Raw genomic sequence first — 57,671 nt, 5'->3', positions numbered from 1 at the left:
TGTGGTCGGAAACAATTAGTGAAATTACATAATGGTGACTTTGATAAATGGCTTGAAGATTATAAAAGAGTACGTGGAAACAGTGACTTGCATTTTATTTGGCCGAAACATAAATTACCAACAATTAACACCCAGCGTTACGTTGCCTATTTAGATAGGATTGATTGTTTACTGTATGACTTAAAATTATATTTTGAACAACCAAAATTAAAGACACTAATGTCTCCAGCTTATCAACAAGAATTTACAAAACTTTGGTTACAACAGTTTAAGGATTTCAAAGATTTTGTTCAAAAAATGAAGTTTGATGATTTTGTAGACGAGAACTATGAAGTTTATGATTTAGAATTAAGTGATGGTACAGTCATTCGTGATATTAAATCAATTCAGGATATTCGACCTTTGATTAATCGATACCTGAGAAATATGCTTGATAAGCATGGAGGATAATATCAATTTACTATCATCAGTTTTTACTTTGTTTATAATCGATTTTTCGGTAAAATAGTAGAAAATTGTAAAAGGAGTAACTACATGGGCTTATTTTCAGGTTTAATGGGTAATGCTTCCCAAAAAGATAATGATAAAATCGAACGTCAACTAGAGGATATTTTGATTCCAGGGGAACAGGTCACTTTAGCTTTTGCCTTGGTTCGTGATTTGATTGTCTTTACAGAAAAACGCTTGATTTTAGTGGATAAGCAGGGGATGACAGGAAAGAAAACCTCCTATAAGTCTATTCCCTATCGCTCGATTTCACGCTTTACGGTAGAAACATCTGGACATTTTGATTTGGATGCGGAACTAAAGATTTGGATTTCATCCGCTCAAGAACCGGCGGAAGTTTTACAATTCAATAGTGACCGAAATGTTGTTGAGATTCAACAAGCTTTAGCCGAGGCAGTTTTAAGACTATAATGACGAAGGGCAACCTTCGTTTTTGTATGAAAACGTGTTTATAGGATTTACGAAGGTCTTTCCTATCTTTTTAGCAACGAATGTGATACAATAGATGGGTTGTAAATCTTTGCGACACACTGTGTAGAATTGGTCTACACTGAATAAGCCATATAAGGTGGCTTCGCACCACCTTTTAGAAAAGAGAAATCATTGAAATTTACAGAACTTAATCTATCTGCTGATATTTTATCAGCTATCGTTGCCGCAGGCTTTGAGACACCGTCTCCTATTCAGGAATTAACCATTCCGCTTGCTCTTGAGGGGAAAGATGTCATCGGTCAAGCACAGACGGGGACAGGAAAAACAGCGGCTTTTGGATTGCCGACCTTAAATAAAATCAGAACAGCTGAAAATACTATTCAAGCACTGGTTATTGCGCCGACACGTGAGCTAGCAGTGCAGTCTCAGGAAGAACTCTTCCGTTTTGGACGTGATAAAGGGGTTAAGGTGCGCTCCGTTTACGGTGGTTCATCGATTGAAAAGCAAATTAAAGCCCTTAAGTCAGGTGCTCACATCGTTGTTGGGACACCAGGTCGTCTTCTTGATTTGATTAAACGCAAGGCCCTCAAACTTCAGGATGTTGAAACCTTGATTTTGGATGAAGCTGATGAAATGTTAAACATGGGATTCCTTGAAGATATTGAAGCGATCATCAGTCAAGTTCCTGAAGAGCGTCAAACCCTTCTTTTCTCAGCGACTATGCCAGATGCCATCAAACGTATTGGTGTTCAGTTCATGAAGGCGCCTGAACATGTGAAAATCAAGGCAAAAGAGTTGACCAATGTCAATGTTGAACAGTTTTATATTCGCGTCAAGGAACAAGAAAAATTTGATACCATGACGCGTCTTATGGATGTGGATCAGCCTGAATTGTCCATTGTTTTTGGTCGTACCAAACGTCGTGTGGATGAGTTGACGCGTGGTCTGAAGCTTCGAGGCTTCCGTGCAGAAGGGATTCACGGAGACCTTGATCAGAACAAGCGCCTTCGTGTCATCCGCGATTTCAAAAATGATCAAATTGATATTTTGGTGGCAACAGATGTTGCTGCGCGTGGTCTTGATATCTCAGGTGTGACTCACGTTTACAACTACGATATCCCCCAAGACCCAGAAAGCTATGTGCACCGTATCGGTCGTACAGGCCGTGCTGGTAAGTCTGGTCAATCGATTACTTTTGTCTCGCCAAATGAGATGGGCTATTTAGCTATTATTGAAAACCTCACTAAAAAACGCATGACAGGGCTCAAACCACCGACTGCCGAAGAAGCGTTTCAGGCTAAGAAAAAGGTTGCTCTTAAGAAAATTGAGCGTGACTTTGCGGATGAAACCATCCGTGCCAACTTTGAAAAGTTCAAAGGAGATGCTCTTAAATTATCTCAAGAATTTAGTCCTGAAGAACTGGCGCTGTACATTCTTAGCTTAACGGTTCAAGACCCAGATACCTTGCCAGAAGTTGAGATTGCTCGTGAAAAACCATTGCCATTTAAGTATGTCGGCGGTGGACATGGCAGCAAAAATTCTGGGAAAAACGCTCGTGGAAACCGTGACCGTAATCGCTCAGGACGGGATGGTGACCGTAGACGCCGTGATGATCGAGATAGCGACCGCCGTGGTGGCAAACGTCGTGATTATCGCGATATCCATGACGGATCAGGTAACCGTGATTTCAAGCTCAAGTCAAAACGTCATCAAGACCATAAAAAATCTGATAAATCAAGTAATGCTGGTAGCGGATTTACCATCCGTCACAAAGGCGAATAAACCATGTGATTGCACCCCTACGAGGGTGCTTTTACCATTACTGCAAAAAGGAAACTATCGTGTCTTATTTTGAAAACCTAGAAAAATTGTTATCCGATGACCGTCAAAAACGGTATGAGGTGATTGTTTACCTATCACATCATGTTCAGAATCCTGCTATTATCAAGCCTTATGCTTGGGTGCTGAAACCCTATGAACGATTGAATGACTATGAACTCAGGGAAAACTCCTATAGGACTCACAGGTATCGAAAAGTCGCCAAAGCCTTACAATTTTACCAAGATGCCAAAGGTTGCGCCTGTCAATTATTTGATGAAGTGGACAATCCTAAAGATTTTATTGAAATGGGTCTCTTAAAGAAATTATCCGCTGAGCCAGGTCCAGATGACAGTGTCTATGGTCAGGTATGTGTAGAATGCTTGCGGTGTGGCACCTTTTATCAGGTCTATATGAGGGAATACCATTATATTTGGTGGGAATGGGTGAAGAAAGTGACTGTCTAACTATCTTGTTAGGCAGTTTTGTGTTACAATAGTCTTCATATTTAAACAGTTGAGGATAGCTTATGAAAATACCATTTATCACTGCCGAAGAATTGGATAAGATAACAGCACAGTTTCCCACTCCTTTTCATCTTTATGATGAAAAAGGGATTCGCGAAAAAGCACGAGCTTTAAATAAGGCTTTTGCTTGGAATAAGGGATTTAAGGAATACTTTGCTGTTAAAGCGACACCAACACCAGCCATTTTAAAGATTTTACAAGAGGAAAATTGTGGTGTGGATTGTGCGACAGGAGTTGAGCTTCTTATGAGTCATAAGTTAGGGTTTACAGACATTATGTTCTCCTCAAACAATACTCCTGAAAGCGAGTATGCTTATGCCAAGGAAATTGGGGCGACTATCAACCTAGATGCCTATGAGATGATTGATTTTGTAAAAAATACTGTAGGTCTGCCTGAAACAGTGTCCCTACGTTATAACCCAGGTGGTGTGTTTGCTCTGGGCACAGACATTATGGATCATCCAGAAGAATCTAAATTTGGCATGACCAAAGTACAGCTTATTCAGGGGTTTAAAGAGTTAAAAGCAGAAGGTGTAAAAGTATTTGGGATTCATTCTTTCTTGGCTTCAAATACAGTAACCAATGCTTACTATCCAGAACTTGCTCGTCAGCTCTTTGAATTAGCTGTTGAGATAAAAGAGCTTTTAGGCATCGAGCTTAGCTTTATCAATCTTTCTGGTGGCATCGGTGTTAATTATTATCCGGATCAGGAACCTAACGATATCGCTCTGATAGGTCAAGGGGTACGTCAGGTCTATGAGGAAGTGCTAACACCAGCAGGACTTGACAATATCAAGATTTTTACAGAACTTGGCCGTTTCATGTTAGCCCCTCATGGTCTCTTGGTGACAACAGTTGCTCACCGCAAAGAAACCTACAGAAAATATGTTGGTGTTGATGCTTCGGCGGTTAATTTGCTGCGTCCTGCTATGTATGGCTCTTATCACCACATTACTAATATGACCAACCCCAATGGGGACATCGAAGTTGTTGATGTGGTCGGCTCTCTCTGTGAAAACAATGATAAATTTGCCAAAGAACGTGAACTTGCAGAGGCTCGTATTGGAGATACTCTTGTCATTCACGACACGGGTGCACATGGCTTCTCAATGGGTTACCAGTATAATGCAAGACTTCGTTCAGCAGAAATCCTCTACCAAGAAGATGGTGGTGCACGTATGATTCGCCGCGCAGAAACGCCAGAAGATTACTTCGCGACCATTACTGGTTTTGACTTTTAATCTTGTAGCATCGCTTTGCGATGCTTTTTTGCATTGTCAATTAAGCTGAAAAATGCTATAATAACGAAGTAAAAATATTTAGAGAGAATAGGACACAACATGAATACATTTCTTTGGATTTTATTAGTATTTGCAGCTTTTATTGGTGGTTTGTTTGCAGGAGCATTTATTTTACGCAAACAAGTTGAAAAGGACTTTGCTGATAACCCGCGTTTGGATGTCAATGCTGTTCGTGAAATGATGAGCCAAATGGGGCAAAAACCAAGTGAAGCGAAAGTTCAACAAGCTTATCGCAACATTATCAAACACTCAAAAGCAGCAGCTTCAAAGAAAAAATAATAGATAGAGGGAGTGGGAGTTGATTCCCGTTCCCTTTCTTTAGGTTTAGAGATTGGCAACTGAATGGGTGTCAAACATGACAAAAGCTGACGTTAGGGATAAAGAGTATGGATAATCGACCGATTGGTTTTTTAGATTCTGGGGTAGGTGGTTTGACTGTGGTGCGAGAGCTCATGCGTCAGTTACCTCACGAGGAAATCGTCTATATAGGAGATTCTGCTAGAGCGCCTTATGGGCCTCGCCCTGCCGAGCAAATCAGGGAATATACTTGGGAATTAGTTAACTTTCTCTTGACCAAAGACGTCAAGATGATTGTTTTTGCTTGCAACACGGCGACTGCAGTAGCCTGGGAAGAAGTGAAAGCTGCTCTTGAGATTCCTGTTATAGGGGTTATTTTGCCTGGAGCAAGTGCCGCCATCAAATCAACCTCCAGTGGCAGAATAGGAATTATCGGGACACCGATGACAGTCAAATCAGACATTTATCGTGAAAAAATCACTCAACTAGCACCGCAGTTATTGGTAGAAAGTCTAGCTTGTCCAAAATTTGTACCGATCGTGGAGTCAAATGAAGCACAGTCCAGTCTAGCTAAAAAAGTGGTTTATGAAACCTTGGCACCTTTGGTTGGTAAGGTTGATACCTTGGTCTTGGGGTGCACTCACTATCCAATTTTACGACCGATTATCCAAAATGTCATGGGAAGTGGGGTTAAGTTGATTGATAGTGGAGCTGAATGTGTCCGTGATATATCGGTTTTGCTTAATTATTTTCAACTCAATCGCAGTCGCGACATGACGACTCAGGAGAACCGCTTTTTTACCACTGCAGGCGTTGCTAGCTTTCAGGAGATTGCTGAAAACTGGCTTGGACAAAAGATTCATGTGGAGCATGTAAGATTATGACAGATAAGATTTTTGACTATAAAGATGACCAGAATTGGTTTATTGGGAAGTGGGAGTCTTTTAACTATATGACTTGCTTTGGTGATGATGAGGCCTACGAGGAAGCCCATCGCCATTTTCAAGCATTGACAGAAGGGCTTAACATTGAAGGTTTGCAAGTCCATATCGCTCGACTAAGCTCACCCTTTCATTTTCTAAATTTCATGATTGACATCGTGAATGCTGTTAGCAATCGTTCGATCGCATTGACTCAGCATGGTGGGGCCTTATTAGTTTCTGAAGATGATCGCCTACTCTTTGTTCACCTGCCACAAGAAGGTGTCCCTTTGGCGGATTTCTTTGGCAATAGCGGAGCTGATTTTGGAGAGACATTACTGATAGCCACAAAAAATGAAGGGAAGACTAAAGAATTTCGTAACCTTTTTGAAAAAATGGGGATAAGGGTTCAAAACCTGAACGATTATCCAGAGCTTCCAGATGTGGAAGAGACAGGCATGACCTTTGAAGAAAATGCCCGCCTTAAAGCTGAAACCATTGCTCAATTGACGGGTAAGATGGTCTTGGCAGATGATTCGGGTCTAAAAGTAGATGCTTTAGGTGGTCTTCCAGGGGTCTGGTCTGCTCGTTTTTCTGGACCAGATGCCACTGATGAGAAAAACAATCTTAAATTGCTGCATGAATTGGGAATGGTTTTTGAGCAAGAACGCCGTTCAGCTCAGTTTCATTGCTGCTTAGTGGTTGCCCATCCTGAAAAAGAAAGTCTCGTTGTTGAAGCAGAATGGCCTGGTTATATCGGTTTTGAGGCAAAAGGAGACCATGGCTTTGGCTATGATCCACTTTTCTTAGTTGGAGAGACAGGACGTACCTCAGCTCAACTCTTACCTGAAGAAAAAAATAGCATTTCCCACCGCGGTCAGGCGGTCAAAAAACTCATGGAGGTCTTTCCATCATGGCTGAATACACAGTGATAGTGATGAGTGATTCCCACGGTGACCGAGAGGTTGTTGAGGACATCAAGGCACATTATGAAGGCAAAGTTGATGCTATTTTTCATAATGGAGATTCAGAGTTAAAAGCCAATGATCCGATTTGGTCTGGAATCTCAGTGGTTGGTGGCAACTGTGATTTTGACAGCGACTATGAAGAAACTTGCATTAGCCATTTTCCGGGATTAACCATTGCTCAAACACATGGGCATTTGCATCAGATCAATTTTATGTGGGACCGCTTGGATTTGTTTGCTCAGGAGGCTGATGCGGACATCTGTTTATATGGGCATTTACATCGGGCAGAAGCTTGGCAAAATGGTAAAACCGTTTTTATCAACCCAGGATCCGTCCGTCAACCGCGCGGCCCTATCATGGAAAAGCTCTATGCGAAGGTGACGGTGACAGAAAAGCTGATTTTGGTTGATTTTTACCGGATGGATCACTCACCCTACCTAGAATTATCAAAGGAATTTACACGATGATTGCAAAAGAATTTGAATTGTTTTTAAAAGGGCATGTCGATACCTACTTGACGCCAGCTGAACAGGTAGCGATTTTTGTCGATACTCATAATGCTGACCATGTCCTTTTATTACTAGCAAGTAATGGCTATTCACGCGTACCAATTATCACTAAAGACAAAAAGTATGTTGGAACAATTTCTATTTCTGATATCCTGGCTTATCAATCTGAAAAAGGTTTGCAGGATTGGGAGATGGCCCAAACAGATATTGCTCACATGACCAATAGCAAGATTCCGACAGTTTCCATTGATGCGGATGTGACAGAAGTGCTTCATAAATTGGTCGAGTTTCCTTTTTTACCTGTTGTTGATGTTCAGCAAACCTTTGTCGGCATCATCACACGTAAGTCCATTTTAAAAGCTATCAACAGCTTACTCCACAATTTCACAAAGGATTATACCATTTCTCCAAATGATTGATTACACTTCACAGATTTCCCCTTTTTTGATGGGGAAAAAGCTGTCGCTTAATTCGCAAAAATCTTACCAATATGATCTGGAACAGTTCTGTCAGCAGGTGGGCAGAAAGATTGATGACCATAGCTTGCGCCTTTATCAGGAGAGCTTGATGAGCTTAAAAGCTACTGCTCAAAAACGTAAAGAATCCAGTGTCAATCAATTTCTTTATTTTTTGTATGAGCAGGGAGTTTTAGACCATTTTTATAAATTAAAACCCGTCAAAAGACCCGTCGTCAAAGAGCAGACTGAATCAGTCTTAGAGTTAGAATCGCTCTATCAAGAGATGCAATACCCCTTAGGTCAACTGATTGCCCTCCTCATTTTGGAACTAGGTCTGACGCCTAGTCAAATAGCGGCATTAAAGACGGCACAGATTGATAAAAATTTTCAAGTGCTGACAGTGAAAACATCAAGGACTGTTCGAATTTTACCCCTATCAGATAGGCTATTACCTTATCTGAAGTGGCAGGAAAATCAAGTCTATCTCTTTGAACGCTTGGGAGTGCCTTATTCAAGGCAATGGTTTTTTACTCAGTTAACAGCCTTTGTGACCAGTTGTGGTTTTCCAGATTTGACGGCTCAAAAGTTGCGCCAGCAATTTATTTTACGAGAATGCCAGAAAGGGACCTCTATTGTTAGTCTGGCTAAGAAATTGGGCTTGAAAAAGACAGCCACACTAGAAAAATACTATAAAGATGGACATTAAATTAAAAGATTTTGAAGGTCCTTTGGACCTTTTGTTACACCTAGTATCAAAGTATGAGATGGATATTTATGATGTCCCCATTGTTGACGTTATCGAGCAGTACTTGACCTATTTAGCCACTCTTCAAGCGATGCGACTGGAGGTGGCTGGGGAGTATATGCTGATGGCAAGTCAGCTCATGTTGATTAAAAGCAGAAAGCTCCTTCCCAAAATCGTTGAAGCAGAGCCAGAAGCTGATGATCCTGAGTTTGATCTCTTGAGTCAGATTGAGGAATACCGTAAGTATAAGCTCCTGAGTCAAGAGTTGGCAACTCAGCATGAAGTCAGGGCGCAACATTTTTCAAAGCCCAAGCAAGAGCTCATTTATGACGATATTACCCTTAATCATGATAGGACTACTGTGGATCTCTTTTTAGCATTTTCACAGATTATGGCTAAAAAACAAGAGGCTATTCGGCGTAGTCACACGACGATTGCGCGCGATGACTATCGGATTGAGGATATGATGCTTATGGTGGAGCAAGAGTTTGAGACAAGGTCTCAGTTGCCCTTATCAGAGCTCTTTATTAAAGCGCAAAATCAGCAAGAAATGATAACCATCTTTCTAGCGACTCTTGAGCTCATTAAAGTTCATAAAGTTACGGTCAGTCAAAAAGAGAACTTTGGAGAGGTGATTTTGACCAAAGGTGGAGAAGAGCATTGACACCGTCGCGCTTGTTTGATAGACCATTAGAAGGTCCTTTAGACTTTTGTGATGACGGGGAATTTTTTTAAATAGCAGAGCTGGAAATGGTGTTTTGAATGCTGATCTAGCGAGATAGACATTTTTATGAGATGTGTTCAAGGCCTCCTTTGTCTTTTGCTATTTATCCAGATGATTTTTTAAGGAGCACAAAATGAGTCATTTAGCAAAAATTGAAGCCCTGCTTTTTGTAGCAGGAGAAGATGGATTAGACCTTAAGCAATTGGTTGACCTAACCCAACTACCAGCCTCTGCTCTGATGCAGCAATTAGAAAAATTAAGTGCCAAATATCAGGAAGACACGGCATCAGCTCTTTGTCTTTTAGAATCTGGAAAGACTTATAAACTGGTCACAAAAGAAGAACACGCAGACCTATTGCGCCTTTACTCTAGCACTCCAATCAATCAAAGTTTGTCTCGGGCTAGTTTGGAAGTGTTATCTATCATTGCCTATAAACAGCCCATCACCCGTGTCGAGGTTGATGACATTCGCGGGGTCAATTCCAGTGGAGCTATCGCTAAGCTGCAAGCCTTTGATTTGATTAAAGAAGATGGGAAAAAGGAAGTTTTGGGTCGCCCTAATCTCTATGTCACGACAGATTATTTCCTAGACTATATGGGGGTGAATAGTCTAGAAGACCTGCCAGATGTTTCTAATATTCAGCTACAGGATGAAGAAACGACCTTATTTGGGGAATAGTGGAAGATTTTAACCGTTAGTTGCTTCTAGCGGTTTTGATATTTTTCAAATCCATGTTACAATAGAGGGACAAAATGACAGACGTGAGTCAGTAGAAAAGGAGTGGAGAGCGAGGCTTTCCGATAAAGGATGAGAATTAATAAATATATTGCCCATGCAGGTGTTGCGAGCCGTCGTAAGGCGGAAGAGTTGATTAAACAAGGACTGGTTACCATCAATGGTCAAGTGGTTCGTGAATTAGCTACCTTGGTCAAATCAGGTGATAAGGTTGAAGTCGAAGGTAGCCCTATTTACAACGAAGAAAAGGTCTATTATCTGTTAAATAAGCCAAAAGGTGTTATTTCAAGCGTGTCAGATGATAAGGGGCGTCGCACGGTTGTTGATTTGTTGCCTCAGGTTAAGGAACGGATTTATCCTGTTGGTCGTTTGGATTGGGACACTTCAGGTGTTTTGATTTTAACTAATGATGGTGATTTTACAGACAAGATGATTCACCCTAGAAATGAGATTGACAAGGTCTATCTAGCGCGTGTCAAAGGGATTGCAACCAAGGACAATTTGCGCCCGCTGACAAGGGGGGTTGTCATTGACGGCAAAAAAACAAAGCCTGCCCGTTATAATATTATCAAGGTGGAAAATGATAAGAACCGTTCGGTTGTCGAATTGACCATCCATGAAGGGCGCAATCATCAAGTTAAAAAAATGTTTGAAGCTTGTGGCTTGATTGTTGACAAACTTTCTCGAACGCAATTTGGAACCCTTGATTTGACAGGGCTGCGCCCTGGGGAAGCTCGCCGTCTCAATAAAAAAGAAGTCAGTCAGCTTCACAATGCTGCGACGACTAAAGTCAAATGAAAAAAATCTTGATAGGTCTGGTGAGGCTGTATCAAAAGTGGCTGTCACCAATCTTTCCACCTTCTTGTCGTTATCAACCAACTTGCTCCAATTATATGATTGATGCGATTACTAAGCATGGGTTAAAAGGTGTTTTGATGGGGATGGCAAGAATTCTGCGTTGCCATCCTTTCGTAGGCGGAGGAGATGATCCTGTCTCTGACCATTTTACTTTAAAAAAGAATGATAAGACCAAGTAAAGTTGGTCTTTTCTTATAGCTAGAAACTATATCACCACTTAATTATTAACTATTTACAGAGTGGCGACTTTCTATGCTAAAATAGTTGCTATAGAAAGTGAGTAGTATTATGACATTGATTGAAACCTTAAAAGCGGCTCCTATGGCGATTTTAGGAGCTGGTGCTGTTGGTAAAGCTGTTGGCGCAGACTCTGTTCTGGCTGGAAATCGTGTGCGTTTATTTGAGCTAGAAGCCTTTTCAGACACCATCAAAAACTTGGATAAAACAGGCCTAACCATCAAACCAAGTGGTCAAAATAACTTGTATGGTTTTGAGCGCAGTGGCAAGGCTTATTTTGAACTTGTCACCACAAATATGGCTGAGGCTGTCAAAGGGGCAGGGATCATTGTAGTTGCAGTGCCATCCATTGCCCACGATGCTTTTTTTGAGCAATTGGTGCCCTTATTGGAAGACGGGCAGATTATTCACATCATTCCTGATAATTTTGGAAGCCTCAAGCTGCGCAAGAAAATGCGTCAATTAGGCTCGACAAAAAATGTTATCATTGGTGGCTGGAGCTCGGCTCCTTACGGTGCGCGTATTATCCGTGAAGGTGGCGTCATGACACCTGCTATCGAATTCAAATACCGTGCGATTACCTTACGTGGAGCAGCTCTGCCATTAACAGACCAAGAGACGTTTTTAGAAAGTTCAAAAGCAATTGGTAGCTTTGATGCGATCACTCAAGGAGATGGGGTCGTCGGTGGTAAGACGGTACTTGATATTGGGTTTTCAAATGTCAATCCAGTCCTTCATGTGCCAGGAACTTTGCTTGGGGCTAGTGTTATGGAAAACTTTGGTCGTGTTTTTGGTGGCAATGACAAGTACCAGTACTCAATCTATTCGCATGCTTACAGTGAGTCGGTAGCCGAGGTACAATATGCCTTTTACTTAGAACAAATTAAACTGGCAGAGGCGATTGGTGTCGATTTGCAGCGTTATCCTAAGAAAAATTTCTTATCCAGAACGTCTATTTTAGGACCAGAGTATATGGGTGATGATTGTATTGTGCCGTTTGACCAGCAGTTTCCCATGGCTTATGGGACGGGACCTTTTACCATTCAGGACCGGTATGTCACAGAGGATATTCCAGTAGGTTGTCACCTTTACCATGAATTGGGGAAAAAATATGGTGTGGCAACGCCAGTCATTGATGCGATGATTACGATTGGCTCTGTTATGACGGGTCATGATTTCTACCAGACTGGGCTGACGCTTGAAGATTTGGATTTGGCACATTTGACGAAAGAGCAGGTTTTAGACTATTTGACAACTGGCAATTTTACAGAAAAGGACGTATAAGATGCATCACAGAGGGACCTTAGAACAGAGAGAGCATTTGACAGCTTATCATCAGGTAGCTTCAACGCCAATTGCAGGCGCAGCTATCGGGATTATTACTATTGACTATGACTACGTCAAATTGCCTGGCAATGTTGCTAATGCCACAACTTTTTCTTTTCCAGTAATCTATGAAGTGGTTTCTTTTCCCATTGAAGATTTGTTTGAGGGAAAAACTGAAATACTGGATCAAATTATCCAAGCAGCACAGCGTCTAGAGAAAAAGGGTGTGCGAGCTATTGTGGGAGCTTGTGGTTATTTCAACCATTTTCAAGAGCAGATCAAATCTGCTGTGTCTGTTCCTGTTTACATGTCCAGTGTTTTGCAGATTCCTTTGATTAAAATGGGCTTGCGTTCGGACCAAAAGGTTGCGGTTATTGTGGCAGATGGTGAGGGGGCAAATCGTGAGTTTTTTGCCAAGGCTAATGCAAATATTGATGACTGTATTGTACAAGAAATTGGTACTTTGGAGAGTTTTGCCCCTATTCGCTATATCAAGCCTTATTTGGACAATGCTGCTCTAACCAGAGATTTGGTAGCAGTCGTCAAAGATTTAACGGACAAGCATCCAGAAATTGGAGCGGTACTTTTGGAATGCAGCGACTTGCCCCCTTATGCTGCAAGCATCCAAAGAGAGGTAGGTCTTCCTGTCTTTGACTTCATCACCTTAATCAATTGGGTCTATAATGCAGTGGTTAAACGGGATTATTACGGTTATTTATAAGTAAAAGTCTTTTTAAGACCTACGGACGGTAGCGACTTCCTTCGGAATTCCATACCTCATTTTTGAGCCTAGGGTCTCAAAAATTCTTGGTGGTGGAAATACTAATCGTCACGCTAGTTTCGCCAGGTCAAAAGGTATCTGATGAGGCTCGTCGCTGTCGCTCGCAAAATCGCTAATTACAGTACACCTAACAGAGCTTTTCAGCTTGTTAGAGAAAATAGAATGTAGACAAACGCCTAAAAACATAAAACTTGAATAGCATTACAAAATATAAAACTCTTAAGACTATAGATATTTCAATGGTTCTAGGGGTTTTTGATTTTCACCATAAAGAAAAAAGATTGAAGAAAATCGTCCAAAATGGACCTTGTCTTCAATCTGAAAGGAACTCAAAAGAGTTCCTTTTTATTTTCCTAAACAGAATTGGCTAAAGAGTTGTGTAATCAGTTCGTCTGGAGCAGCGTCGCCTGTAATCTCTCCTAAAATTTCCCAAGTACGAGTCAGGTCTACTTGAAGTAAATCAACTGGCATGCCAAGTTCAAGCCCCTCGTTGACAGCGTTAAGGCTTTGGACAGCTTTTTCAATTAAGGAAATATGACGAGCATTAGACAAATAAGTCGCGTCCTTTTCAACCAATCCTGCATTGTCGAAGAAGAGTTGATTGATGCGATCCTCGATCGCTGTGATATTTTGATTTTCAAGAACGGAAATACGAATGAAATCCTGAGGCAGTAAGTCAGCTTCGATGACTTCGGGGAGATCTGTTTTATTGAGTAGGATGATGCGGTTGCTTTTTTCAGAAATGTCAAGCAAGGCTTTGTCTTGCTCTGTTAAGGGTTCAGATGCGTTGAGCACCAAAAGGACCAAATCCGCCTCTTCTAAAGCTTTTTTAGACCGTTCAACGCCGATTTTTTCTACGATATCATCTGTTTCACGGATACCTGCGGTGTCAATGAGTTTGAGCGGGACACCTTTGATGTTGATGTATTCTTCGATGGTATCACGTGTCGTTCCCTCGATATCTGTAACGATGGCTTTTTCTTCGCGGAGTAGGTTATTCAGTAGGCTTGATTTGCCGACGTTTGGCCGACCGATAATCGCTGTCGCAAGCCCTTCTCGGAGAATTTTTCCACGTTTTGCCGTTCGTAAGAGACCCTGCAAAAGATTTTGAAATGCTAGTGTCTTTTCCTGAACGAGAGCAGTCGTCATTTCTTCGACATCATCGTATTCAGGGTAGTCAATGTTGACTTCAACTTGAGCAAGGGTATTGAGGATTTCTTGACGCGTATGATTAATGAGATCTTTAAGAGAACCGTCGAGCTGGGACATGGCTACAGCCATTGCTTTATCAGTCTTGGCGCGAATCAAATCCATAACGGCCTCTGCCTGAGTCAAATCCACACGACCATTAAGAAAAGCACGCTTGGTAAATTCGCCAGGCTCTGCCATTCTAGCTCCAGAGCGAATTAAGAGTTGCAAAATTTCGTTGGTAACCGCTACCCCACCGTGAGTGTTAATCTCAATCACGTCTTCACGGGTAAAGGTTTTAGGGGCTCTCATGACGGAAACCATGACCTCATCCAGAATCTCACCATTTTCTACGATATGACCGTAGTTGATAGTATGAGAGTCTACCTTTTCCAAATCTTTTCCTCGAAAAACTTTTTTGGTAATAGCTAGTGCCTCAGTTCCAGAAAGACGAACAATTCCAATAGCCCCTTCCCCTAGAGGTGTTGAGATAGCTGTAATAGTATCAAATTCTTTAGTAATTGACATAAGGGTTCCTTTTTCAAAGTAAGTTTCTTCTATTTTAGGAAAAAGCTGAGCAGAAAGCAATTTTTTCCTCTCTCTATAGAAAAATGAAAAAATTGCGACACTTCTTAGTTGAAATACGCGTCTTGATAAGATAAAATGGATAATGCCAGTAATAGACGATAATGTATCGAGAAAGATTGAACGAATGGGAAAGTTAAAAGAGGGCCGGCAGACAGGCTGGTTTATGAAAAAGAAAGGCAAGCATTTCATTTTTGGTTGCTCACTGCTAATGCTAGGCGTGGCTTCAAGTGTGTCTGCGGATACTGATTTTGCTACGACTGCCAACCTTACAAGACAAGATACTGAGCAGCCATCTGCTCCTACCAGTAGTTCTGAAGACATGCAGGATGCTACAGAAAATCATGCTTCTATGGCGACGGAAGAGTCAACGAGTCATTTATCAACAAGTGCCTCTTCTGAAGGCTCAGCTACAGAAACTGCCTCTGAATCTGCGACATCTAGCACAGTTTCACCAAATTCTGACCGCCAAGAGTCTCAGGTAAATCCGCTAGAATTGAAGGTTAAACTCGTTGACAAGTTAATTGAACTTTCACCAGTTATCAATCAAGCAGCGTCAGACTTAGTAATGACTGTATCTATTCCAAATGCTGATGGAACCACTGCAGAAGAAGTGATTCATTATGAAGAAGATGGCTGGATAGGACAACCGAGTTTTTACACCGTTGCTAAATCTGGTCTATTGACTTTTGAGATTGATCGGATTCGTATTTACCCCAAAATTATTGTAAAACTTAGCTCTGCAACTCTCAAGAGGAAAGCAGAAGCGTGGATTCTGACAGAAAATTTGCCTAAATTTGAGCAAGATAGTTTATCGACAGATTCCACACTGAATAGCCAGTCAACCCAAGAGACAACAGATTCGACATCAAATAGCCAATCAACCCAAGACACGGCTCTTTCACAAAATTCCCTTGAGACGAGTGAACAGTCTGAAACAAGCTCTTCACAGTCTAGTGCTTCTTCAGAAAGCATGACAGGCGTGTTGCCTCCGTCACCTTCTGTAACAGATATGATGGTAACGATGCCATCTGTTGGAAGTGTGCTAGGTCAAGGAGAAAGTTTAGTCAATCAGTCTCTTCCTGTAACCCTTGAGACCAATTTTTCAGACTTCGGATTACCTACTGTTGAGGATCCTTTTGTAGGTTTTTCGCCTCAAATATCTGTCCCTCCTCAGCTGATTCCATCTATCAAAGTTTTCCAAGTTTCGACTAAGTTAGATAAAGATGGTTTTTTACGCTTGACGATTCCTGAAAAGACAGATACTTTTACGCTATCTTACACGACTGCTAAGGGCAAAAAGAAAACCATCACATTAGTTCGCTTGCCATCAGGTGAGTGGCAATCAGATGCTGATTTTATTACGATAAATGCTCAAGGAGAGGTGACTATTGACTCTAAAAAGTTACCTAAAGATGTTACCATGTCCCTCAAAGCCAAAGATGGAGAGGAGACACTAGATGCTAAAACCATTAGTATCTATCGTGTGCCGAAAGCCCCGCAACTAGACTTTTCACGAGGGAGCATGCTCATAAACCCTGATCAGGATACGGTCAAATGGGAAGTCAGCTATCAAGTGGCTGATGGTGCTCCTGTAGTAGCGGAAGTTCTTAAAGATTCAAGAGGCTTGTGGCATAGTAAGGCTCTCGGTGTCTTTGTGGCTCAAAATTCAGGACTTAGCTTTTTTTACCCAAGTGTATTGAAAACAATCGACACGATTACACTGACTGCCACCGCTTCAAATGGTCAGGTGTCTGGTCAGCTGACGGTTCAACGTCAGGATGACTCATTTGAAATTGTGAGTCAGGAAACAGAGGAACAAACTGTTCTTGTTGATCATTAAAACCAAGTGCCTCTTTGGGCCTTGGTTTTTCTTTTGACTTGGCAAAAAGAAAGCGCAGACAAGTGACTGTAATTGTGTTATAATGAGGTGTTAATATGAATAGTAGGAGGTCTTTATGGATGAACTGAAGAAGTTGGCTGGTATCACTGCAGCAAAGTATGTTCAATCAGGCATGGTGATTGGACTTGGGACAGGCTCAACCGCTTATTACTTTGTTGAAGAAATTGGTCGTCGCCTCAAAGAAGAAGGTTTAGACATCGTTGGTGTGACAACCTCTAGCCAGACTACTGCTCAGGCTGAAAGATTAGGCATTCCATTGAAGTCAGTTGATGAGATTGATCAGATTGATGTGACTGTCGATGGCGCAGATGAGGTCGATCCACATTTCAATGGTATCAAAGGCGGTGGTGGAGCACTTCTGATGGAGAAAATAGTGGCAACACCAACGAAGGACTATATCTGGGTGGTTGATGAAACGAAGCTTGTGAAGCATCTGGGTGCCTTTAAATTACCAGTAGAAGTTGTCCAGTATGGGGCAGAGCGCCTTTATCGTGACTTTGAAAAGAAAGGCTACAAGCCTGCTTTCAGGGAAGTCCAGGGGCAACGTTTTATTACGGATATGCAAAACTTCATTATTGACCTTGATCTTGGCAAGATTGATAATCCAGTCGCTTTCGGTGAGGAGCTAAAAGCAATGGTCGGAGTTGTTGAGCACGGACTTTTTAACGGTATGGTTGATAAAGTTATCGTTGCCGGAAAAGATGGCGTTAAGGTCTTAGAAAAGTAAGCCCCAACGTTTTAAATATGTTATTCTTATAGGTTTTGGGTGCTAACCGTAACCACCCTAGAATAGGAGACAAGATGTCTAAATTTAATCGTATTCACCTGGTCGTTATGGATTCTGTCGGAATTGGTGCGGCACCAGATGCGGACAAGTTTTTCAATGCAGGCGTAGCTGACACGGAGTCTGACACTCTTGGCCACATCTCTGAAAAAGCAGGTCTTGCTGTGCCAAATATGGCCAAAATCGGTCTTGGAAACATCCCTCGTGACACGGCCCTTGCGACTGTTCCTGCTGAGGAGAATCCGACTGGCTACGTGACCAAGTTGGAAGAAGTATCACTCGGAAAAGACACCATGACAGGCCACTGGGAAATTATGGGCCTCAACATCACCGAGCCATTTGATACTTTCTGGGACGGTTTCCCAGAGGAGATTTTGACAAAAATCGAAGAGTTCTCAGGCCGAAAAATCATCCGTGAGGCGAATAAGCCCTACTCTGGTACAGCTGTCATTGATGACTTTGGTCCTCGCCAAATGGAAACAGGGGAGTTGATCGTCTATACCTCCGCAGACCCTGTCCTTCAGATTGCAGCCCACGAAGATGTTATTCCATTGGATGAATTGTACCGTATCTGTGAATACGCTCGTTCCATTACCCTTGAACGCCCAGTTCTTCTTGGTCGTATCATCGCCCGTCCATACGTTGGTGAGCCTGGCAATTTCTCACGTACTGCCAACCGCCATGACTACGCGGTGTCACCGTTTGAAGCAACTGTTCTCAACAAGCTTGCAGATGCGGGAGTTCCTACCTACTCTGTCGGCAAAATCAGCGACATTTTCAACGCATCAGGTATTACCAACGACATGGGCCACACCAAGTCAAATATGCACGGTGTAGATGTCCTACTTGAAACCATGCAGTTGGCTGACTTTGAAAAAGGTTTCTCATTTACCAACTTGGTTGACTTTGATGCCGTTTATGGTCACCGTCGTGACATCGAAGGCTACCGCGATTGCTTGCAGGAGTTCGATGCTCGTATTCCAGAACTTATCGCTGCTATGCGTGAGGATGATCTGCTCTTGATTACAGCTGACCATGGAAATGATCCTGCCTATGCAGGTACAGACCATACCCGTGAATATGTGCCACTCTTGGCTTATAGCAAGTCCTTCACAGGCAGTGGCGTTTTGCCAGTTGGACATTTTGCGGACATCTCAGCGACTATTGCTGAAAACTTCGGTGTCGAAAAAGCTATGATTGGCGAGAGCTTCTTAGGAGCTCTGGTCTAATGGAACAACTGACGGTCTATTACAATCCCGACTGCAGCAAATGTAAGAAATTAAAAATCTTACTGCCTAGCCAGGACCTGGACATCAAGTGGGTCAATTACCTAGAAAATCCACTGACAGCAGAAGAATTGACAACACTTTTGGAAAAAATGGGCAGTCAGCCTTCTGCAGTTATTCGGTTGACAGAAGAAGAGCGAGCAGGTTTGTCAGAAGAACAACTCTTTGAGCGTTTAGTTAAAGAGCCTGCTCTTCTCAACCGTCCCATTATCGAGCTAGAACAGACAGCCTTTCTCTGTCGTCCCCTCGACATCATCAAGGAAAAAATGCCAGAATATGACTGGTCAGCGTATTTATAAGAAAGGTAGCTATGGACAAAGTAACCATTTACCATAATCCAGAATGCGGCACCTCTCGCAATACTCTGGCCCTCATTCGCCATGTTGGGATTGAACCCGAAGTAATTCTTTACTTGGAAACTCCTCCTACAAAGGAAAAGCTCGCAGAGCTGTTAGCTGCGATGCAACTGTCTGCTAAGGAGCTTCTTCGCACCAATGTGCCTCCTTATGAAAATATGGGAATTGATTGGGACAAGGCTGATGAAGACGCGATTATATCAGCAATGGTTACAGAACCAATCCTCGTCAATCGACCGATTGTTGTGAGTTCCAAAGGTGTCAAATTGTGCCGTCCGTCAGAAGTCGTCTTGGATTTACTCCCGCCGATGACAGAAGTATTCATCAAAGAAGACGGAGAAGTTGTCTCTCCTTTGTAAAGAGTGATGGCTTTCTCCCTAACAAATATTCATAGAAAGGAAGATTTGGTTGGTGTAACCAACTGAATGGGATTACGGTCCCGACTATTTTATATTATGTCACTATTAGAAAAAATTATTGAAACAAAAGCTTTCTTGGAAGAAAAAGGAATGATTAAGCCAGAATTTGGTTTGATTTTGGGATCAGGCTTGGGCGAATTGGCTCAAGAAGTTGAAAATGCCATTGTCATCGACTATGCAGACATTCCGAACTGGGGCAAGTCAACGGTTGTAGGCCACGCTGGTAAGTTGGTCTACGGTGATTTGGCAGGTCGCAAGGTCTTGGCCTTGCAAGGTCGTTTCCATTTCTATGAAGGCAATCCAATGGAAGTCGTGACCTTCCCAGTCCGTGTTATGAAAGCCCTCGGTTGTGAAGGTGTGATTGTGACCAATGCCGCAGGTGGTATCGGCTACGGTCCAGGTACTCTCATGGCTATTACAGACCATATCAACATGACGGGTCAAAATCCATTGATTGGCGAAAACTTGGAAGAATTTGGTCCACGTTTCCCAGATATGTCCAATGCCTACACCAAAGAATACCGCGAGAAAGCTCATGCTGTTGCGGAAAAATTGAGCATTAAGTTGGACAATGGTGTCTACCTCGGTGTGACAGGTCCTACCTATGAAACACCTGCAGAAATCTTGGCCTTCAAGACCATGGGTGCCCATGCAGTCGGCATGTCAACAGTGCCAGAAGTTATCGTGGCAGCTCATTCAGGCATGAAAGTCTTGGGAATTTCTGCTATCACCAACTTTGCGGCTGGTTTCCAATCCGAACTCAACCACGAAGAAGTGGTAGAAGTAACCGAGCAAATCAAAGGCAACTTCAAAGGCTTGGTCAAGGCTATCTTGGTTGAGTTGTAGGAGGAAAAATGTCAAATAAACCCTGGTTCAATATTTTAAAAGGGCTTTTACTTATTCTTATATTGACTGTTGCATGGCTAATATTCTTTGCTACTATCAGTTCAAGCAAATCTGACACCAATTATGAACCGTTTAGTGGTGCATCTATAGTCTGTGCTCTCATAACTTACGATGTCATTCTATTTGTAGGGCAGTACAACAAAATTATTCATCTAAGAGAAGAGATCGCTACGTCTTACAATGCTGTCATCATCAAGCAGAAACACGTGACTAATCTGGTTAGTCAATTACAAGAAGTAACCGATAAAATCATTGACCACGAATTGAAAATGTCTGTGAAAAATACTTTTTCTGATCTCGTCGAAGAGGAAAAAGATTCTGATCGCATGACAACAGAAGGAAACGATGCACAGCACAATCAGACGAAAAAACGTTTTTCATCTACTTCCGGCTCTAATCAATTTCATGACCACATAGCCTATCAATCTGAAAAGGTGTCTAAATTGGTAGAACGTATTGAGCGTGATACTAGAGGAAAAGCAGATGAAAGTCTAAAACATTTGATGCAAGACATCAAAGAAGCTGAAGCTCTAGTGACGAACCAGCGCCTTTACTACAACGATACGGTTTCACAATATAACAAAACCATAAACGCCTTACCCTTTGTTTTTTTCAGAAAGGCATTTGGCTTTAAGGAAGAAACCTACCTATTTGTTTAGTGGCTAATGCCCTGCTGTGTCCACAGAAAAAGAATATTTGAAAGGAAAGAGAACACTTGTACTCTTGGTATTAACATATGTCTATCCACATCTCTGCAAAACCAGGTGACATCGCTGATAAGATTTTGCTTCCTGGTGATCCACTTCGTGCTAAATTTATCGCGGAAAACTTCCTCGAAGACGCCGTTTGCTTCAACCAAGTCCGCAATATGTTTGGCTATACTGGTACTTACAAAGGTCATCGCGTATCTGTTATGGGAACAGGTATGGGGATGCCTTCCATCTCTATCTATGCTCATGAGCTCATCAATGACTACGGCGTGAAAAAACTGATCCGCGTTGGAACAGCAGGCTCTCTCAATGCTGATGTCCATGTGCGTGAATTGGTATTGGCTCAAGCAGCTGCAACCAACTCTCGCATGATCAATATTGATTGGCCAGAATACGACTTGCCACAGATTGCTAGCTTCAATCTCTTGGATAAGGCCTATCACATTGCCAAAGACCTTAATCTGACCACTCATGTTGGAAATGTCCTGTCATCTGATAGCTTCTATTCACCAAAACTATTTGCTCGCAACCTAGAACTTGGGCAACTTGGTGTCAAGGCAGTCGAAATGGAAGCGGCAGCCCTCTACTACTTGGGTGCTAAATTTGGTGTAGAAACGCTGGCTATCATGACCATTTCAGACAGCTTGGTCAACCCAGAAGAAGACACAACAGCAGAAGAGCGTCAAAACACCTTCACAGACATGATGAAGGTTGGTCTTGAAACCCTAATCGCAGACTAATGGCAGGAAATGACCAAAGCCTAGCCCTCCTACTAGAGGTCTATGCTTACCATCACGCTTTTAAACTAGCAAAGCAGGCTACTGGACTAGATCCAGATAGCCTCTTTTTGCTGGAAATGTTAAAAGAGCGTAGAGAATTAAATGTCGCTTACCTTTTTGATCACCAAGAAAAGCTAAAGCAACTGGAGACAACATACGGCATATCCCTACTTTCGAATGCTTATGAAGAAGAACTACTAGCCAACTACATCATGGACTTAGAAGCTAAGGTTAAAACGGCTGACATCATTGATTTTGTCAGGGCAGTTAGCCCCATTCTCTATCGTCTCTTTTTACGGTTAGCTCAGGCCAAGGTACCAAATTTGTCAGATTTAATCCACAATACCAAGTCTTCTCAGTACGATACTTGGAAATTCTCTGTGATGAAAGACTCAGAAAATCCTTTTATTCAAAACTTTTTATCCCAAAAACGTGAGGCTAAAGTGACGTCAAAAAGCTTGGCTGACCTGATTCAGGTGACGGATTATGGAAAAGCCATCAAAGATAGCGTTCTGCAGTTACGCCAGTTTGAAAAAGCTGTTCGCAATCCCTTGGCACATCTGATTAAACCATTTGATGAAGAGGAGCTTCACCGCACGACTGGATTTTCATCTCAGGTATTCTTGGAGCAAATCATCTTTTTAGCGCAGCAAGCAGGCGTTAGCTACCAAACAGATGAGTTCTACTATGATAAAGTCAATCGTATCATTATTGAAAACCAGAAACTAAATCCATAGCCTTTTTAGAAGAAAGGCAAAGAGAACATATTTTGTCACTGTGACATCTTCATAGGAGATGACATGACAGTAGAGCAACATAAACTATTCTTAACAAGCTTGCTCTAGCTGTCTGACACTGGCATAGAGGTTTCCCTGACAGGGTTAGGGGCAGAAGCAGTAAGCACAAATGGTATCTAAACAAACTTAGAGGCTAGGACGACGTCCTAGCCTCGCTTTATGAGTTAAACTTGACTTCTTCGATAAGATAGTTGATAAATTTCTCTCCCATATTGGATAGATTAGCTTTTTGATGCTGGATGTAGACCAGTTCGATGTCGTCATCAATATTGAGAGGGATTGAGGCGATATTATCACCATTGAGATTGCTGTTCAGAATACCAGTGGCAATGGTATAGCCATCTAAACCAATCAAGAGATTGAAGAGCGTTGCTCGGTCTGAGACAACGATTGACTTTTTATGAGGCACTTGAGCCAGTATTTCTTCTGCAAAATAGAAAGAATTATGAATGCCTTGATCATAAGAGAAATAAGGGTAATCACTGAGCTCTTCTAAATCCACGCTGGCTTTCTGAGCTAGTGGGTGAGTCTTTGAAACAAAAATATGCGGGTGGGCAGTAAAGAGTGGGGTATAGGTCAAACGGCTATCATCCAACATCTTTGTCAGCACATCGCGATTATAACTATTGAGGAATAAAACCCCAATTTCTGAGCGGAAGTTTTTGACATCATCGATGATTTCCCAGGTTCTTGTCTCACGTAAGAATAGCTCATATTGGGTCATGTCCGTCCCTTTTAAGAGTGAAACGAAGGCATTAACAACAAAAGCGTAGTGCTGAGAGGATACCGAAAAGAGTTCTCGGTGAGTGGTTGGGTTTTTATAACGTTCTTCTAAAAGGGAGGTCTGCTCGACAACTTGGCGTGCATAGGAAAGAAATTCGACACCATCTTTGGTCAGGGTAATGCCCTTTGGATTTCGGATGAAGATATCAATGCCCATTTCTCTTTCCAAATCTCGTACAGCATTTGAAAGGCTAGGTTGAGTAATATACAGTTGTTTGGCTGCTTCATTCATTGAACCAGTTTCAACGATTTTGATGATGTAATGTAGTTGTTGGATGCGCATCAATTTATCCTCATGCTTTGAATTTTTTCTTTGGTTGGTGTGACACGTAGCGTTTTTTGTCCTGTGTAGGTTACAAATCCAGGTTTGCCACCGTTGGGTTTGTTTAACTTTTTGGCTTCAATCATATCCACCTGAACCAGATTGGACAGGCGTGCTTTGGAGAAGTAGGCCGCTAATTCTGCAGCATCGGTCTTAACCTGGTCAGATGGTTCTAAATTATCTTTGATAATGACATGACTCCCTGGGATGTCTTTTGCATGGAACCAGAGCTCCCCTCTTTTAGCCATTTTAAAGGTCAACTCTTCATTTTGCAAATTGTTTCTTCCCACCATAATAATAGTTTTACCGTCAGAAGCGAGATACTGTTCAGGTTTTTTGCGTTTGTGGCGTTTGTCTGTGGTGCGGCGTTTCATCAAGCCAGCTTCAACCAGTTCTTCTCGAATATCTTCAATCTCATCCATGTTGGCTTGGGAAAGGTTATAGTCAACAGATTCCAAATAAGCAATGGTTTGTTGGGTATCTTCGATAAGCCCTGTTAAATGCTTGACCGCTTCTTTTAATTTTTGATACTTTTTAAAATAACGTTGCGCGTTTTGATTAGGTGTCAGAGCAAGATCCAATACAATCGTGATTGGACTTCCTGTGTAGTAGTTGTCTAGAGTGACGCTGTCTTTATTATTTGGCACTTGACTTAAGAAGGTGGTCAGCAACTCGCCCTTTTGGCGAAAGGCTTCAGCATCGTCAGTGGCCACTAGTTCAGCTTCCTGCTTGCCTAATTTTTTTCGATTTTTTTCTAATTCATTTTGCACACGATGAATCAAATCACTGGCCTGCTGGGCAATCCGATCTCGCTCGGCTTTTTCCCCATAGTAAAAGTCAAGGACTTGTGACAAGCTATCAAACCGTTGAAGGCTATCGGAAAATGGCAAAGCAGCGAAACTTTTTTTTGTCAGACAAGCCTGGGTTTCTTGTGCAAAGAAAGATCGAAAGTTTTTTAGTTTATCTGTTTTCAGTCTCTGTTCAAGTTCTTGAGCAGAGTCACGGCCCAGTCCCTGAAAGAGTTTCTGGAGATTTTTGGCGCTTAATTCCTCAGTCTCTAAGAGTTCAAAGAGTTTTTCATCCGAAATGTCAAACGGGTTTTCAGCTGTCGTCTTTGGGGGAGCGATATAGGTCGATCCTGGCAGAATAGTCCGATAGGAATTTTGCGAAAAACCGACATGCTTGATGGATTCAATGATTTTACTTTCCGTTTTATCAATCAAAATCACGTTAGAATGTTTGCCCATGATTTCCATAATCAGAGTGACCTTGATGTCGTCTCCGATTTCACTTTTATTGGAAACCGAGATTTCCAAAATACGATCATTCTCGATTTGTTGGATATCCTCGATAACTGCCCCTTGAAGGTATTTACGCATGATCATGGTATAGGTATTGGGATTTTGTGGGTTTTGAAAATCAGCCTGGGTGGTCTGAATCCGACCGAAAACAGGGTGAGCAGATAATAAGAGCTTGTAATTTTGACGGTTATTACGAATCGTCAAGACAAGCTCGCGCTCAAAAGGCTGATTGACCTTTTGAATCCGACCGTAGAGGACTTGCTCCCTTAATTCTTTGGTCAAATGATGTAAAAATAAACCGTCAAACGACATAGCTTTCTCCTTGAATATATCAGTCTTTTCATTATATCATAAACTTTTAGCAAATATTTTTTCAAAATGACTTGCAATTTTCAGAATTTACGATATAATTAAGAAAATTAAGCAAGGAGGTCTTGAGACATGAAAACATTCACATCTACAAACTGGCAAAGCTGGCATCTGTAAAGTTGTGTTTATGTTTGGCATAGATACGACTTTTTGGAGTACTTCAAAAAAGTATCTGTGCCGCTTGTCTTAGATCTCAATCTAGTGAAAGCGCCATAGAAAACTAGGCGCTTTTTTGTATTTAAAATCTTTGTACTCTGCTTCAAGCCTAGCTGATAACTGTTACGATAAAGAGGAGAAAATATGAAACATAAAGGACTTATTGCAACGCTTGTTGCTATTGTATTGTTAGTTGGAGTTGCCCTTTTCACACAAGGTGGGAATAAAAAAGCTACCAAGACAGAAAATCAGGTGGTTAAGATTGGTATTTTACAGTTTGTGACACACGATGCTCTGGATGACATTAACCGAGGCATTGTGGATGGTTTGGCAGATGCAGGCTATGAAGGAACTACGGTTCAGTTGACACAGATGAATGCTGAAGCGGATCAAAGTAAAATTCAAGTCATGGCTAGTCAATTGGTTAAGGACAATGATATTGTTGTTGGGATTGCAACGCCTGCAGCACAAGGTTTAGCAAGTGCCACGACAGAAATTCCAGTTGTGATGGGAGCTATTTCAGATCCTGTCGGTGCTAAACTGGTTAAAAACCTTGACAAACCAGAAGGGAATGTGACAGGAACTTCAAATCAAGTACCCATTAAACAAGGTGTTGAATTGATTGGTCGCGTCACACCGAATGTTAAAACGGTTGGTATTATTTATTCTAGTAGTGAAGACAATTCGGTATCTCAAGTAGCTGAATTTAAAAAATATGCTGAACAGGCTGGCTTAACGGTAGTTGAATATGCAGTCCCTTCAACTAATGATATTGTAGCTACCATGAGTGTAGCTGTAGAGAAGGTTGATGCTTTCTTTGTTCCACAGGACAACACAATTGCTTCTGCCTTCCCGTCAGTGATTAGCGCAGCAAATGCTGCAAAACTTCCCGTCTATTCTAGCGTTGATACCATGGTGGCACAAGGAAGTTTAGCAGCGATTTCACAAAGCCAGTATGATATTGGTCGTGAGACGGCTAAGGTAGTGGTCAAACTCTTGGCAGGTCAAGAGGTCGCAAACGTTCCAGTAAATGTTATTGACACTGGTAAACCTGCGGTCAACCCTAAAGCAGCAGAATTATTGGGCATTACTATTCCCAAAGATGTTTTAGATGAAGCGGATATTGTAGAAACGGAGTAATTATGATTCTTTCGGCAGTCACACAAGGCCTATTATATGGTATTTTAGGGCTAGGTATTTATTTGACTTTTCGGATTTTAAATTTTCCAGACATGACAGCAGAGGGCTCTTTTCCTTTAGGAGCTGCGGTGACTGTCACTTTACTAAACCATCAAGTCAACCCCTTTTTAGCGACTCTGGCAGGAGCGGTATCTGGCTGTTTAGCTGGATTTGTCACAGGACTTCTTTATACTAAGGGGAAAATTCCGACAATCTTATCGGGAATCCTTGTAATGACATCGGCTAACTCAATTATGCTGATGATTATGGGTGGTGCCAATTTAGGTCTTCTAGGAAGTCAAACGCTAGCGCACTTTCTCCCTTTTTCAAAAGAAATCAATGTCTTGATTTTAGGATTTATAGCAGTTGTTTTGGTTATTGGTAGTCTTATTTTCTTTTTACATACCCAAATAGGTCAGGCTTATATTGCTACTGGTGATAACCGCGACATGGCTAAAAGTTTTGGCATTGGAACGGATCGTATGGAAGTGATGGGACTTGTCATTTCAAATGGCATTATTGCCTTAGCAGGGGCTTTGATTGCGCAACAAGATGGTTATGCGGATGTTTCAAAGGGAATCGGTGTTATTGTCGTTGGACTAGCTAGTATTATTATTGGTGAGGTTCTCTATACCAATCTTAGCTTACTAGAACGTTTGATTGCTATTGTGGTAGGAGCTATTTTATACTGGGCTTTGATTACGACAATTATAGGGCTAGGCTTCAGCACCAATTACCTTAAGTTGTACAGCGCCATGGTACTAGCCATCTGTCTTATTTTCCCAACCCTAAAGGCAAAAATCTTGAAAGGGGTGAGTTTATCACGATGACAAAAATTGTAGAACTCAAGCAAGCCACTGTTCGTGTTAATAATGGTTTTGATGAGTATAAAACCATTTTAGATCAAGTAGATTTGACCATTTATGAACATGATTTTCTGACCATTTTAGGAGGAAATGGAGCTGGGAAATCCACCCTATTCAATGTCATTGCAGGAACCTTGTCTTTGACCAGTGGCTCTATTTTCATTATGGGTGAAGATGTGACACAGGTGCCTGCAGAAAAAAGAGCCAAATACTTGTCGCGTGTCTTTCAAGATCCCAAAATGGGGACGGCTCCTCGTATGACGGTTGCTGAAAATTTACTGATTGCCCAAAACCGCGGAGAAAAGCGGAAATGTTTACCGCGCAAGCTTCAAGTCCAAGAGGAGGCCTTTACCAAATTGCTGAGTAGAACAGGCAATGGTTTGGAAAAGCACTTCAATACACCAACCGGGCTCCTATCTGGTGGTCAAAGACAGGCCTTGAGTCTGTTGATGGCGACTCTAAAGCGACCTGAGCTCCTCTTACTTGATGAGCATACGGCGGCTCTAGATCCAAAGACCTCAGCTTCGCTGATGGCATTGACAGATACCTTTGTCAACCAAGACCGTCTAACAGCACTCATGATCACTCATCAGATGGAAGATGCCCTTACTTATGGCAATCGCCTTATTGTGATGAAAGAGGGAAAAATTGTCAAGGATCTTTCAGCACAAGAAAAAGCTAATATGACCATTACCGATTATTATCAGATTTTTGATTGAGAAGCTAGGTTTTCCTAGCTTCTTTACTTTTCAAGAAAAATATTTGAAAATATGCTATAATATAAGGGCTGTAATTCGACTTATCAACCATTGAAAAAAGATGGACATAAGGAACGTTAGTATAAGATTTTAAAGATAAAAGGAAGGGAATCCTTCCGAATCAAAAAAGAAAGGAAATAAGCGTTAGTTGCGGTTTTTGAGCCGAATATCATCCAGATGAGGGATAAACAGGGAGAGAAAAGAGCTTTGTAACTTCCAGTTAGGAAAATCTGACTGGCAAGTAACAGTTTAATCATCACTTTTGGCCTAATTAACGCTTTAAACATCACAAAAATGAGTGATATTAAAATTATTGCCCTAGGTGGGGTTCGTGAAAACGGTAAAAATTTCTATCTTGCAGAAATTAACCAAGCTATTTTTATCTTGGATGCAGGGCTTAAGTACCCTGAAAATGAACAATTAGGTGTCGATGTTGTCATCCCTAATTTAGAGTATCTTGTTGACAATAAGGAGCGTGTTCAAGGAGTCTTTTTAACGCACGGTCACGCCGATGCGATTGGTGCCTTGCCGTATCTCTTACAAGATGTTAAAGTACCCGTTTTTGGTTCGGAATTAACCATCGAATTGGCTAAGTTGATGGTGAAAAATAATAACGCCACTAAAAACTTTACTAATTTCCACGTGGTGGATCATGAGACGGAAATCGAATTTAAAGATACCACAGTCTCCTTCTTTCAAACCACTCACTCTATTCCAGAGAGTTTAGGTGTGGTTTTAAGGACAGATGAGGGGAATATTGTCTATACCGGTGATTTTAAGTTTGACCAAGCTGCTAGCAAATTCTATCAGACAGATTTGGGACGTTTGGCAGAAATTGGACGCGAGGGCGTCCTTGCGCTTCTCTCTGACTCTGCTAACGCCACAAGCACCGTCCAAATTGCCAGTGAAGCAGAGGTGGGAGCTGAAATCAATCATGTGGTTGAAGAAGCAGAAGGTCGGATTATCGTTGCAGCTGTTGCGTCTAATTTGGTTCGTATTCAACAAGTGTTTGATGCTGCCGCACGCTTTGGCCGTCGTGTCGTTTTGACAGGCTTTGATGTGGAAAACATCGTCCGCACAGCTATCAAATTGAAAAAATTGTCAGTCTTTGATGATCGTTTGTTGATTAAACCAAAAGATATGTCAAAATATGAAGACCATGAGCTGATTATCCTGGAAGCTGGCCGTATGGGCGAGCCAATCAATGGATTGCAGAAAATGGCATCAGGCCGTCACCGTTACGTGCAAATTAAAGATGGTGATTTGGTTTATATTGTGACAACCCCTAGCATTGCGAAAGAAGCTGTGGTGGCACGTGTCAATAACCTGATTTACAAGGCAGGTGGTTCTGTTAAAATGATCACACAGAACTTGCGCGTGTCAGGGCATGCTAATGGCCGTGATTTGCAGTTGATGATCAATCTGTTGAAGCCCAAGTACTTATTCCCGATTCAAGGAGAGTATCGCGACTTGGCGGCTCACGCGGACTTGGCAGAAGAGATTGGTATTTTACCTGAGAACATTTATATTGTTAAGCGTGGAGATATCATGCACTTGTCTGATCAAGGCTTCTTGCACGAGGGGGCCGTACCAGCAAGCGATGTCATGATTGATGGAAATGCTATGGGGGATGTTGGTAATATTGTCCTTAGAGACCGTAAAATTCTTTCTGAGGATGGGATTTTCATCGTGGCCCTTACGGTCAATAGGCGTCAGAAGAAAATTATTTCTAAAGCTAAAGTTCATACGCGTGGCTTTGTCTATGTTAAGAAAAGTCGCGACATCATGCGTGAATCAGCGGACTTGGTCAATGCAACGGTAGAGAAATACCTAGAAAGAGACAATTTCGATTGGGCAGAACTCAAGTCAGCTGTTCGGGATGATTTGAGCAAGTTTCTTTACGATCAAACGCAATGTCGCCCTGCGGTATTGCCGGTGATCATGGAAGTTCGTTAATGCGACAGAATATCAAAGGTTGAAAGTAACTTTCAACCTTTTGCTCTATGATTTTATCTAGAAAGGAGTGGGGATGGTTGACTTTTGGTGTTTTGGCACCAAGCAAAAGTAAAGGAAAATTTCCTGTGTTTCTCAACCTTCTCCGAATCAATATCATGGCTTTTATGGAAATTGAATACAATTCACTTGCCTTGAATCAGTATCGCCAAGTGACCGTTATTTATCCTGAAATAAGTGAGGTCCTTGGTGCAGATAGTCAGGATATTCCTGTGCTTTACCTTTTACACGGGATGAATGGCAATCACAATTCTTGGAACAAACGCACCAATATTCAGCGGCTGTTGCGCAAAACCAATCTCATTGTAGTCATGCCTAACTGCGATAATGGATGGTACACCAACACGGCTTCAGGCCTTAACTACTATGATGCTATTGCTATTGAGTTGCCTCAGGTTCTCCGCCAATTTTTCCCAAACATGACCACCAAGAGAGAAAAGACTTTTATTGCGGGGCTTTCGATGGGAGGATACGGTGCTTTTAAACTTGCTCTAAAAACTAATCAGTATGCTATGGCAGGGTCATTTTAAGGTGCTTTATTTACCGACGAACTCATACTAGAACATATAGGAGAAGAAGATACTGCGTATTGGTCAGGTATCTTTGGGGGACTGACGCTAGAAAGCTTAAAGTCTCACTTATTGACCAACATAGCTCAAGATTTCGATAAAAAGACCAAATTATATGCCTGGTGCGGTCAAGAGGATTTCCTTTTTGACATCAATGAAAAAGCCATGGTAGATTTTGAATCACTTGGACTAGCAGTGGATTATCAAACAGACCATGGGACACATGACTGGTATTATTGGGAAAAGCAACTAGAAGTTTTCTTAGAAATGCTTCCCATTGACTATGTCAAAGAAGAGCGATTGAGCTAGTCTGTTTTTCGCGATGTCCTTACAGGCAGCAATACCTTGGAGAGATAATATGGAATATGTGGTAACTTACCAAAAAGACGGTCAAAAGTCTGCAGTGAATCAAGTCATTTTGCTAAGCGGGTCACCTCGTCGCAAACAGCTCTTAGCCTTTTTAAAGCCGGCTATTCGTTCTATAGAGGTGGACGAAAGAGCTATTGAGGAGCGTTTTATGGCAGCTTTTGCGACAGATGATTTTTTAACACGGGCCGCAAAAACCTGTTGCGAAATTTCTATGGCCAAATCAGACATTGCTCTTAAAGAGGGAGAGTTGGCGATTTCTGCAGATACTATCGTGGTCTTTGAAAATTGCATTTATAATAAACCAACTGATGAAAAGCAGGCTCGAGAGATGTTGCTGTCCTATTTTGGAAAGACGCATCAGGTTGTTACTTCTGTCTGTCTTCGGGGCGTAGATTATCTAGAGGTATTCTACACGTTAGCCGAGATTAGGTTTGTGGATTATTATCCAGAGTTGGAAGAGGCCATCGAATCTTATTTAGCTTCTGGTTTGGCAATGGATAAGGCGGGAGCCTACGGCTTTCAGGAACTTGATCCGCGTTTTATCAGTCATGTGACTGGAGATATTCATACCATTATTGGCATGCCAGTGGCAGAAACAGCAAGAAGATTAGCAGAATAGTTTGGGAAATGTGGTTCGATAAACTGTCTAAAATCCTAAAAATACTACCGTAAGATAAGCTTGATGTCGCTAAGAGTCAAGCTTATTTGACCTAAAATCAATCATAGTATGATAAAATAAGGATATCATATTAGGAAATGAAAGATTCGATACCATCGAGCCTTTGGAGGAGATATGCACGGAGAGAGAAAACTTCATTTTGGGATTCGGAAATATGCTGTCGGAGTCGTGTCGGTAGCACTTTCTGCAAGTTTTTTAACGGGACAGTATGCAAGCGCTTTAGAAATTGTAGATGCTACAGTAGCGTCGCAGGAGCTCGTTAGTCAAGCTAGTGCTGTTTCAGGAGATAACAGTATTGAAAAGGGGGCGACTGATGCTGGAGTGGCTTTTTCAGAGACGCTTTCTGAAACGCCCACTCCTTTAATGGTTGAGGCTAAAGAAGCTCCTAGCAATGGGGACAATGCATCTGCAAGTCAGTTAGCAGCGTCAGAAACACAGACTGGAGAAAGTTTGCTTAGAAGTGCCGCACAAGAACAAGTGATGGCAACCCTTCCCTTAGACGCCAATGAAGACTTGCTAACCCCAGTATCAGGTCAAACCATTGCTAAGGTACAAGTGGTCTTTGTTGATGGGACTAGCCGTATTGAGGAAGCAACTGCGAATAACACGGCTTCTTTTGTGACAGATCCAGCTAGTGCTAATTTAGCCAACAGCCTCGTTTCTGAGTTTCAAAGCATCAATTATGAAGACCTTTACGCGGGTTTGAATCATCAAGAAAGATTTACAGATGGTTTTGCTATTGAACAAGAACTGAAAAAAGAAAAGAACGGACAAACACCCACACCGCAAGAACTAGCTGATCGTAAAAAGCAAGTTTACATGGATCGGTTGGATATGCGTGACAATTTTGAGCAGGTTAAGACTAATATCGAGACCATCTTGACAGGTGTTTTTGAAAAGTCAACTGCTGTAACTGCAGATACTGTAAAAGCCAATAAAGAAAAAATCTTGCTAGGCTTAAGCTATCTGGATCGTCAATACCATTTTCAGTTTGGTCATTTAGCAGCTAAGGATTTGATTCTCTACTATCCGGAAGTTTTTGGTAGTCAAAGCGATGCCCTTACCAACCTGATTACTATAGGAAACGTGACCTATGCCGATCTAGAATTAAGGAATAATCTAGCAACCTACCAGAAAAAAGTAGCTCCCATCACTCAAGATGTTGATCTCATCCAATTTATTGAAAATCAAGTACCTAGATGGACCAACTATCAGAATGCTGGCGAATGGTTTAAAGCGACTTCCAAAGCTTATATTGTCGAATCAACCAGTCCTCACAAAGAAACAGGGCTCTACACCCAACTCAGAAACAGTAGTCGCTTAAAGAATCACTTGTTACCATTATTAACAGTTGGACAAGATTCGCTTTATGCCATTAGCACAACAAATACCATTACATACGGTGCGGTTGATACCTACTTGGCATCAAAGACAGAAAGCAATAAAACAGCTTTCCAGGATAAGTTAGCCTACTACGCAAATCACCAACAAGCCTTCCTAGATTTTTGGTATCGTATCAGTGAGCAAAAGGACCGCTTAAGAACTTATGAGCCTATTGTTGTGACGGACTCCCTTCAATCTTATTCGACAGGGACAGTGTCTGCTGAGCAATTATGGTCTAAAAAATCAGGTTCGACAGCCCTTCCTGGTGTGCAGGAATTTATCGGTCCGATGAATCTCTACATGAATTTTGTGCGTGCAGGCGGACAGGCTAATGGCGACAGCGGTGTTACCCTCTTTCTTTATAAGGCATTGACAGATGACGGTCAGTCAGTTTATACCCATGAGTTGACTCATATTCTTGATAATAAGGTTTGGTTCAATGGCTACGGTAGAAGGACAGGTCAAGGAGCAGAGGTTTTTGCGCGTGGCTTATTTGAAGCTCATAATAACAGGTTAGGGACTGCCTACCCACCAATGTTTAATTTGAATACGGCTTATACTTTGGGGGATAATCGTACTCAGAATCAATCGCCGACGCGTTTCCAAACGGTAGACGATTTGAAAACTTACATGCAGGGCATTTTGGATGTTGTTTATAGCCTAGACTATTTAGAAGCGCAAGCTATTTTGCAACAGACCAATGACGACCGTGCCTTGTTGCTTAATCAGCTCACCTTAATTCCTGATCAGGATACGAAAAGACCAAACCAGGTTAAGGATCAGTTCAGTCATATTACGTCTGAATTAGCGGCAAGTCTACAAAGTGTTGATGATTTTGTTGATCAAAGCTTGGTTTCAGGACGTTTAGCCTTCAAAGGGATCGATACCACAGGTATTGCTAAACCTAATGATTATCATGTGGTCCCACTTTTTGAACCTATCTACGCAGGTGTTCAAAATGACATCGGGTCCGCAGGAGATGTTAGCTTCCGCCGTTATGCTTACGAAATTCTAGGAGAATATGGTTACGATGGAATGGTAGCCTACCTCTCTAATCAATATGACACTGATGCCACTGCTTTAGCAGCGATTATGCCAGAACATCAGGGCAATCTAGCAAGCTTTAAAAAAGCCATGTTTGCAAGACGAGCAGATCGCTTAGATGACTTAAAGGCGACAAGTCAATTTTCTGATTTAGCAGGTCTGGAAAGTAAGATGCTAGCTGCTGTTGAGCAAGACTTGGCTAAAATGAAAGCCAATAAAGCGATTGGAACGCATCTAACCAATGGTGTGACAGCAGTACGTGCTCTGAAAACACAGATTTATCTAGACTATATGGCTCTGACAGATGAGTTTAGAACTAGTATTTATAAGGATAAAGAAACCAGTCGTACCTTCTACGTCACCAATGGTCTAGAGACCTCTACAGAAGGCACTGGTACAGAAAACAATCCTTACCATAGCCTGTCTTATGCCTTGCAGCAAGCCAGTGACGGTGATACTATTAAGCTCGTGAAAAACGTTACCCATCGTCAAGATCAGGTCTTTGATATCCCTAAAGCAGTGACCATTGATGGACAAGGTCATACACTGACTTTCCGTGGTTCAGATGTAGCGCTTGGGGCTGATGTTGTTTTCACCAATATGACCTTCAATATGATCCCAGATGGTAGTAAGCAACCAACCATCTACCTCTCAGGGCACCGTGCTGTCTTTGATAAGGTATCAACAACGGTCAGTCAGTTGCAAGATTCTTTGCGCCCGACTATTGTGGCAGGAGCTCGTACAGGAAATCCAACAGGAAGCCATGCAGGTCTGCTGTTGATTAATGGTGACTCTAATATGCGTTTCCGTCAAATTTTTGCTGGAAATGCTGATAGTACAAGTACCATTCCGGTAGATATCATTATTGATTCAGAATTTGCCAAGGTTGATGAAGGCATTGACTTGGGAGGACAGGACGATCACGTGACTTACGGTCGCGTGGAAGTAATGTCGCGTTCAAGCCAGGTTAAAAAGGTCATCGGGGCAAATAGTATGGATAACAGGGTGACCATCGTGGGAACTCGGATTTATGGTGCAGATTTCTCTGATATCCAAGAGCTGACCCTATCCGAAAATGCCAACCTGACGCTCTCTGACACCGTGAGGGAGATTACCAGTCGTGTGCAAATTGATACGGGAAGTCAACTGCGCTTAGGGAACACCGCTTTGGTGAGTGTTGGTGATCTGGGAGGAGACGGTAAGCTCATCATTCCAGCTGGGACAGCATTGGAAGTTTTGGGCAATCTGGAGGATGCGATTCAGATAGAGCTAGCTGGATTTGAACAACCATTAGCTAATCAGCTGAATCAGACTTTCTTGAGTGTAGAAGGCGCTGTGACCGGTTCTGCTACGGTTAGCTTAGCCAATGATTATAGTCGCTTTGCTATTGAAGAGACTAATGGCAGCTACCGTCTGATTAGTAAAGAGCAACAACCACAGACCCACCGTGTGACACTAAGGTTCTACCATGCTAACCAGTTAATCAAAACCGAACAAATTGATATTCTTGATGGGCAGTCAGTGACAGCACTTGAGCAATATCTCCCTCAAGCAACAACTGGTCACTACCAATTGGGTGCTGGTTTTGACAAGGCAGTGTTAAACGGTATTGATCGCAGTCAGACAATAGATATTCCCCTCATCTTAAGCATTCCAATGACACCTATCGTGACCTTTGATCAGACACAAATTCAAGCGATGTCCTTGATTAACGGTTTAGATAAGTCTACCTATCAAGTGGGTGATTATTTAGACTTGACAGGAGTCCGTTTGCGCTTAACAGATCATCAAGGAATGTCTATCACCATTGATGATAGTCGCTTTGTAGATTTTGGTATCGTAGTCAGTCCCTTGCAGGAGTCGCTTGCAACTAACCATCAGCAAGTTCTTCTCACTTTAGGAGATAAAGTGGTTTCCTTGCCAATCACTGTCCTAGCCTTGCCAAAAGCTAATCACTTCCAGCCGCAGATCCTAGGCCAAGCACAATTTCTTTTAAGTGATAATCTAGAAGCTAAGACAAGTCTCATTTTTGAACAAATTAGCCTACCTGAGTCAGCAGGGAACCTGCAACTGACTGTGTTAGATCATTTGCCTCAAGAAAGTGGTGACTATACGGTAACTGTTCGTGTTTCTTATGATGATCAGAGCTATGATGATGTTGCTGTACCGCTGCACATTTTGTTTACGGATAAAGGAAGAGGTCAGAGTCATGAACTGCCTGAGGGTGTCTTGCCACCACTAGAAACCGCGCACGGTTCAGGTGCTAAGCATGAACTTCCAGAAGGCGTCTTGCCACCACTAGAAACCGCGCATGGTTCAGGTGCTAAGCATGAACTTCCAGAAGGCGTCTTGCCACCACTAGAAACCGCGCATGGTTCAGGTGCTAAGCATGAACTTCCAGAAGGCGTCTTGCCACCACTAGAAACCGCGCATGGTTCAGGTGCTAAGCATGAACTGCCTGAGGGTGTCTTGCCACCGCTAGAAACCGCGCATGGTTCAGGCAGGCATGAGCTTCCAGAAGGCATCTTGCCACTGCTTGATACTCGTCAAACTTCTGGCACCACAGCTATCTATTCAGCTGTATCTCTGCCAAATGTCGATGAGCTAAGGTCAACGTCTGAGGCTAATGAGAGCACGGATGAGCAAGCAAAACTGCCAGCAACAGGTCAAAAAGAGTCTTATCACCTCTATGGACTGGCTATGCTTTTAATGAGTACACCTTTGCTATTACGAAAAGATAAACTAAGGAGAAAATAGTCCTTGAGTATTAACAGATACTTATGGCAGGTCTTATGAGAGAGAACTGGAATGGTTCTCTCTTTTTTTTATATTCAAATCCCTTGACTAATAGATGTTAATATATTATACTTTATATGTGGTTATAACAAGTTGGAGGTCGTTTATGTTATAATTTAAAAAAAATAAGCCCATGTATCTTCAATTAGTAGATGAATTAGAATTTAATATTCGTAATACCATGTCACCAAATGACAAGCTGCTATCTGAGCGCGAGCTAACCGAAGCCTATTCAGTCAGTCGTATCACTGTGCGTCAAGCTCTCCAAGAATTGGAAAAGCGTGGCCTTGTTTATAAGAAGCAAGGTAAGGGAACCTATGTTTCTGAGATAAAAGAACAGGCCGTTGATTTAGCTACCTTATACAGCTTCACGGACGCCATGAAAAAGCTAGGGAAAGCGCCTAAGACTCAAATCTTATCTTTAGCTAAAATGAAAGCCAGCGAACAGGTTGCTAAAGGGTTACAAGTGCCACTTGGGACGGCAGTGTTTGAGCTAGTCAGGTTACGTGAGGCGGATGATGTCCCTATGATGCTCGAGAGAACCTATCTTCCTGCACAACTCTTTAGTCATTTGACCGAAGAAGTCCTTTTACAAAAACCACTCTATAGAATTATGGAAGAGGATTACCAATACCATATTCGTTTAGCAGAGGAAGAGTTTTTTGCGAGTATTGCCTTGAATCATGAAGCAAAATTATTGGGGATTAAGAAAAATAGCCCTGTATTACACCTTATTCGTAAAACCTACAGTCAGAAGAATCTGATAATAGAATTTACCTTTAGTATTGCACGTGCAGACCAGTTCCGATATAGGGTCAGCCATTTACGCGATAAATCATAAATCTTAATAAAAAGGAAAAGGAGGCTTCTATGTTTTTTAAAACGCAAGAAGAACTATCGGATTTAGGTGCAGCCATCACCACTCAAGAAATCAAGCAACAACCCGATTTGTGGTTGGAGACACTGAGAATCTTTAAAGAGAATATGGCAAGGATTACAGGATTTTTGGATCAGGTGACATCCTCTAGTCCGCAACAACCAGTAAAAGTAATCTTCACAGGAGCCGGAACTTCTCAATATGTTGGTGATACGCTTTTGCCTTATCTTAAACGCACAGCAAATCGTAAGCGCTTTCTATTCGAAAGTATTGGAACGACGGAAATAGTATCGGCACCTTATGATCATCTCTTTGAAGATGAAACGGTTCTTCTAGTCTCGTTTGCAAGATCAGGAAACAGCCCAGAGAGTGTCGCTGCTCAAGCTTTAGCGAATCAAATTGTTTCAAATGTGTACCATCTGACTATTACCTGTGCGCCAGAAGGTGTGCTAGCAAAACGGTCTGTCCATGATGACAAAAATCTTCTATTGTTGATGCCAGAAGCTTCTAATGATGCTGGATTTGCAATGACAGGTAGTTTTACCTGTATGCTTCTCACAGGTTTGCTGATTTTTGATGAAGATTCTAGCATGGAGGAAAAAGAAGCTTATATCAATGCTCTCAAGGTGATTGGTTCAGATATTATTGCCCGTGAGGCAGAACTACAAGAGGTCGTTGACTTAGATTTTCAGCGGATTGTCTATCTGGGGTCAGGATCAATGGCTGCGCTGACAAGAGAGGCTCAACTAAAGATTTTAGAACTCACAGCTGGTCAAGTGGCGACCATGTATGATTCGTCAATGGGCTTTCGTCATGGACCAAAGTCATTTGTCAATGAGAAAACCTTGGTTATTGTCTTTGTTCATAATAGCCCTTACACCCGTCAATACGATTTAGATTTATTGCACGAAGTGATGGGAGATGCCATTGCTTTGAAGACCTTGGCACTAGCACAGACCGGGGAAGATAATTTTACCGGTGACCGATTTGACCTTGTGTCAGAGCAACTGTTGCCAGAAGGGTATCTGAGCCTTGCGATGGTTTTAGTGGCACAGATCATAGCACTGATGACAGCCGTAAAAGTGAAGAATAAGCCAGATACACCATCAGCCTCAGGAACTGTAAATCGAGTGGTAAAAGGTGTTATCATCCATGATTATCAATAATATGAAAGGAATTCATACCATGTGGACATTAACAGAACATAAGAGACGCTGTATGGAGAAATTATCAAGCCCAGAAGGCTTTATCTCTGCCTTAGCTTTTGATCAAAGGGGAGCCTTGAAAAAATTAATGGCAAAATACCAAGAAGATGAGCCAACACGATTACAAATGGAGACCATCAAGAGTTTGGTAGCTGAAGAGTTGACGCCCTATGCTTCTTCGATTTTGTTAGATCCCGAGTACGGTCTACCTGCTATCAGTCAGATCCATGACGGCGTAGGCTTACTGCTTGCTTATGAAAAAACGGGATACGACACCACTTCTACAAAGCGTTTGCCAGATTGTCTCGATGATTGGTCTGTTCTCCGCTTAAAAGAAGCAGGAGCAGATGCTATTAAGTTTCTCCTTTACTATGACATTGACAGTTCTAAAGAGGTTAATCGCATTAAAGAAGCCTATATCGAACGCATCGGTTCAGAATGTCAGGCAGAGGACTTGCCCTTCTTTTTGGAAATTCTTTCCTATGATGAAAGCATTACAGATGCAAGCAGTATTGAATACGCTAAAGTCAAAGCTTCTAAGGTCATCGGAGCGATGAAAGTTTTCTCAGATCCACGTTTCAAGATTGATGTGCTCAAGGTGGAAGTACCAGTCAATATGAATTATGTAGAAGGCTTTAGTCAAGGAGAGGTGGTCTATAGTCGTTCAGAGGCTCAGGCCCTTTTTGAAGAGCAAAGTCGAGCGACCCACCTACCATTTATCTTCTTAAGTGCTGGGGTGTCAGCGCAGCTATTCCAAGAAACCCTAAAATTTGCTAAAGCATCAGGGTCAACATTCAACGGCGTTCTCTGTGGCCGAGCGACTTGGGCAGGCTCTATACAAGCCTTTATCGAAGATGGTGAAGCTGGTGCACGTCAATGGCTTAAGGAAGAAGGATTTGCCAACATTGATAGTTTAAATGCTGTGATTAAAGAAACAGCCACACCGTGGATGACACGTTTGTCGTAAGTATCAAAAAAACACCAGCTTAGGCTGGTGGAAGGGGGACTTAGCGATTAGCAGTGATTTCAAACTTGAAATAATCACAACGCTTGTAACTTTCGATGTACTCTAAAACAAGATCAGTATTAGCTTGTTCAGTTTTGCGAATTTGTAAGACAGTAGGCTCAGATTTGCCTAACTTAAGAGCTTTGAGAGCCTCTGAAGGTGTTGAAAAGGTGACTTCATTTGTCTCCGTATAGGGTTCGGCTGACATATGGATGTCAAAATCAAGTTTAAACCGTTGATAGATTGACTTGAAATGTTCCTTTTTTGCACCTGGTGTTTGAATGAAGCGTTCAGGGATAAAAGACTCTTGGTAGTGGTAGGGCTTATCACCAGCTGTACGAACCCGAACAATACGATAATAAAAATCACTCGTTGACAGTTTCAATACAGCTAAATATTTAGGGTCGTTGCCTTTTTCGACCAATAGAACATCAACATGGTCCTCTTTGACTGGGAAACGTTCAATATCAGAAAATTCGACCATTTTGCCTTTACGAGAACGGGAAACAAAGGTCCCTTTACCTTGCTTACGCACAAGATAGCCATCTTTGACCAATTCATTGAGGGCACGGATAACAGTGATTGAGCTCACATCGAAAAGTTTAATCAATTCACTTTCAGTGTAAAATTTATCACCGTTTTCGAATTTACCAGTAACAATTTGATTTTTTAGTTCGTTCTGAATACGCTGGTATTTTGGAACTTTCATGGGATATCCTCTTCCTAATACAAGAATGTTGTAAATATGGGTACCCATCATTATACTAAATAATTAGATAAAAGGGAAATAAAAAGCGGTACAGAATAAATTTAAAAGTTATAGTCAAACTACTTGATATAACCACCGGTTTATGTTAATATATAAATATAAAAAAGAACTAAAATTTAGGAGGTGATCTTCTAGATGAACTTTGAGATACGAGACGAATTTTATCTAGATAATCAACCCTTTAAACTATTATCAGGAGCAATTCATTACTTTAGAGTGCACCCTGATGACTGGTATCACTCGCTCTATAACTTGAAAGCCATGGGGTTTAACACGGTGGAGACCTATGTCCCTTGGAACATGCATGAGCCACAAAAAGGGCATTTTACAACAGAAGGTATTTTAGACATTGAACGCTTTCTTAATTTAGCCCAGGAGCTTGGCCTTTACGCCATCATTCGTCCATCACCTTATATTTGTGCAGAATGGGAATGGGGAGGCTTGCCCGCTTGGTTGTTGACAGAAAAGCTACGAGTACGCTCTAGTGATGCCACGTTTCTTAATCATGTCGATGAGTATTATGCTAAGTTATTACCAATTCTTGCAAAACATCAGTTAAGCCAAGGTGGCAATATCCTCATGTTCCAGGTGGAAAATGAGTACGGTTCTTACGGAGAAGAAAAAGCCTACCTAAGAGCCATCAAATCTTTGATGGAAAAACATGGTATAGAAGGTCCATTTTTCACATCAGATGGCCCTTGGCGCGCCACTCTTCGTGCAGGAAGTCTGATTGAGGATGATGTCCTAGTGACGGGAAATTTTGGATCAAAAGCTTCTTTAAACTTCCAGCAAATGAAAGCTTTCTTTGATGAATATGGTCGCAAATGGCCCTTGATGTGTATGGAATTTTGGGATGGCTGGTTTAATCGATGGGGAGAAGAGGTGATTAAGCGAGATCCTGAGGAGTTGGCAGATGCTGTCATGGAGTGTATAGAGCTAGGTTCCATCAATCTTTATATGTTTCATGGTGGTACAAACTTCGGCTTTATGAATGGTTGCTCAGCCAGAGGAAATACCGATTTACCACAAGTAACCTCTTACGATTATGATGCTATTTTGGATGAGGCAGGCAATCCGACTGCCAAATTCTACGCGATTCAAACCCGCTTAAAAGAAAAATTTCCTTCGATAACTATTACAGAACCTCTGATTAAATCAAGTAAAGCTTTTGAAACAGTCAGCCTAACAGAAAAAGTGAGCCTTTTTAGAACACTTGAAAATGTAAGCGCTTCAGAAATCTCCTTTTACCCAAAAAACATGGAAGACTTGGCTCAAAATACGGGCTATATCCTCTATCAAACTCAGCTGGAACGCGATAAAGAAGAGGCAGAGCGCTTCCGTATTATCGATGCTAGAGACCGTGTTCAAGTCTATGCTGATGGCTGTCATATCATGACCCAATATCAAGATGACATCGGTCAAGACATAGAGCTTCCCCTCAACAATCAGGTGACCGACCTCAAAATCTTGGTTGAAAATATGGGGAGGGTCAATTATGGTCATAAACTTGAAGCAGCAACCCAAAGGAAGGGGTTAGGACGCGGAGCCATGGCAGATCTTCATTACATTGGTCAGTGGTCCCACTATTGTTTGCCTTTAGATTCTACGGAATGGATTGATTTTTCAAAAGGATGGCAGAGCAATCAACCAGCTTTTTATCGCTACACTCTAGATTTAGAGGAGCCATCTGATACCTATCTAGACATGACAGGATTTGGAAAAGGTATCGTTTTTATCAATAATGTAAATATCGGGCGATTCTGGGAAAAAGGTCCCATCGTCACTCTCTATCTACCAAAAGGATACTTAAAGAAAGGAGAAAACAGCATTGTCGTCTTTGAAACAGAGGGCAAATACAGAGAGTGTCTGACTTTTACAGATAAACCCAAAATTGAAAAAATAGAATGATGAAAGGAGTTGCCTATGGCAATTATTGCAACACGTATTGATGGTCGTCTCATCCACGGTCAGGTGGCCAATCTTTGGACAACCAAATTAAATATTAGTCGCATTATGGTTGTTGACAATGATATTGTTGATAACGACTTAGAAAAAACAGCTTTAAAACTAGCTGTTCCCCCAGGTGTCAAATTATCAATCTTAACGGTTGAAAAGGCTGCCGCAAATATTCTGGCTGGTAAATATGACAGTCAACGTCTCATGATTGTGGCGCGTCGTCCGGATCGATTTTTGGGGCTTTTGGAAGCGGGAGTGACCTTCCCAGAACTCAATGTCGGAAACATGTCTCAGTCAGAAGAAACACGTTCTGTAACGCGTTCAATCAACGTTGTCGACAAGGATGTTGAAGATTTTGATGCTATCACAGCTAAAGGTGTTAAGCTAATCGCGCAGATGGTGCCAGGTGATAGCCCACAAGACTTTATGCCACTCTTGGATAAAGTTAGGTAATATATCAATAAATAATTTTCTAAATTTATAGGAGGAAAAAACCATGCAATGGTGGCAAATTCTATTACTCACTTTATACTCAGCCTATCAAATCCTTGATGAGCTGACAATTGTTACATCGGCTGGTTCGCCAATCTTTGCAGGACTTATCACAGGTCTTGTTATGGGCGATATGGAAACTGGTTTGACAATCGGTGCTAGCCTTCAACTGATGGTGCTTGGTGTAGGTACTTTCGGTGGTGCATCTCGTATTGACGCAACTTCAGGAGCGGTTCTTGCGACAGCCTTCTCAGTTGCTAATGGTATTGACGCAGAGCTTGCGGTAACCACAATTGGGGTGCTAGTAGCTCAGCTCATGGTTTATACAGATATTCTCGGACGATTCTCAACCACTTACTTTGCACACCGCATTGATAAACACGTTGAAGATTTTAACTACAAAGCAATCGAGCGCAACTACCTCATGGGTGCCATTCCTTGGGCAGCGTCACGTGCGCTTCCAGTCTTTATCGCTCTTGCCTTTGGTCAAGGTGCTGTACAAGCTTTGGTTGATGCTATTCAAAACGTACAATGGTTGGCAAATGGTTTGACACTTGCAGGACGTATGCTTCCTGGTCTTGGTTTTGCAATCTTGCTTCACTACTTGCCAGTTAAACGTAACCTTCACTATTTGGCAATGGGCTTTGGTATCACAGCAATGTTAACTACCCTTTATACTAACCTTGCTTCAGTTGGTGGTGCGGTAGCAGGTCTCGTTGAAGGCTTCAATGCAGCACCATTCAAGGGCCTTCCAATGGTTGGTATTGCTATTATTGGCTTTGGCCTTGCCTTCATTCACTATAAAAACAGTCAAAATGCTCCAGTGATTATCAAACAAGATGTTTCAGAAAGTGGGGAAATTGAAGATGACGAAATCTAATTATAAATTAACAAAAGAAGATTTTAACCAAATCAATAAACGTAGTCTCTTTACCTTTCAATGGGGTTGGAACTACGAACGTATGCAGGGATCAAGTTACCTTTATCACATCTTGCCACAGCTTCGTAAACTCTATGGAGACGGCACTCCTGAACTTAAGGAGATGATGAAAACTCATACGCAATTCTTCAACACGTCAAACTTCTTCCACACTATTATCACAGGGATTGACCTTGCTTTGGAAGAAAACGAAGGGGTAGAATCAAAACAGGCGGTTCAAGGGGTTAAGACAGGTCTTATGGGACCATTCGCTCCTATCGGAGACTCTATCTTTGGCTCATTAGTTCCTGCTATCATGGGATCAATTGCTGCTGGTATGGGTAAAGAAGGAAACCCTGCTGGGGTAATCCTATGGGTAGCCGTTGCTTGGTTGATTAATATTTTCCGTTGGAAACAGCTTGAAATTGCCTATAAAGAAGGAACTAAGCTGGTAACAACCATGCGTGACCAATTGACTGCTATTGTAGATGCAGCTTCGGTTATGGGTGTCTTCATGGTTGGTGCCCTTATCGCGACCATGATTAACTTTGAGTTGTCATTTGATTTGACAGTTGGAGCAAAAGTAATCAACTTCCAAGACTTAGCAAATCAGATTTTCCCACGCTTGGTACCAGCAATCTTTACAGGTTTTGTTTATTGGTTGCTTGGCCGTAAAGGCATGAACTCCACTAAAGCCATTTTTGTAATCATTGTGCTTGCGATTACATGCTCTGCTTTTGGTTGGTTCGCATTGGGAATGCAGGGATAGTATGGCTAAACACTTAATCTTGATTAGCCACGGACAACTAGCAGAAGAGCTGAAAAAAAGCACCGAAATGATTATGGGAACGCAAGAAACCATTCATTCTGTTTGTCTAGCTCCTGAAGAAGGTCCAGATGATTTCCGTAAAAAGCTTGAGGAAGAAATTTCGCAACTAGATGATTTTGTTATCTTTGCAGATCTTATGGGGGGGACGCCATGCAATGTTGCCGCGCGCCTCCTCATGGAAGGAAAAGCTTTCGAGCTTTATGCAGGGATGAACATGCCTATGGTTATCGGGTTTTTAAATAGTATTTTATTAAACGAGGCCATTGATTTTGTTGACTTTGGAGCCACTAACATCCACCATCTCAATCCGCTTCTAGGAGCGGATGATGAGGATGAAGAGTAGCCTTTAAGTATCCTAGCCCTCTTGCGCTTAGCAGGAGGGTTTTTAGCTAGGAGATGTGTGCGGTCTCTTTTTCATAAAACTAAAAAAAAGGGTGTTGACAAAATGATGATTTAATAGTATGATGGTTAGTGTTGCCGCGATAGTTAAATGGTATAATAGAGCAATGGTAATGCTCCGTTCCGAGTTCAATTCTCGGTCGTGGCAGATAGCGAGCTGACTGCGGTCGGCTCTTTTATTTTGGAGAGTACATGTCTTACGAAAAACAATTTTTAAAAGATTTTGAGGAATGGATTCAGACCCAAATCATGATCAATAAGATGGCGATGGAACAGAGCCGCAAGGTTGTGGAAGAGGATAAGGATGAGCGGGCGGCAGATGCCTATATTCGCTATGAGAGTAAGCTAGACGCCTACCAGTTCATTCAGGGGAAATTCGTCAATTATGCAGCGGGGAAAGATTTCCATGATCTTCCAGACGGTTTGTTTGGGGAACGGCATTATTAGGAGAGGAAAAAGGATAAATGGCTAAAAAGAAAGTAAATCGTAAAAAACAATTAAAGAAACAGTTGGCAGACTTGAAACGTGCAGGTCGTGTAGGTCTTGAAAGAGCTGCAGAGGTAGTAGAGACAGTTGCTCACAAGGCTGAGGCTGTAGTAGAGCATGCTGTGGAACAAGTGAAAGAAGTTGTAGCAGAGGTGACTTCTTCAGCGACTTCATTGGAAGACTTTTTGGCGCTTCCTGAGTTGGAAGGCATTGCGGCAGCACGTTTGGAAACCTTCTACGAAGCAGGTATTCAATCTGTGGCTGATTTTGCAAACCATACAGAAAAAGAGCTCTTGGCTCTTAAAGGCATCGGTCCTGCAACTATTAAGCAGTTGAAGGAAAAAGGGATTGAGTTGAAAGCTTAAATCCCTTGCTTTTCAAGGTCCAATTTGTTACAATAACAATTATCAGAGGTGTTTTGAACCCCATTTGTCACAGGAAGCGGTGCTACTGAGAAATCCGCACAAATGTCAAAACTGGTTGCTGATGGTGTGAATTGAATAAGCAAAGTGCAGATAATCTATCTGAACAAGGGTGGTACCGCGGAATAACTTCGTCCCTGTCTAGCAAGTCTAGGCAGGGATTTTCATTTGGAAAGGAGAAATATGCTACATCATGTTGAAATTTACGTTTCTGACTTGGAAACTTCGCGTGCATTTTACGACTTTCTCCTGACCAAGCTGGGCTACTCGCTCTATCAGGAGTGGGAGGAAGGGTTTTCTATGGCTCTTTATGATTCCAAGTCGCTAGCGACGAAGGAGAATGTAGAGCCATTGATGCAGTTTGAGCGAAGCGAAAACAGTAATCCTTTGTCAAAACCAGAGCAATACCTGGTCTTTGTCCAAACGCCAGAGGACTTCCTAGAGCCAGGTTATCACCGTTGCCGTATAGGTCTCAATCATCTAGCCTTTCATGCGGGAACACCGGATGAGATTGACCAATGGCGGAAAGAATTGTTGACCAGACGAGTCAAACTGCTTTACGATGACCGCTATCCTCACGCAGGAGGACCAGACTACTATGCCCTCTATCTAGAGGACCCAGATGGGATAAAGATAGAGTTGGTGGGGGAGTAAATTTTTTACAAGAAAGGATTCGAGATGGAAGCACAACATCCAATTAGAGACGCAAGAGAGTTAGAAGCAATTGATACCTTATCTAATCGCTATAAGAAGTTAGTTGAACCAAATCATTTGATGAAGTTTGGGAATGAATTGGGTAAATTTGTACCTAAAGAAATCAAAAACTTTGTGGGTGGTATTGGGCAAAATATTTCAGAACAAGAATTATTTATCAAAGTTTTGGAACTTTTGGGTCAAGGTTTTCATGAAATTGAAAAACAAGCTGCAAGATATTCCATTAGCAAAAAAGACATTGTTAAAAAATACAAGGGGGTTAATACTTTTGAAGAAGTCGTCCTATTAAGAAGTTACGAAATTGCCAAAGTTGTCAATGATTATAAAGTTCAAGATTTATTCGCTGCGGGAATTCAGGGTGCTGCTACAGGGGCACTTGGTTTTGCTGGAATTCCGTTTAATCTAGCCTTAAGTACGTTTTTATACTTCCGAGCTGTACAATCAGTCGCCCTACATTACGGATATGATGTTGTTGATAATCCTGATGAATTAGTGATTGCAAGCAAAGTTTATACGGATGCAATGAGTCCATCAGTTAAAGGTGGAACTGACGAGTTTTCAACTGCTATTGCTAAAATTATGATAATGAGTAAGGCTACTATCGTTCAACAGACTGCTAGAAAAAATTGGTCTGACATGATTGCTCGTGGTGGAATACCATTATTTTTGACTCAACTGAGAGCATTGGCCCATAAATCAGCACAGAAAGCATTAGAAAAAGCAGGTCAAAAAGGACTAGAAAATACTTTATTTAGAGAGTCCTTTGAACTAATTGGTAAAAAACTGACTCAAGAAACCATAAAACGTAGTATTCCATTTATTTCAGCTGGGATTGGGGCATTGATTGATACTGCTCAAATGAGTTCTGTTTTAGAGTTTGCAGATGTTTTTTACCAACAACGCTTCCTAGCTGAAAAAGAGTACCGTATAGAATTACTAAAAAATAAAGACAACACAGTAATTATCGATGCAGAATTCACAGAAAGTGAATCTAATGGAGAAAAATTAATGTCAAAAGAATTATCGCCAAAATACAATCACGCCTCCGTTGAGGCTGGTCGTTACCAGACTTGGTTGGACCAAGATGTGTTTAAGCCGTCAGGCGATGCGGAGGCCAAGCCTTATTCAATCGTCATTCCACCGCCAAACGTAACCGGTAAGTTGCACTTAGGACACGCTTGGGATACCACCCTTCAAGATATTATTATCCGCCAGAAACGCATGCAGGGCTTTGATACCCTGTGGTTGCCAGGTATGGATCACGCGGGGATTGCCACACAGGCTAAGGTTGAGGAACGCTTGCGGGAGCAAGGCGTGACCCGTTATGACTTGGGTCGTGAAAAATTCCTCGAAAAAGTCTGGGAATGGAAGGATGAGTACGCAGCGACCATTCGTGAGCAATGGGGCAAGTTGGGTCTGTCTTTGGACTACCAACGTGACCGCTTCACGCTAGACGAAGGCTTGTCAAAAGCCGTTCGCAAGGTCTTTGTGGAACTCTACAAAAAAGGCTGGATCTACCGTGGCGAATTTATCATCAACTGGGACCCAGCAGCTCGCACAGCCCTTTCTGACATTGAGGTTATTCACAAGGACGTCGAAGGTGCCTTCTATCACATGAATTACATGTTGGAAGATGGTTCTCGTGCCCTTCAAGTTGCGACAACTCGTCCTGAAACCATGTTTGGTGACGTTGCGGTGGCGGTTAACCCAGAAGACCCACGTTACAAGGACTTGATTGGTAAAAATGTTATCCTGCCAATCGTCAACAAGCCTATCCCAATCGTTGCCGATGAGCACGCAGATCCTGAATTTGGTACAGGGGTTGTGAAAATCACACCTGCCCACGATCCGAATGACTTCCTCGTAGGTCAACGCCACAATCTGCCACAAGTCAACGTTATGAACGACGACGGTACCATGAATGAGCTCGCAGGTGAATTTGCAGGTATGGACCGCTTTGAAGCCCGTAAGGCAACGGTTGCTAAGTTGCAAGAACTGGGTGCCCTTGTGGAAATCGAAAACCGTGTGCATTCCGTTGGACACTCTGAGCGTACTGGTGTGGTAGTCGAGCCACGCTTGTCAACCCAATGGTTTGTCAAAATGGACCAGTTGGCTAAGAATGCCATTGCCAACCAAGACACAGCCGATAAAGTAGAATTTTACCCACCACGTTTCAACGATACCTTCCTACAATGGATGGAAAATGTACACGACTGGGTTATCTCGCGTCAGCTTTGGTGGGGTCATCAGATTCCAGCATGGTATAACGAATCTGGCGAAATGTACGTCGGAGAAGAGGCTCCAGCAGGTGACGGTTGGGTACAGGATGAGGATGTCCTAGATACCTGGTTCAGCTCTGCCCTTTGGCCATTCTCAACTATGGGCTGGCCTGACGAAAACGCGGCGGACTTCCAGCGTTATTTCCCAACCTCAACCTTGGTAACGGGCTACGACATCATCTTCTTCTGGGTGTCACGCATGATTTTCCAATCGCTTGAGTTCACCGGCCGTCAGCCATTTAAGAACGTGCTGATCCACGGTTTGATCCGCGACGAAGAAGGTCGCAAGATGTCCAAGTCGCTTGGAAACGGGATTGACCCAATGGATGTCATCGAGAAATACGGTGCGGACGCTTTGCGTTGGTTCTTGTCAAACGGCTCTGCTCCTGGTCAAGATGTTCGTTTCTCTTATGAGAAGATGGATGCTTCTTGGAACTTCATTAACAAGATTTGGAATATTTCCCGCTACATCCTCATGAACAATGAAGGCTTGACCTTGGATGCAGCGCGTGACAATGTCGCCAAGGTCTCAGCTGGTGAGGCTGGTAACGTGACGGACCGCTGGATTCTCCACAATCTCAACGAAACCATTGCCAAGGTCACTGAAAACTTCGACAAGTTCGAGTTTGGTGTGGCTGGTCACATCCTCTACAACTTCATCTGGGAAGAGTTCGCCAACTGGTATGTCGAGCTGACCAAGGAAGTGCTTTACAGCGATAACGAGGCTGAGAAAGTCATGACCCGCTCAGTTCTTCTTTACACGCTGGACCAAATCCTTCGTCTCCTCCACCCAATCATGCCGTTTGTGACGGAGGAGATCTTCGCCCAGTACGCAGAGGGCTCTATTGTAGTGGCGGCCTACCCTGTTGTCAACCCAGCATTTGACAATGCGGAAGCACATAAGGGAGTAGAAAGCCTTAAAGACTTGATTCGTTCGGTGCGAAATAGCAGAGCAGAAGTGAACGTTGCGCCATCTAAGCCGATTACCATTTTGATTAAGACGGCAGATAGCGAGCTTGAAGCTTTCTTCAAGGCAAATGAAAACTACATCCGACGCTTTACAAATCCAGAACAGTTGGAAATCAGCTCAAGCATCGCTGCACCAGAACTAGCCATGTCAGCCGTTATCACCGGTGCTGAAATCTTCTTGCCACTCGCCGACCTCCTCAACGTCGAAGAAGAGTTGGCTCGTCTGGATAAAGAACTAGCCAAGTGGCAAAAAGAACTAGATATGGTCGGCAAAAAACTCAGCAACGAACGCTTCATCGCCAACGCCAAACCAGAAGTCGTTGAAAAAGAAAAAGAAAAACAAGCCGACTACCAAGCAAAATACGATGCGACAGTAGGACGGATTGAAGAGATGAAAAAACTTGTTAAGTAGGTAGAATACAACAAATGCCCAGCCTAAAATGGCTGGGTTTTGTGGTATACTTGAGTAAGATTTAAACCATATGGAGATATATTATGAGTGGTCTAGAGATTTATAGTGGAAAATTTAGATATGAGAGCACTAAAGAAGAATATCAAGGAGAACTACAAATAGATAAAATAAATAATCTGATAACCTTAACCTTGACAATCTCTTCTTCAGATTTGCATAATATTCCTAGATTTCCTCTTGAGAATGATATAAAGGTGATTTATGGAAAGCTTTTATCTGGGAAATCTATTATTCTTTATGATTGCAATGTTTTAGATGAAAGCAATCATAAAAATTATATTAAAGCGGGTTTGAATTACACCACACAAGTAATTAAGGCTAGTTATTTATTTGAAACTGATGTAACGTTAGGACCAGAGGGATTGCTAATATCTTCAGCACAGGTTGATTTTGGTAATATTCTTGAGTGGGCAAATTTATGCTATTACACATGGGGAGGAGATGGTACAACTTGGAATCCTATATGGATTGAGAGCGAACCAATCAGTATTAATTATCGTGATGATTTAGAAGTAATATTTATTCCGAGTAGAAATAGTGGAGTATTAAACAATTATCAAGTAAAACTTGAACTAAATCAAAACGTTTATTGTAAATTTCAATATAAACAACCAATAAAATGGGATGATTTTTTAGAAGATATCAAGAATGTAGAATATTTGATAGGTTTTGGTTTGCAGAGAAAAGTACGTTTTGAAGGAATAAAATGTCAGTTATTAGAGGATGATTCTGAGGATGATAGGTTTTGGGATGATAAAGTAACATTAGGAATTGGTAGAATAGAAAACATTGATAATCAACATTCATATTTTTTCTTATATAATTTGGAAGCAATTGCTGAAGAGTCACATATTTCAAAGTGGCTAGAATATTATGAGAAGTTAAAACCAATTCTGGATTTATATTTCCTGATATTAGATAATCAGTATTATTTAACATCAGAACTAGTTTTTTTAAACTTAGTTCAAGCATTGGAAACTTTTCATGCCCGTTTTATTACTGATGATGTAAAAGAATACATTACTCGTGCAAAAACTCTGGTTGAAAATTATTTGCATCATGAAGAATGGCTAGATTTTCTTTGTGACAAAGGACAGCGGAGTAGTCGTTCAATTTATTTAAAAAGTAGATTGGCTGATTTGATATTTGCAAATGGCCAACATTTAGAAATGGTAGATGACACTTATCAGGATATACAGAAAATAATTGATACAAGAAATTATTATACACATTATGATCCTAAAAAGTTGGAGAGAAGTTTTACAAAATCAGAGTTACCCGTTGTAAATTATAAATTGAGATTATTGTTAGAATTTCACATCCAAAAATTAATAGGCTTTGATGAAGATAGTCTTAAAAAGAAATATCTTGAAAATGTTCGTAGACATAGATATTAGTTTGATAAAATTGATTTGTTGTCTATGTGTTTTTTATCATAGAATTTATTTCAGTTATCTTCTTCCTCTTTACATCCTCCACAATATATTAGATAATAGTTCTATCAACTAGATAGGACTATTTTTATGAAATCAACTTTTGAAACTCAGTTATTGGAGTCGGTGCAATATGGTTTTATCGATAGAGAGATTTTTCAAGAAGGAGTCTATTCGCCTAAAATTTTAATAAATGATACAGAAACTCATCGTTATGTTTTAAATGATATTCAAGAAGAATTAAGCAAGGCTAAATCCTTTGCTTTCAGTGTGGCTTTTATTACTCAGTCTGGACTAGCCCTAATTAAAAGTCAATTATCAGATTTGGCAAATGAGGGAGTTCGGGGGAGAATTTTAATTTCTCCCTATCTGGATTTCAACGATCCCATAGCGATGAAAGAATTGCTTAAACTGAAAAATGTCCAAGTACGGATAACACCAGTCAATTTGCAAATGCATGCAAAGTTTTATCTGTTTGAGCAAAAAGATAAACAAGTTATCATTTCTGGTAGTTCCAATTTAACGCATACGGCTTTGAAAATTAACTATGAGTGGAATGTGAAATTGACTTCAACACATAATGGTGATTTTATCCAGAATGCAAAAGAAGAGTTTGAACGTATTTGGGATAAATCAACCGTATTAGATATAGATGCTATTAATGCTTATGCTGCTCGTCGAAAGATAGTCATACAGACATCAATCATTCAAGATGAACCCGTAAGCTCTTATCAAGAAAACATTCGTCCTAACAAGATGCAAGAGCAAGCTCTAGAAGGTCTTGAAGCTGTTAGAAAGAATGGAGCTCAAAAAGCTCTGGTCATCAGTGCAACTGGGACAGGTAAAACTTATCTTTCTGCCTTTGATGTCAAACAATACAATCCAGATCGAATGTTATTTATAGTCCACCGAGAACAAATTCTTCAAAAATCATTAAAAGATTTTCAAAAGGTTTTAGGGTTTGAAGACAGTGAAGCATGCATTTATAAGAGTGGAGTGGATGTTTCAAAGAAAAGATATGTCTTTGCAACTATTCAAACTATTTCAAGAGAAGATAATCTCCAATCTTTTGATCCTACATTCTTTAACTATATTTTGATCGATGAGGTCCATAAAGCAGGCGCGGATACCTATAAAAAAGTGATGAGTTATTTTCAGCCAGATTTTTATTTAGGGATGACCGCGACACCTGAGCGAACTGATGGACAAAATATTTATGAATTGTTTGATTATAATATTGCTTATGAAATTCGTTTGCAAGAGGCACTCGACAATGATATGCTTTGTCCATTTCTTTATTACGGAGTTTCAGATATTAAAATTGATGGCAAACTGATCGACGAAAATGCCAATTTTTCAAATCTAGTATCGGAACAACGCATCAATCATATTCTAGAAAAAGTTGCTTATTATGGAGTCAGCGGAGAAGTGGTTAAGGGATTGATTTTCTGTTCGTCTGTTAAAGAGGCGAAGGAATTAGAAAGTCAATTCAATAATAGAGGACTTCGGACACGTGCCTTATCTGGAGAACATAGCCAAGAGGAACGACAGCAGGTTGTTCAAGACTTGGAAAATGGGAACTTGGACTATATTTTAACTGTTGATATTTTTAATGAGGGTATTGATATTCCAAGTGTCAACCAGGTTGTCATGCTTCGCAATACCCAATCGAGTATCATTTTTATTCAACAATTAGGACGAGGCTTACGAAAGCACGACTCTAAAGAATATGTTACGATTATTGATTTCATTGGAAACTATCAAAACAACTATCTAATTCCAGTTGCACTTTTTGGTGACCAATCAATGAACAAAGACAATTATCGTCGTGAAGTCAGAGAGCCAAATATTTTAAGAGGACTAACGACAATCAACTTTGAGAAGATTGCCAAAGAACAAATTTTTTCTTCTATCACAAATACGACACTTTCATCAATTAAAATTTTACGAGATGCTTTTAAAGATTTAGAGAATAAGTTGGGTAGAGTTCCGTATCTATCAGATTTCGTAAAATTAAACAGCATTGATCCGCTTGTCTTTTTTGAAAATTCAAGTTTTCAAAACTACGGAGATGTCATCAATAAGTTTTCAGAAGAAACAATCCTTCTATCAGAAGTTGAAAAGCGATTTTTGAATTTCATTACATTTGAATTATTGAATGGAAAACGAAAACATGAATTGTATTTGCTGGATCTACTTATTGAAAATGCAGGTCTAGTCTCATCAGAAAAATGGTTTGAAAGTATTATTGAGCATGATTTGGATTTTAGAACAGAAGTTTTAGAATCTGTTACAAGGGTATTAAATCTATCCTTTTTAAAAGCCCAGGAGCAAAAGAAATATGGTAAGGATGCACTGGTTACTTTTGATGGTGAATTATATCGGTTGAATGAAGAAATCCATGAATCCTTGATGAATAACATCAAATTTGCTGGATTGTTTCTGGATGTTCTTGAAACAGGAATTCTAAAATCGAAAGATTATCCTGAAATTTTTACACTTGGTCAAAAATATACTCGACGTGACGTACTCAAGTTGCTTAATGTTGAAAAAGACGAGCCGCCTTTAAATATTGGTGGATATAAAATTGATAAGGAAACCAATTCTTGTCCGATTTTCATCACTTACCATAAAAGCGATGATATTAGTGATACTATAAAGTATGAAGATGAATTGCTGAATGAATCAACACTGAAATGGTTTTCTAAGAATAAACGTACTCTGGATTCAAATGATGTTTCGACGATCATCAACTCTAATGAAAACGGACTGAGATTAGAACTTTTTGTTATAAAAGATGATTCTGAGGGTGGAGAATTTTATTATCTTGGTCCTATAAGATATGTCGAGAATAGTGCAAGTGAAATGATAAAATCTGGAGACTCGGTAGTTCAAATGCTATTTAAGCTAGATTTGCCAGTAAAAACAAACTTGTATAAATATCTGACAGATAAATAAAGATAGAGAGTTGCAGGACTCTCTATCTTTTTTGTAAACGTTTGACTGCAGGAATGTCAACCGGCGCCCATTCCAATTCATCTAATTGATCAATTGGAAGCCATTTAGAATCCTGATGCTCTAATAAAGTTAAATCTCCAGTTACTAATTTTGAACGGTAGGTTTTCATTGTAACAATACCGAAGTCATATTCATAAGATGCTTCATTGAGAAAGGAAATGATTTCGATTTCAGAATCAAATTCCTCTCTAATTTCGCGAACTAAGGCTTCCTCTGGTGTCTCGCCTGCTTCAAGTTTTCCTCCGGGAAATTCCCAATATCCTCCCAAACTTTTTCCTTCAGGACGTTGAGCGCAGAAGATTTTCCCATTTTTTTCAATAGCAGCTGCTACGACATTGATCATTTTTTTCGACAAAACTAGACCTCCAGAATAAATTCTTAAATAGATTTTGTTATACTTTGTAATATATATTACTTTAAAGGATTAAAAATGTCTAGACAAATTGCCCACCTCCCCTCTCTCATCCCTTTCGGTTTTATCCTCTCCAACAATCGTTACACCTACCGTGAAGTGTTCATGGAGGGGCAGTTTGAGGCGGTGGTGGAGGTGGATGAGGCTGGCCAGTGGACATCTTTTATTTGGGATGTGGATATGGATGAGCTCTACACTGCTCATCTGGTGACCGCACCCGCAGGGGCCTTTGTCAGTCAGGTTAAAGAAGCTTATGAGGCTATTCTTCTGCGTGTGACAGAAGCCTGCTTTATCGCTCTGCCATTTACCAAAGACCAGAGCAATCGCCTAGCCCAGCTCATCAAGGAGCAGTGGGGCGACCTTCCTGATTATCCTTTCGCCAAGTTGCCGACTTATGGGGCTTTTCGTCACCCTGCCAATAGTAAGTGGTACGCCTTGGTCAGCCAAGTTCCGAGGGACAAGCTGGATGGGAGCGGGTCTCAAGATTTGGTGGAAATCGTCAACCTCAAGGTTGATTCTCGGGAAATAACAGAGCTTCTGAGCCTTTCGGGCGTCTATCCAGCCTATCATATGTCTAAGAAGACCTGGGTGTCGGTGCTACTGGATGGGACGGTGGCTGATGAGGTGCTACTCTCCCTTGTGGAGAAAAGTCGGTTTTTGGTGGGACCCAAGTCTTACAAGGCAGAGCAGGGATCAGATTACTGGGTCATTCCAGCCAATCCAAAACTCTATGATATTGATAGCGAGTTTGCGGAAAATCCAATCGTCTATTGGCCACAAAAATCTACGATTCAAGCAGGGGATTTTGTTGCCATTTATGTCACGGCACCTGTACAGGCCATTCGCTATGTCTGTCGGGTCTTGCAAGCCAATATCACCAATCAAGGTCAGTCAGACATCCCAACAGATAAGCCAGTCATGCAGGTTGAACTCATTGCGACGCTGCCAGATACTACCTTTCCCATAACTCGTATGAAAGACTTGGGGGTTAAGGCAGTCAGGGGACCACGACGATTGACCAAGGAAATGATGGCGGCCTTAAAAGAACAATTGGATAAGCTGATTTTAAAAATGAAATTCAATGTTGGTTTCAAATTTAACCAATGCCTGAGTGAAAACGGAAGTCAAACATAAAGGCCGGAGGCAAAAAACAAATAAAATGTTAAAAAATTCGCCCAAGTCGCAAAAAGTAGTTGACAGTAGATAAGAAGTTTGATAAGATGAGTAAGTTGTCTTTTGAGAAAGAGACGAAAAAAAGTTCGAGTAAAGTAGTTGACAGTAGTCAAAAGATTTGCTAGAATATAGGAGTTGTCTCTTAGGAGAAGACCATTGAAAACTGAACAAGACGAACCAAGTGCGGGTTATGCAAATAACCTGTCAAGAATAAAGAAAAACGGATAAGCCAGAGTGCTTAGCCGGACAAACACTTATATTAATGAGAGTTTGATCCTGGCTCAGGACGAACGCTGGCGGCGTGCCTAATACATGCAAGTAGAACGCTGAGCTTTGGTGCTTGCACTGAAGTGAGGAGTTGCGAACGGGTGAGTAACGCGTAGGTAACCTGGCTCAT

Annotated in this window: 52 protein-coding genes, 1 tRNA gene, 1 rRNA gene and 2 pseudogenes (1 of these 56 running past the window's edge); 51 read left to right on the top strand and 5 right to left on the bottom strand. The window is 41.5% G+C overall.

All coding sequences use genetic code 11. The features are described 5' to 3' along the window. The 17 genes from G575_RS0108690 to G575_RS0108605 all read left to right on the top strand — a co-directional run. Nucleotides 1-450, top strand: partial view of a DUF6994 family protein gene (locus G575_RS0108690; protein WP_027972388.1) — the 3' portion only. 258 nt of this gene lie to the left of the window's left edge; only the last 450 of its 708 coding nucleotides appear in the window; the start codon falls outside the window, past its left edge; the stop codon is at nucleotides 448-450. Nucleotides 451-534: 84 nt separating this feature from the next. Next, nucleotides 535-918, top strand: coding sequence for a PH domain-containing protein (locus tag G575_RS0108685; RefSeq protein ID WP_027972387.1), 384 nt, complete (start codon nucleotides 535-537; stop codon nucleotides 916-918). Between the two features lie 192 nt (nucleotides 919-1,110). Continuing rightward, a complete protein-coding gene (cshA, locus tag G575_RS0108680) occupies nucleotides 1,111-2,721 on the top strand; it encodes a degradosome RNA helicase CshA (protein WP_027972386.1) in 1,611 nt (536 codons plus the stop codon). Between the two features lie 59 nt (nucleotides 2,722-2,780). Continuing rightward, on the top strand, nucleotides 2,781-3,224 hold the full coding sequence (locus G575_RS11705; protein WP_027972385.1) for a hypothetical protein: 444 nt from the start codon (nucleotides 2,781-2,783) through the stop codon (nucleotides 3,222-3,224). Between the two features lie 62 nt (nucleotides 3,225-3,286). After that, nucleotides 3,287-4,525 carry a diaminopimelate decarboxylase gene (locus tag G575_RS0108670; protein ID WP_027972384.1) on the top strand — a complete coding sequence of 413 codons (1,239 nt, stop codon included), beginning with the start codon at nucleotides 3,287-3,289 and terminating at the stop codon, nucleotides 4,523-4,525. Between the two features lie 99 nt (nucleotides 4,526-4,624). Further along, nucleotides 4,625-4,864: a YneF family protein gene (locus tag G575_RS0108660; protein ID WP_027972383.1), complete on the top strand. Its 240-nt coding sequence runs from the start codon at nucleotides 4,625-4,627 to the stop codon at nucleotides 4,862-4,864. A 107-nt stretch (nucleotides 4,865-4,971) separates the two neighbouring features. Further along, complete coding sequence (racE, locus tag G575_RS0108655) at nucleotides 4,972-5,766, top strand: glutamate racemase (protein ID WP_027972382.1); 795 nt, start codon at nucleotides 4,972-4,974, stop codon at nucleotides 5,764-5,766. After that, nucleotides 5,763-6,734: a nucleoside-triphosphate diphosphatase gene (locus G575_RS0108650; protein WP_027972381.1), complete on the top strand. Its 972-nt coding sequence runs from the start codon at nucleotides 5,763-5,765 to the stop codon at nucleotides 6,732-6,734. The genes racE and G575_RS0108650 overlap by 4 nt, the downstream gene beginning before the upstream one ends. Continuing rightward, nucleotides 6,716-7,237: a metallophosphoesterase gene (locus G575_RS0108645; RefSeq protein ID WP_027972380.1), complete on the top strand. Its 522-nt coding sequence runs from the start codon at nucleotides 6,716-6,718 to the stop codon at nucleotides 7,235-7,237. The genes G575_RS0108650 and G575_RS0108645 overlap by 19 nt, the downstream gene beginning before the upstream one ends. After that, on the top strand, nucleotides 7,234-7,698 hold the full coding sequence (gene cbpB, locus G575_RS0108640; RefSeq protein ID WP_027972379.1) for a cyclic-di-AMP-binding protein CbpB: 465 nt from the start codon (nucleotides 7,234-7,236) through the stop codon (nucleotides 7,696-7,698). Before G575_RS0108645 ends, cbpB begins: the two co-directional genes overlap by 4 nt. After that, entirely contained in the window at nucleotides 7,691-8,443 is a 753-nt protein-coding gene (gene xerD, locus G575_RS0108635; RefSeq protein ID WP_027972378.1) for a site-specific tyrosine recombinase XerD, read from the top strand. Before cbpB ends, xerD begins: the two co-directional genes overlap by 8 nt. Continuing rightward, nucleotides 8,433-9,146, top strand: coding sequence for a segregation/condensation protein A (locus G575_RS0108630; RefSeq protein WP_027972377.1), 714 nt, complete (start codon nucleotides 8,433-8,435; stop codon nucleotides 9,144-9,146). Before xerD ends, G575_RS0108630 begins: the two co-directional genes overlap by 11 nt. Nucleotides 9,147-9,339: 193 nt before the next feature. Further along, the gene (gene scpB, locus G575_RS0108625) at nucleotides 9,340-9,885 is read left to right on the top strand and encodes an SMC-Scp complex subunit ScpB (protein WP_027972376.1); all 546 of its coding nucleotides are present in this window, start codon (nucleotides 9,340-9,342) and stop codon (nucleotides 9,883-9,885) included. 129 nt (nucleotides 9,886-10,014) lie between these two features. After that, the gene (locus tag G575_RS0108620) at nucleotides 10,015-10,740 is read left to right on the top strand and encodes a pseudouridine synthase (RefSeq protein WP_027972375.1); all 726 of its coding nucleotides are present in this window, start codon (nucleotides 10,015-10,017) and stop codon (nucleotides 10,738-10,740) included. Next, complete coding sequence (gene yidD / locus G575_RS0108615) at nucleotides 10,737-10,979, top strand: membrane protein insertion efficiency factor YidD (RefSeq protein ID WP_027972374.1); 243 nt, start codon at nucleotides 10,737-10,739, stop codon at nucleotides 10,977-10,979. Before G575_RS0108620 ends, yidD begins: the two co-directional genes overlap by 4 nt. Before the next feature lie 109 nt (nucleotides 10,980-11,088). Then, nucleotides 11,089-12,321, top strand: a complete 1,233-nt coding sequence (locus G575_RS0108610) for an NAD/NADP-dependent octopine/nopaline dehydrogenase family protein (protein ID WP_027972373.1) — start codon at nucleotides 11,089-11,091, stop codon at nucleotides 12,319-12,321. A 1-nt stretch (nucleotide 12,322) separates the two neighbouring features. Further along, the gene (locus tag G575_RS0108605) at nucleotides 12,323-13,084 is read left to right on the top strand and encodes an aspartate/glutamate racemase family protein (RefSeq protein WP_027972372.1); all 762 of its coding nucleotides are present in this window, start codon (nucleotides 12,323-12,325) and stop codon (nucleotides 13,082-13,084) included. Between the two features lie 405 nt (nucleotides 13,085-13,489). On the opposite strand, the gene mnmE is transcribed toward G575_RS0108605, so the two are convergent. After that, nucleotides 13,490-14,860, bottom strand: a complete 1,371-nt coding sequence (gene mnmE, locus G575_RS0108600) for a tRNA uridine-5-carboxymethylaminomethyl(34) synthesis GTPase MnmE (RefSeq protein ID WP_027972371.1) — start codon at nucleotides 14,858-14,860, stop codon at nucleotides 13,490-13,492. 184 nt (nucleotides 14,861-15,044) lie between these two features. On the opposite strand from mnmE, the gene G575_RS0108595 reads away from it, so the two are divergent. From G575_RS0108595 to G575_RS0108555, 9 genes are all read left to right on the top strand, one after another. Beyond that, nucleotides 15,045-16,760, top strand: coding sequence for a hypothetical protein (locus G575_RS0108595; RefSeq protein ID WP_027972370.1), 1,716 nt, complete (start codon nucleotides 15,045-15,047; stop codon nucleotides 16,758-16,760). A 115-nt stretch (nucleotides 16,761-16,875) separates the two neighbouring features. Continuing rightward, on the top strand, nucleotides 16,876-17,547 hold the full coding sequence (gene rpiA / locus G575_RS0108590) for a ribose-5-phosphate isomerase RpiA (protein WP_027972369.1): 672 nt from the start codon (nucleotides 16,876-16,878) through the stop codon (nucleotides 17,545-17,547). Between the two features lie 74 nt (nucleotides 17,548-17,621). Continuing rightward, the gene (locus G575_RS0108585; RefSeq protein WP_027972368.1) at nucleotides 17,622-18,833 is read left to right on the top strand and encodes a phosphopentomutase; all 1,212 of its coding nucleotides are present in this window, start codon (nucleotides 17,622-17,624) and stop codon (nucleotides 18,831-18,833) included. Next, the gene (locus tag G575_RS0108580) at nucleotides 18,833-19,189 is read left to right on the top strand and encodes an arsenate reductase family protein (protein WP_027972367.1); all 357 of its coding nucleotides are present in this window, start codon (nucleotides 18,833-18,835) and stop codon (nucleotides 19,187-19,189) included. Before G575_RS0108585 ends, G575_RS0108580 begins: the two co-directional genes overlap by 1 nt. 11 nt (nucleotides 19,190-19,200) lie before the next feature. Further along, nucleotides 19,201-19,605 (top strand): arsenate reductase (glutaredoxin), encoded by a 405-nt coding sequence (gene arsC / locus G575_RS0108575; protein ID WP_027972366.1) that lies wholly within the window; start codon nucleotides 19,201-19,203, stop codon nucleotides 19,603-19,605. Nucleotides 19,606-19,701: 96 nt separating this feature from the next. Beyond that, a complete protein-coding gene (locus tag G575_RS0108570; RefSeq protein ID WP_027972365.1) occupies nucleotides 19,702-20,511 on the top strand; it encodes a purine-nucleoside phosphorylase in 810 nt (269 codons plus the stop codon). Nucleotides 20,512-20,519: 8 nt separating this feature from the next. After that, nucleotides 20,520-21,230 carry a LemA family protein gene (locus G575_RS11385; RefSeq protein WP_037622917.1) on the top strand — a complete coding sequence of 237 codons (711 nt, stop codon included), beginning with the start codon at nucleotides 20,520-20,522 and terminating at the stop codon, nucleotides 21,228-21,230. A 77-nt stretch (nucleotides 21,231-21,307) separates the two neighbouring features. After that, entirely contained in the window at nucleotides 21,308-22,021 is a 714-nt protein-coding gene (deoD, locus tag G575_RS0108560; protein ID WP_027972364.1) for a purine-nucleoside phosphorylase, read from the top strand. After that, entirely contained in the window at nucleotides 22,021-22,797 is a 777-nt protein-coding gene (locus tag G575_RS0108555) for a hypothetical protein (RefSeq protein WP_027972363.1), read from the top strand. Before deoD ends, G575_RS0108555 begins: the two co-directional genes overlap by 1 nt. Before the next feature lie 217 nt (nucleotides 22,798-23,014). On the opposite strand, the gene G575_RS0108550 is transcribed toward G575_RS0108555, so the two are convergent. Continuing rightward, complete coding sequence (locus G575_RS0108550; protein WP_027972362.1) at nucleotides 23,015-23,923, bottom strand: LysR family transcriptional regulator; 909 nt, start codon at nucleotides 23,921-23,923, stop codon at nucleotides 23,015-23,017. After that, the gene (locus tag G575_RS0108545; RefSeq protein WP_027972361.1) at nucleotides 23,923-25,575 is read right to left on the bottom strand and encodes an Rqc2 family fibronectin-binding protein; all 1,653 of its coding nucleotides are present in this window, start codon (nucleotides 25,573-25,575) and stop codon (nucleotides 23,923-23,925) included. The genes G575_RS0108550 and G575_RS0108545 overlap by 1 nt, the downstream gene beginning before the upstream one ends. Before the next feature lie 357 nt (nucleotides 25,576-25,932). Here G575_RS0108545 and trpX point away from each other — a divergent pair, with 357 nt between their 5' ends. From trpX to lacD, 10 genes and pseudogenes are all read left to right on the top strand, one after another. Continuing rightward, nucleotides 25,933-26,928 carry a tryptophan ABC transporter substrate-binding protein gene (gene trpX / locus G575_RS0108540; RefSeq protein WP_027972360.1) on the top strand — a complete coding sequence of 332 codons (996 nt, stop codon included), beginning with the start codon at nucleotides 25,933-25,935 and terminating at the stop codon, nucleotides 26,926-26,928. Between the two features lie 2 nt (nucleotides 26,929-26,930). Next, entirely contained in the window at nucleotides 26,931-27,797 is an 867-nt protein-coding gene (locus tag G575_RS0108535) for an ABC transporter permease (protein ID WP_027972359.1), read from the top strand. Continuing rightward, nucleotides 27,794-28,552, top strand: a complete 759-nt coding sequence (locus G575_RS0108530; RefSeq protein WP_027972358.1) for an ABC transporter ATP-binding protein — start codon at nucleotides 27,794-27,796, stop codon at nucleotides 28,550-28,552. The genes G575_RS0108535 and G575_RS0108530 overlap by 4 nt, the downstream gene beginning before the upstream one ends. Nucleotides 28,553-28,885: 333 nt before the next feature. Continuing rightward, nucleotides 28,886-30,547 (top strand): ribonuclease J, encoded by a 1,662-nt coding sequence (locus G575_RS0108525; RefSeq protein ID WP_027972357.1) that lies wholly within the window; start codon nucleotides 28,886-28,888, stop codon nucleotides 30,545-30,547. A 155-nt stretch (nucleotides 30,548-30,702) separates the two neighbouring features. Next, a pseudogene (locus G575_RS11380) lies at nucleotides 30,703-31,482 on the top strand (alpha/beta hydrolase). A gap of 49 nt (nucleotides 31,483-31,531) precedes the next feature. Further along, nucleotides 31,532-32,161, top strand: coding sequence for a Maf family protein (locus tag G575_RS0108515; RefSeq protein ID WP_027972356.1), 630 nt, complete (start codon nucleotides 31,532-31,534; stop codon nucleotides 32,159-32,161). 174 nt (nucleotides 32,162-32,335) lie between these two features. Continuing rightward, nucleotides 32,336-37,405 (top strand): ZmpA/ZmpB/ZmpC family metallo-endopeptidase, encoded by a 5,070-nt coding sequence (locus G575_RS0108510; RefSeq protein WP_027972355.1) that lies wholly within the window; start codon nucleotides 32,336-32,338, stop codon nucleotides 37,403-37,405. A 172-nt stretch (nucleotides 37,406-37,577) separates the two neighbouring features. Further along, nucleotides 37,578-38,285 (top strand): GntR family transcriptional regulator, encoded by a 708-nt coding sequence (locus G575_RS0108505; RefSeq protein ID WP_027972354.1) that lies wholly within the window; start codon nucleotides 37,578-37,580, stop codon nucleotides 38,283-38,285. 29 nt (nucleotides 38,286-38,314) lie between these two features. Next, complete coding sequence (locus G575_RS0108500; RefSeq protein ID WP_027972353.1) at nucleotides 38,315-39,487, top strand: SIS domain-containing protein; 1,173 nt, start codon at nucleotides 38,315-38,317, stop codon at nucleotides 39,485-39,487. 19 nt (nucleotides 39,488-39,506) lie between these two features. Continuing rightward, on the top strand, nucleotides 39,507-40,493 hold the full coding sequence (gene lacD / locus G575_RS0108495; protein WP_037622932.1) for a tagatose-bisphosphate aldolase: 987 nt from the start codon (nucleotides 39,507-39,509) through the stop codon (nucleotides 40,491-40,493). Nucleotides 40,494-40,533: 40 nt separating this feature from the next. On the opposite strand, the gene G575_RS0108490 is transcribed toward lacD, so the two are convergent. Then, nucleotides 40,534-41,241 (bottom strand): GntR family transcriptional regulator, encoded by a 708-nt coding sequence (locus G575_RS0108490; RefSeq protein WP_027972351.1) that lies wholly within the window; start codon nucleotides 41,239-41,241, stop codon nucleotides 40,534-40,536. Nucleotides 41,242-41,436: 195 nt separating this feature from the next. Here G575_RS0108490 and G575_RS0108485 point away from each other — a divergent pair, with 195 nt between their 5' ends. The 13 genes and pseudogenes from G575_RS0108485 (at nucleotide 41,437) to G575_RS0108430 (ending at nucleotide 55,629) form a co-directional block, all read left to right on the top strand. After that, nucleotides 41,437-43,209, top strand: coding sequence for a glycoside hydrolase family 35 protein (locus G575_RS0108485; RefSeq protein ID WP_027972350.1), 1,773 nt, complete (start codon nucleotides 41,437-41,439; stop codon nucleotides 43,207-43,209). Between the two features lie 15 nt (nucleotides 43,210-43,224). Then, nucleotides 43,225-43,710, top strand: coding sequence for a PTS sugar transporter subunit IIB (locus G575_RS0108480; RefSeq protein ID WP_027972349.1), 486 nt, complete (start codon nucleotides 43,225-43,227; stop codon nucleotides 43,708-43,710). A 43-nt stretch (nucleotides 43,711-43,753) separates the two neighbouring features. Continuing rightward, complete coding sequence (locus G575_RS0108475; protein ID WP_027972348.1) at nucleotides 43,754-44,629, top strand: PTS mannose/fructose/sorbose/N-acetylgalactosamine transporter subunit IIC; 876 nt, start codon at nucleotides 43,754-43,756, stop codon at nucleotides 44,627-44,629. Then, nucleotides 44,616-45,437 (top strand): PTS system mannose/fructose/sorbose family transporter subunit IID, encoded by an 822-nt coding sequence (locus tag G575_RS0108470; protein WP_027972347.1) that lies wholly within the window; start codon nucleotides 44,616-44,618, stop codon nucleotides 45,435-45,437. Before G575_RS0108475 ends, G575_RS0108470 begins: the two co-directional genes overlap by 14 nt. A gap of 1 nt (nucleotide 45,438) precedes the next feature. Continuing rightward, the gene (locus tag G575_RS0108465; RefSeq protein ID WP_027972346.1) at nucleotides 45,439-45,840 is read left to right on the top strand and encodes a PTS sugar transporter subunit IIA; all 402 of its coding nucleotides are present in this window, start codon (nucleotides 45,439-45,441) and stop codon (nucleotides 45,838-45,840) included. A gap of 133 nt (nucleotides 45,841-45,973) precedes the next feature. Beyond that, nucleotides 45,974-46,044: transfer RNA gene (locus tag G575_RS0108460), tRNA-Thr, on the top strand. 44 nt (nucleotides 46,045-46,088) lie between these two features. Further along, complete coding sequence (locus tag G575_RS0108455; RefSeq protein ID WP_027972345.1) at nucleotides 46,089-46,343, top strand: DUF1912 family protein; 255 nt, start codon at nucleotides 46,089-46,091, stop codon at nucleotides 46,341-46,343. Between the two features lie 17 nt (nucleotides 46,344-46,360). After that, on the top strand, nucleotides 46,361-46,747 hold the full coding sequence (locus G575_RS0108450) for a helix-hairpin-helix domain-containing protein (RefSeq protein WP_004194072.1): 387 nt from the start codon (nucleotides 46,361-46,363) through the stop codon (nucleotides 46,745-46,747). Between the two features lie 240 nt (nucleotides 46,748-46,987). After that, nucleotides 46,988-47,458: a VOC family protein gene (locus G575_RS0108445; protein ID WP_027972344.1), complete on the top strand. Its 471-nt coding sequence runs from the start codon at nucleotides 46,988-46,990 to the stop codon at nucleotides 47,456-47,458. 24 nt (nucleotides 47,459-47,482) lie between these two features. Continuing rightward, a pseudogene (locus G575_RS12465) lies at nucleotides 47,483-48,415 on the top strand (EcsC family protein); the annotation flags it as partial. Between the two features lie 111 nt (nucleotides 48,416-48,526). Next, a complete protein-coding gene (locus G575_RS0108440) occupies nucleotides 48,527-51,178 on the top strand; it encodes a valine--tRNA ligase (protein WP_027972343.1) in 2,652 nt (883 codons plus the stop codon). Nucleotides 51,179-51,261: 83 nt separating this feature from the next. Next, nucleotides 51,262-52,635 carry an ApeA N-terminal domain 1-containing protein gene (locus tag G575_RS11700; protein WP_027972342.1) on the top strand — a complete coding sequence of 458 codons (1,374 nt, stop codon included), beginning with the start codon at nucleotides 51,262-51,264 and terminating at the stop codon, nucleotides 52,633-52,635. 126 nt (nucleotides 52,636-52,761) lie between these two features. Next, entirely contained in the window at nucleotides 52,762-55,629 is a 2,868-nt protein-coding gene (locus G575_RS0108430; protein WP_027972341.1) for a DEAD/DEAH box helicase, read from the top strand. Between the two features lie 22 nt (nucleotides 55,630-55,651). Here G575_RS0108430 and G575_RS0108425 read toward each other — a convergent pair whose 3' ends face one another. Next, the gene (locus tag G575_RS0108425; RefSeq protein WP_027972340.1) at nucleotides 55,652-56,044 is read right to left on the bottom strand and encodes a (deoxy)nucleoside triphosphate pyrophosphohydrolase; all 393 of its coding nucleotides are present in this window, start codon (nucleotides 56,042-56,044) and stop codon (nucleotides 55,652-55,654) included. Between the two features lie 75 nt (nucleotides 56,045-56,119). On the opposite strand from G575_RS0108425, the gene G575_RS11370 reads away from it, so the two are divergent. Both G575_RS11370 and G575_RS0108415 read left to right on the top strand, forming a co-directional pair. Next, a complete protein-coding gene (locus G575_RS11370; protein WP_083958893.1) occupies nucleotides 56,120-57,235 on the top strand; it encodes an MmcQ/YjbR family DNA-binding protein in 1,116 nt (371 codons plus the stop codon). A gap of 297 nt (nucleotides 57,236-57,532) precedes the next feature. Continuing rightward, nucleotides 57,533-57,671: ribosomal RNA gene (locus tag G575_RS0108415) — 16S ribosomal RNA — on the top strand; the annotation flags it as partial.

Source organism: Streptococcus plurextorum DSM 22810, assembly GCF_000423745.1.
Taxonomy (GTDB): Bacteria; Bacillota; Bacilli; order Lactobacillales; family Streptococcaceae; genus Streptococcus; species Streptococcus plurextorum.
This window is presented reverse-complemented; position numbering and strand designations above follow the sequence as displayed.

Coding starts and splice junctions, on each gene's coding strand:
- G575_RS0108455 (WP_027972345.1), top strand. CDS start 46,089: ATGTCTTACGAAAAACAATTTTTAAAAGATTTTGAGGAATGGATTCAG.
- G575_RS0108445 (WP_027972344.1), top strand. CDS start 46,988: ATGCTACATCATGTTGAAATTTACGTTTCTGACTTGGAAACTTCGCGT.
- G575_RS0108585 (WP_027972368.1), top strand. CDS start 17,622: ATGTCTAAATTTAATCGTATTCACCTGGTCGTTATGGATTCTGTCGGA.
- G575_RS0108515 (WP_027972356.1), top strand. CDS start 31,532: ATGGAATATGTGGTAACTTACCAAAAAGACGGTCAAAAGTCTGCAGTG.
- G575_RS0108610 (WP_027972373.1), top strand. CDS start 11,089: ATGACATTGATTGAAACCTTAAAAGCGGCTCCTATGGCGATTTTAGGA.
- racE (WP_027972382.1), top strand. CDS start 4,972: ATGGATAATCGACCGATTGGTTTTTTAGATTCTGGGGTAGGTGGTTTG.
- G575_RS0108550 (WP_027972362.1), bottom strand. CDS start 23,923: ATGCGCATCCAACAACTACATTACATCATCAAAATCGTTGAAACTGGT.
- G575_RS0108440 (WP_027972343.1), top strand. CDS start 48,527: ATGTCAAAAGAATTATCGCCAAAATACAATCACGCCTCCGTTGAGGCT.
- G575_RS11700 (WP_027972342.1), top strand. CDS start 51,262: ATGAGTGGTCTAGAGATTTATAGTGGAAAATTTAGATATGAGAGCACT.
- G575_RS0108535 (WP_027972359.1), top strand. CDS start 26,931: ATGATTCTTTCGGCAGTCACACAAGGCCTATTATATGGTATTTTAGGG.
- G575_RS0108485 (WP_027972350.1), top strand. CDS start 41,437: ATGAACTTTGAGATACGAGACGAATTTTATCTAGATAATCAACCCTTT.
- G575_RS0108510 (WP_027972355.1), top strand. CDS start 32,336: ATGCACGGAGAGAGAAAACTTCATTTTGGGATTCGGAAATATGCTGTC.
- lacD (WP_037622932.1), top strand. CDS start 39,507: ATGTGGACATTAACAGAACATAAGAGACGCTGTATGGAGAAATTATCA.
- G575_RS0108620 (WP_027972375.1), top strand. CDS start 10,015: ATGAGAATTAATAAATATATTGCCCATGCAGGTGTTGCGAGCCGTCGT.
- G575_RS0108545 (WP_027972361.1), bottom strand. CDS start 25,575: ATGTCGTTTGACGGTTTATTTTTACATCATTTGACCAAAGAATTAAGG.
- G575_RS0108450 (WP_004194072.1), top strand. CDS start 46,361: ATGGCTAAAAAGAAAGTAAATCGTAAAAAACAATTAAAGAAACAGTTG.
- G575_RS0108470 (WP_027972347.1), top strand. CDS start 44,616: ATGACGAAATCTAATTATAAATTAACAAAAGAAGATTTTAACCAAATC.
- G575_RS0108605 (WP_027972372.1), top strand. CDS start 12,323: ATGCATCACAGAGGGACCTTAGAACAGAGAGAGCATTTGACAGCTTAT.
- G575_RS0108660 (WP_027972383.1), top strand. CDS start 4,625: ATGAATACATTTCTTTGGATTTTATTAGTATTTGCAGCTTTTATTGGT.
- G575_RS0108465 (WP_027972346.1), top strand. CDS start 45,439: ATGGCTAAACACTTAATCTTGATTAGCCACGGACAACTAGCAGAAGAG.
- G575_RS11385 (WP_037622917.1), top strand. CDS start 20,520: ATGTCAAATAAACCCTGGTTCAATATTTTAAAAGGGCTTTTACTTATT.
- G575_RS0108525 (WP_027972357.1), top strand. CDS start 28,886: ATGAGTGATATTAAAATTATTGCCCTAGGTGGGGTTCGTGAAAACGGT.
- G575_RS0108570 (WP_027972365.1), top strand. CDS start 19,702: ATGTCACTATTAGAAAAAATTATTGAAACAAAAGCTTTCTTGGAAGAA.
- G575_RS0108630 (WP_027972377.1), top strand. CDS start 8,433: ATGGACATTAAATTAAAAGATTTTGAAGGTCCTTTGGACCTTTTGTTA.
- trpX (WP_027972360.1), top strand. CDS start 25,933: ATGAAACATAAAGGACTTATTGCAACGCTTGTTGCTATTGTATTGTTA.
- scpB (WP_027972376.1), top strand. CDS start 9,340: ATGAGTCATTTAGCAAAAATTGAAGCCCTGCTTTTTGTAGCAGGAGAA.
- G575_RS0108505 (WP_027972354.1), top strand. CDS start 37,578: ATGTATCTTCAATTAGTAGATGAATTAGAATTTAATATTCGTAATACC.
- deoD (WP_027972364.1), top strand. CDS start 21,308: ATGTCTATCCACATCTCTGCAAAACCAGGTGACATCGCTGATAAGATT.
- cbpB (WP_027972379.1), top strand. CDS start 7,234: ATGATTGCAAAAGAATTTGAATTGTTTTTAAAAGGGCATGTCGATACC.
- yidD (WP_027972374.1), top strand. CDS start 10,737: ATGAAAAAAATCTTGATAGGTCTGGTGAGGCTGTATCAAAAGTGGCTG.
- G575_RS0108670 (WP_027972384.1), top strand. CDS start 3,287: ATGAAAATACCATTTATCACTGCCGAAGAATTGGATAAGATAACAGCA.
- G575_RS0108580 (WP_027972367.1), top strand. CDS start 18,833: ATGGAACAACTGACGGTCTATTACAATCCCGACTGCAGCAAATGTAAG.
- G575_RS0108685 (WP_027972387.1), top strand. CDS start 535: ATGGGCTTATTTTCAGGTTTAATGGGTAATGCTTCCCAAAAAGATAAT.
- G575_RS0108650 (WP_027972381.1), top strand. CDS start 5,763: ATGACAGATAAGATTTTTGACTATAAAGATGACCAGAATTGGTTTATT.
- arsC (WP_027972366.1), top strand. CDS start 19,201: ATGGACAAAGTAACCATTTACCATAATCCAGAATGCGGCACCTCTCGC.
- rpiA (WP_027972369.1), top strand. CDS start 16,876: ATGGATGAACTGAAGAAGTTGGCTGGTATCACTGCAGCAAAGTATGTT.
- xerD (WP_027972378.1), top strand. CDS start 7,691: ATGATTGATTACACTTCACAGATTTCCCCTTTTTTGATGGGGAAAAAG.
- mnmE (WP_027972371.1), bottom strand. CDS start 14,860: ATGTCAATTACTAAAGAATTTGATACTATTACAGCTATCTCAACACCT.
- G575_RS0108530 (WP_027972358.1), top strand. CDS start 27,794: ATGACAAAAATTGTAGAACTCAAGCAAGCCACTGTTCGTGTTAATAAT.
- G575_RS11370 (WP_083958893.1), top strand. CDS start 56,120: ATGTCTAGACAAATTGCCCACCTCCCCTCTCTCATCCCTTTCGGTTTT.
- G575_RS0108595 (WP_027972370.1), top strand. CDS start 15,045: ATGGGAAAGTTAAAAGAGGGCCGGCAGACAGGCTGGTTTATGAAAAAG.
- G575_RS0108490 (WP_027972351.1), bottom strand. CDS start 41,241: ATGAAAGTTCCAAAATACCAGCGTATTCAGAACGAACTAAAAAATCAA.
- G575_RS0108555 (WP_027972363.1), top strand. CDS start 22,021: ATGGCAGGAAATGACCAAAGCCTAGCCCTCCTACTAGAGGTCTATGCT.
- G575_RS0108500 (WP_027972353.1), top strand. CDS start 38,315: ATGTTTTTTAAAACGCAAGAAGAACTATCGGATTTAGGTGCAGCCATC.
- G575_RS0108475 (WP_027972348.1), top strand. CDS start 43,754: ATGCAATGGTGGCAAATTCTATTACTCACTTTATACTCAGCCTATCAA.
- G575_RS0108645 (WP_027972380.1), top strand. CDS start 6,716: ATGGCTGAATACACAGTGATAGTGATGAGTGATTCCCACGGTGACCGA.
- G575_RS0108430 (WP_027972341.1), top strand. CDS start 52,762: ATGAAATCAACTTTTGAAACTCAGTTATTGGAGTCGGTGCAATATGGT.
- G575_RS0108480 (WP_027972349.1), top strand. CDS start 43,225: ATGGCAATTATTGCAACACGTATTGATGGTCGTCTCATCCACGGTCAG.